Genomic DNA, 49,070 nt, shown 5'->3' with positions numbered 1-49,070 from the left:
TTTTGGTAGATTTGTACGCAATCAAATTATACCAAAACCCTGTGTTCATGCGGAATTTTTATATCTGTTTGACCCAATTAAGCCGGAATTAGAGCTGATTTATTAGGTGCGAAACTTCAGTAATTAAATCACATACACCTGATTCGGATTTTTTAAAGAACCTAAGAGACTTAATTGATATATAACTGCTAATTACATGGACCAATGTCCACTGCTTGTTCCTTCTTCGCCACATTGACCTTTAAATGTAATACTTGGAACCCCGCTTATATTAATTCCTGCTCCAGCTACAGTAATAATTGTATGTCCATACTTAATTAGATATTCGCAAGAATGCTTTAATCCCGGATAATATGAGAATACTGTACCACTCCCGCTCTTAGCCCAACATTTGTTTAAATTCTGATCTGCCTGTATTAATGGGAAAGAAAAGCCACATCCTGCTCCTGGGGCACTTATATTGCTTGTGTATGTTCTACTTATCTGTGAACTTCCATTAACATAGGTAACATCCATGTACGAAGTATTCGTGTCCGTATAGAATCCATCGCTCCAACTTACACCGATATAATCAGTGAGAGTCCAAAAAGGCTCTGAACTCCAGCTCCAATAGATGTTATATTCCGCACCAGAATTACTACTACTGGCCCTAGCATTTGAATAGTTCGCATAAAAAGTGAGGCTTGCCGATAACGCCATGGTTTCAGCTTCAGTTCCTTTATAATTTCTAATCATTTTAATTTGGTCACTTGTATACCCTATAGATTTTAATTGTTCATCATTTTCCTTGTTTAAATCCTTAATATGTTGAACGTAATCGAGATTCCTTAATGACTGAATTTCTTGTGGCTTAAAGCCTTGATTCAATAATTGTGAATCACTTTTAGCTTTAAGCTGATTAATTAGCGTATACTCTTTTATTATCGTTGAATTCGGCGCACTTTGTTCTTTAGAAGGTGACGCAAAGGCAAAATTGGCTACGCATAAAATAATTGTTAATGTCAGCGCTGCTATTCTGTTAATTTTTTTCATAGAGTTCAGCTCCTTTAAATATTTTTTAGGCAAATGAAATGTATAAATAGTCACCTCCCTTTTTTAGAACTAATGAGCAAAAAAATAATTAGATAAAATGGACTAATTAGATATTAACACTATATTTAGAAAAATAATCATTACAGTTTGTTAATATAACTAAATACGGTTTCTCTTACAACATTTATAGTTTTTGAGAACAAAAAAAGCGATCAAAATAGATCGCTAGCTATCTAAAGATAGAAATATAATAACTAATGAGGGTTAGCACATAAAGATACTATCATAAGCGTTACATAACCAGTCATTAATACCCCAAAAATAGTATATAAAACTATACCAGAAAGATCTTCCTTGTGAATTGCTCTCATTATTAAAACTAGATCAAAAAATAAAAACATAGAAACAATTGGAGCTGAAATCAATTTCCTTCACATCCTTCTTAAGGCCTTTCTTGCTAAAGTCTTTAAATAAGTTATTTTTACCCAGGAAATAATATGTACCCAAAACTTCTAAGAGACAATAATCTTTTAGGATATTTGGGATTGTCTTCTAAAATATTTCTGAGGCGATTTATATACACATATAATTCCTGGCGTTCGATATATTTTTCTGATCCCCATACATAATTTACTAAAGCTTCTGTAGAAACAGGCTTTCCAATATTTAACGTTAAAAAGTAAAGAAGCCTACACTGTATTCTAGATAAGGGAACATTAATATTATTTTTGATTAATATATCCATAGAAGGATCCAAGTAACAATTTTCACACAAAGGGATTATATCTTGTTTAATATTCATTATTACACGTTTTTTCTCCTTTTGTTTTCTTTGTCACGGTAGAAGCGCAATTACCAGTACTTTCCCCGCACATCTATGTCTTGTGATTATCATTGTACATAGATTGCTTCCGAGTATGATTTACCACTTTCTCTTTAATGAACCATTTATTGATGTATGATTTGCTAAAACTCTATAATAATACCCTTTAGATACCGACAATGAAGCTGAAGCTATTTATAGTGTACTATTGTCCACCCAGTAAATATTGAATTGAGTTGTACTCCAACTTGAGTAACTGCAGTGTAGGTTGAAGTCCACCCTGATATATTGATAGTTCCCGCACCATTATTTACGATTGTGCATTGGCCGCCTGAAATGTTTTGATACACATTGGGTATCGCGACAGCCATCCTATTATGTTGGATAAAGTGTCTCCAAAAGCTGATTAGACAGACATCAGAATAAAGATAACTTGAAGTACAGGTATTAGTTTTTTCATCATTCTTGACTCCTTTCAGTATTTTACATTATAGAGTGTTTAACGGCGGAAAAGGTTACAACTTTTATGAACAATTTAAAATGAATTTTGCCTTTGAGGAACTTTGCATGTCTTCGGCGAGTTGCCTGGAGTACAATTTGGCGAGCATCCAGAATTTCTTGAAGATTACCTTCCATGGAGTCCAGAAGTCAAGAAGCCTGCCAAAAGAGCAAAAACTTAGTTTACAGGAGTTTTTGCTCTTTTTCTATCCACCAAGTTATTTGACGCTAACATTTGAAGGGTTTGTCTAATGATTAGAGAATAACTTAAAGGGGGTGAAAAATTGAAAGATAATGGTATTAACCTTGATATATTCGAAATACTTGTTAAGCAAAACTATGAGAAGGTTTACCGGGCCATTTATTTTTATACCAACAATAAGTTGGTAACTGAAGATGCAGTTCAACAAGCGTTTACATTAGCTTATTGCAAATTAGGTCAACTAAGCTCAAAGGAAAAATTTGCATCATGGGTTATTTCTATTGGACTTAATGAAGCAAAACGAATAATCAAGGATAGAAATAAAAGTACAATTACCTCAATTTTAGATACAAAAAGATTTCCAGATAAGATAGACAATATAGAATTAAAAGAGGACATAAACAACGTTCTGAATAAACTCAAACAACAGGATGCCGAAATTTTAGTGCTTAAATATTATGCTGATTTACCCCTAAAACAAATTGCAACTTTATTAGGCATTAATATATCAAACGTAAAAGTGCGATTACATAGGGCGAAGGAGAAATTCCGGGAACTAATGGATAACGATATTAAATCTATAGGAGGTTGAAACTCAATGGCTTTATCAGAAAAAGAGATTGATCAATTAATAACAGACCAATTGTCCAAAGAGTTGACTTCCAGCATTGAAGTTCCAGACGTCGATTGTCAGTGGCAGAAGATTAAACAACGCATTATAGACAATGACGAGATTTCTAAACAGTACAAGAATCAACAGACACGAAAAAGAGTTCTTATGACAGCTGCAGCGATTGTTATATCTTTTGTTTCATTGAACTTTCTCTACCCTAGCAATGCAAATGCCCTTGGGGGAAAGATTGCCGAATTTTTCAATTATATCGTTGGCAAGACCACTCAAGATAAAACTGAAACTTACAGCCAACCAACGGATCTCGGCAAGCCAAAGTTACAAGACCTAGGCGAAAATATAGAAAAAGAAGTTACTCTCGAACAAGCTCAAGCGTCAATACCTTTTAAGTTGGCTACTCCAAGCTATCTTCCGCCAGAAACGAAAACTCAACGAATATTGCTTACCTCTTTGGGAGGAGATGTATATCAGGTTTCTACTGAGTATATCGTGAATAATCAGGTCGTTATATTTAACCAGCAAAATAGCGCTAACAGCACTTCTCGTGGTTCGTTATATGATACTGATGATACCAAAGTTAAGGATATTGCGATAAACGGAAGTCCGGCACTTTTATTTATGAGTAAAAATGGCGTAAATCTTTTAGATTGGCAAGAGCGCGGCCTTGTTTTACAGATACGCGGTATTATAACGGAGGAGGAAATCACCAAGATCGCAAATTCCATAAAATAACACCACGGATACCTATATGGGCCCGTGGTGTTTCCTTATTCCCTATAACGTTTGATTATCATTGCACATAGATTGCTTCAGAGTATGATTGACCACTTTCACTTAAGGAGCCTTTTATTGCTGTATGATTTGCTAAAACTCTATAATAATATCCTTTAGATACCGACAATGACTTTCCTCCATAGACGTAGGCCGAATTAGGGCTATAATAGCTGTAGCTATTTAGTGTATACCATTGACCACCCGATAAATATTGAATATTGAGTTGTACTCCAACTTGTGTAACTGCAGTGTAAGTCGAAGTCCAGCCAGATATATTGATGGAACCCCCACCATTATTTACGATTGTACATTGCCCACCTGAAATGTTTTGATAAACATTGGGAACAGCGACTGCCATACTATTTGGTTCGGATAATGTTTCTCCAAAAGCTGATTGGACCGACATTAACATAAAGATAACTAGAAGTACAGGTATTAGTTTTTTCATCATTCATGACCCCTTTCAGTATTTTACATTATAGAGCGTTTGGTGGCAGAAAAGGTTACAATTTTTATGAACTATTTGAAATAATTTTTTAATTTTAAGTCGTTAGCTATTTTAAAAAGTGAGCCTCCCTGATGATGAGGGGGCTATTCTTGTTTGTATACCCTAATAAAATTCAAGAAGAATACCATAATTAACCCTAAAAAATATGCTAAAGTCTTAAAATACTTGTAACCTTTTTGGCATAAGAAACCTCTAATAAAGAGAGAGAATAAAATTATGAAAAGGGAGGTCGCCAAATTCTCTGATAATAGCTAGAAGCATGGGCTTGGCTATTCTTGATAAGTTTAAGAGTGAAATGGATCTAGATACAATTTATTTAACTTCAGGTGACTATTTTGACGATGGGCTATCAGGTTGTGCTTTAGCAGGTGTAAATTGTAACCCGTTGCTTTTGGTTGGTGATAATTCGGTATTACAAAAAAAATTATTTAGATGATCATGAAATTACAAAGTATAACATTGTTGTACTTGGAGGGCTGGTTAAAGAAGAGTCAATTCTTACTTCATCTAGTAGTACTAACTATGAAGAAAAAACTATACAAGATGTAACCAATGTAGATCCCCAAGACATAACAAAAATTATTTTCTATGATGGAAGAGGTGGATTAAATAAACCTCTGACAATTGAAGATAAACAAGATATTAAAACGTTTATGGATTACTTAGATGGATATGTGGTCGAGAAAACGAAGAACCCAGAGCCTTTCACGGGGTGGATTCATGAGGCTGTATTTTATATCAATAATAAAGAAGTAGTGGATATAACTTTTAGTGATCCAATACTCATAAACAAAAATTACTATACTATTCTAAAATCCACTTTGGATAATAAAAAAATTGATACATTTTTAAAATTGATTGCCCCAACTTATGTAACCGAGTGAGTAAATTTTTTCATAGTTAATGTATAATAAAGCTGGTCATCTAAGAGGAGGAGAGCAATTTTACCTCCTCTCTTTGCTTCTTATCGAAGTTGCATAAAACTTTAAAATAATTGATGGGCCTTAAAAAACAAAGCAAAAGACCGAGTCTGCCCCAGTCTTTTGCTTTGTAGTACTTTTTATAAGTTGCCTAGAACCTCAATAATTGTTCTCTTTTAGGATTACATCGTGGGCGCCGCCTTCAATAATACTTGTGGAGGAAACTAACGACATACGGGCTGTTCGCTGTAATTCCTCAATGCTGATTGCTCCGCAGCTGCACATTGTTGATTTGATTTTGCTTAAAGTTCCCTCTAAATTATCTTGTAATCTGCCCGCATAAGGGACATAACTGTCGACTCCCTCTTCGAAATGGAGTTTATCCCCTTCCCCTAAGTCATACCTTTCCCAATTGCGGGCTCGATTAGAGCCTTCACCCCAATATTCTTTGACATAATTGCTGCCGATTTTTACCTTCTTGGTAGGGCTTTCGTCAAAACGAGCAAAATATCTTCCCATCATGACAAAGTCTGCGCCCATGGCCAGTGCCAGGACAATATGATAATCGTGGACAATTCCGCCGTCAGAACATATGGGGACATATATCCCTGTTTCTTTATAATAGTCATCACGTGCTTTAGCGACTTCAATAACCGCAGTGGCCTGGCCTCTCCCGATGCCTTTTTGTTCTCGGGTAATGCAAATAGAGCCTCCGCCGATTCCAACTTTAACAAAGTCAGCTCCGGAGTTTACTAAATACATGAATCCCTCACGGTCAACAACATTGCCGCCGCCAACTTTGACGCTTCCCTGATATTTATTCTTAATATAGGCAATGGTTTTTCCCTGCCACTCGCTAAACCCGTCGGAGGAATCAACACACAGAATATCGGCGCCGGCTTTCACTAATTCGGGAACCCTCTCTTCATAATCTCTGGTATTAATTCCGGCTCCAACGACAAAGCGTTTTTCCGAATCCAATAATTCATAAGGATTTTCCTTATGATCATCGTAATCTTTCCGGAATACAAAATAGAGCAGGTTTTGATTTTTATCAATAATGGGCAGGTTGTTGAGTTTGTGTTCCCATATAATATCATTTGCCTCACTGAGACTAATGCCCTCTTGGCCTACGATAAGTTTCGATAACGGGGTCATAAACTCGGAAACTTTCTTATCCAGAACATCCCGGCTAATCCGATAGTCCCGAGTTGTCACGAGTCCCATTAATCTTGTTGAGGAAGTGCCGTCTTCAGTAATGGCAATGGTCGAATGGCCGGTCTTCTTCTTAAGCTGTATAACATCTTTCAGCGTATGTTCAGGCGTAAGGTTGGCATCACTAACCACAAAACCGGCTTTAAATCGTTTGGCCTTCTTAATCATTTCGACTTGTTCCTCTATCGGCTGTGAACAATAAATAAAAGAAAGCCCTCCGCATCTTGCTAAAGCAATGGCTAAACTATCGTTAGATACCGATTGCATGATTGCAGATACAAAGGGTATATTTAACTCCAGAGGGGATTTTTCACCGCGCTTAAATTTAACCAAAGGTGTTTTGAGATTAACATTACTGGGTATACAATCTGTCCTTGTCAAATTTGGAACGAGCAAATATTCGCTAAACGTTCTCGACGCATCTTCATAGTAATAAGCCAATTTAAACACTCCCTGTTCTAAAGGTTTCAAACGAAGAATTTTTACTAGTCTATATGAAGAGTTAGGTATTGTCAATCCTAAAACCTTTGAAGACATGATCTATTTTACCATATCAAGATGTGAGGATGGTTGAGCAAATGTTAAAAGTGTTTGAAGCAGGTTTTAATAAATATGCTTGTGCAATCCCCCCATGTGTGCTACTGTAAAAGGAAGGCATAAACTGAATATAACGGGAGCTTAAGAAATTAGGCTGAGAGGGTGGTTAGAGTTACTGCCGACCGAACCTGATCTGGATAATGCCAGCGGAGGAAACGTGTTGAGATAAAGTAAACCGCGCATGTCATGTGCGGTTTTCGTAATTTCTCCAGAAAACGGGCAGAATTTTTGGATGGGAAGTATCTAGTTGATATGCCGAAGGAAATCTGTATCGAGAAGGTTTCAGTTTGATTGCTAAATGATACTAATTATAAGGAGTGGTCTGGAGTGGCTAAAATTATGATGGCATTTCAGGTGTTGCCAAAAGTTGAAGACGATCGGCTTTTTGAAGTTGTCGATGAAGCAATCGCTGTTGTGGCAGCCAGTGGTGTAACCTATGAGGTTGGGCCGATGGAAACAACCATGGAAGGGGAACCCGATGAACTGTGGGCTATTGTACGAAAGGCACAGGATGCCTGTATAAAAGCTGGTGCCTCCAGGGTTATGACGTATATTAAGATGGACTATAATCCTGGTAAAACGACCATTGAAGAAAAGATCAAAAAATACCGGGAGAAGTAAGGAAATGCCATTGAAATCAAGGCGGTTCCAGAAAAAATGGCGTGATAGTATTCCGACAATCGTATTTTCAGTAATCTGTTTGGCCCTTTGGCAAATCATTGTCTCCTATTTTAAATTGCCTCTCTGGCTGATTCCTTCTCCTATAGCTGTACTGAAAGCCTTTTGGAACACTAGAGAGTTGCTTTGGACACACACCCTGACAACACTTTTTGAAACAACTACAGGGTTTGTTTTGTCAATAGCTTTGGGTTTAGTGGCAGGGGTGGCAATGGTACTTTCGCCTCTAATTAAGCGTTTGTTTTATCCTTTGTTGATTGTGTCCCAAACGGTGCCTCTTATTGCAGTTGCCCCGCTTTTGATTCTCTGGTTGGGTTATGGCCTTCTGCCCAAAATTGTCACTGTTGTCCTAGTATGTTTTTTCCCAATCGCTGTGAGTTTAATAGAAGGATTAGAGGTCAGTGATGATGACTTGCTTAATCTGCTTAAGAGTATGGGAGCAACACGCTGGCAAATCTTGTACATGATTCGTTGGCCCAATGCTTTACCATCTTTTTTTGCGGGATTGAAGATAGCTGCAACCTATAGTGTTATGGGAGCAGTGATTGGCGAGTGGCTTGGAGCTAGTTCCGGTTTAGGAGTATATTTAACACGTTCGTCGCATTCATTTCGAACAGATCAGGTATTTGCCGCAATTGTCGCTATTACAGTATTAAGCCTATTTTACTTTGTTTTAATCGCGGTAATTCGGCGCCTTGCTTTACCTTGGTTACATACTAAGGAAGATTAAAATCGTCAAGTTGAACCTTATGACATTTCCAGGTTTTAAAGAAGTTGCGGAAAAGGAGTAGGAATTATGATTAAACCATTGTTTAAATCAGAAATTGTGGGCGGACGAAAGAAAATAAAGCATGTTAAAAAAGTATTAAGTGTAACGCTGGCGGCAAGTTTATGTGCTCTCCTTTTGTTAACCGGATGCAGCACAAGCACGCAGAAAGCAACAGAATCTGCGCAGACAAAGCCGGCAGCTCAACCAGACAAAGTGACAATTATGTTGGACTGGACACCAAATACAAATCATACGGGTCTCTATGTGGCTAAAGATAAAGGGTATTTTAGCAAGGAGGGCCTGGATGTCCAAATCGTTCCTCCTTCGAGCCAAGGGACGGTGGAACAGTTAGTGGCGACCGGCAAAGCCGATTTCGGAATAAGCGCTCAGGAACAGGTTACCGATGCCCGCGTCCAAGGGCTGCCCTTAGTTTCTATAGCTACAATCTTGCAGCATAACACATCGGGTTTTGCTTCACTGAAGAGTAAGAATATCCAAACTGCGAAGGATTTTGAAGGTAAGACTTACGGCGGCTGGGGTCTGCCGTCGGAGACAGAAACCATTAAAGCCTTGATGGAGAAGGAACATGCGGATTTTAATAAAGTCAAAATGATAAATATTGGAGATGCTGATCCCATTGCCAGTATGTCAAAAGGTTCTATCGATCTGACCTGGATTTTCTATGGTTGGGAAGGGATTCAGGCTGAATTGGCCGGTACACCTCTCAATATGATATGGCTGAAAGATATTAATCCGGCACTTGACGATTATACGCCTGTTTTAGTTACAAGTGAAAAAATGATTCAGGGAAAACCCGATGTTGTTCGCCGCTTCACTCAAGCTGTCAGTGAAGGCTACCAATATGCTATTAAAAACCCGGATGATGCGGCTAACATTCTGATCAAGAACGCACCGGAAGAAGATAAGCAGCTTATCAAGAAGAGTCAAGCCTGGATTAGTCAGCAGTATCAGGCTGATGCTTCACAATGGGGCGTCCAGAAAGCCTCTGTTTGGCACAATTATGCTCAATGGATGTTTGATCACAAACTACTGGATAAAATGATCGACACAGATAAGGCGTTTACTAATAACTTCCTGCCCAAGGCTTAGATTATGCTAGTACTTAAAGATGTGTCCTTGTCTTATCAGGACGGCGGAAAATCTGTTCTGGATGTTTTGCAAAATATTAACCTTGAGGTAGAAACGGGAAAATTCGTATCTCTGATTGGTCCTTCCGGTTGTGGAAAGAGTTCGATTTGTAATTTGATCGCCGGAGTGGAGGTCCCTGCTCAAGGTGATATTTTTTTAGAGGGCCGATCCATTAAGGGTATCCCGGGTCAAGTGGGATATATGCCTCAAAAAGATTTACTATTGCCCTGGCGTACATTGCTGGACAATGTCGCTTTAGGCAGCGATATTCGTCGTGAGGATAAACGTAAATCCAGGGAGACAGCACGCCACTGGCTCGATCGTTTCGGGTTGGGTAAGTTTGCGGAGCATTACCCGCATCAATTATCCGGTGGAATGAGGCAAAGGGGAGCCCTTCTAAGAACCTTTCTATTTGGACAGAATACTTTGATCCTGGACGAACCTTTTGGAGCACTGGATGCTTTGACCCGGCGGGAAATGCAGGAATGGCTTCTTAATGTGTGGAGCCAAAGCCGTCCGACGGTTGTCTTTATTACCCATGATATTGAAGAAGCAATTCTTTTGTCAGATGAAGCTGTTGTTCTAAGCCATAGCCCTGCTCGAATTTTAGATAAGATCCAAGTTCCCTTCTCCAGGCCTCGTGAGCAGGACCTTCTCCTTTCCAGTGAAGCCATTAACATTAAAAAACACTTGTTAGATTTGTTGAATGGAAAAAGGAATGTATAGAATTTATTAATCAGAGAATCCTATTTGTGAAACGTTAAAGGGGGTAAATTGGCTATGGCTAAAAAAACGAACAACAAGTCACGGAAGCCAGACAACACAGAGAAGATTCCCCTTCCCTTCGATTCTGATAAAATTGGAAAAGATGTCGCCAAAGACCGGGTTTGATCCCGGTCTCTTTTACTATCAGGAAGTATAAACTTTCTGAGCATAAATGCAGCGCAGCTGCTGGCCATGCCGAGTGTCTCGCCGCTGTGTCAATGTTAAGTGATGTAATGCAATGTCATATAGCTGAAACCGCGTTGTATTATGATAAAGAAAAATAAGGGATATTTTTGGCAAGGAAGATTAATCTGGTTTTAGTTACCAGAGTAAGTTATTAGAAGTTATAAAGAAAGAGAGAGGAACATGTTTGAATTAATAAAGCAATATTCTCCCTATAATGAACAAGAAGCGAAGGATAAAGAGGTCTTTTTATCTTGCGCAGAAGCATTTGAAGATATTTTGACGAGGAACAATGAAGCAGCACATATTACCTGTTCGGCCTTTACGGTCAACAGTCGCAAAGATAAGGTGCTTATGGTCCATCATAATATTTATAACTCCTGGTCATGGATAGGAGGCCATGCTGACGGGGATGAAGATTTATTGGCTGTAGCAATAAAAGAACTGAGGGAAGAGACGGGCGTAGAGACTATTCATCCGGTTTCCAACGCTATTTTTTCCTTGGATATATTAACTGTTTTAGGACACATAAAACGCGGAATTTACGTATCCCCTCACTTGCATTTATCCGTTGCTTTCTTAATCGAAGCGGATGAAAAGGATTTGCTCAGGGTTAAGGAAGATGAAAACAGCGGCGTTAAATGGATTCCTTTAGCTGAAATCAACACCTATAGTACCGAACCTCATATGCATAAGGTCTATACGAAACTAATAGCTAAAATCAAGGATTTGCCTGATTCTCCGCTTAATTTGTAAACAAAGTATTGAAGGCTTAAACCACGTCAGCAATTCGTCCCCTTCCTCAAATCGTCGCAAACGATTAGGGAGGGGATGAATTGCGTTTCTCAACAAATTATTGTCTCTTCGTTTTAGCATAATAAACTCACAAGGGAGGTGAACAAGCCAGTGGTGGGAGCATGTTCACATTATCAGTTCCGCTGCTAAGCTTCCCCGTTTCCCCAGTGCGACTTTCTTTTGGGCCTGGGTTAAAGGCCGCTCTGATTTGATTAAAGCTGTCAAAACACCACACTGGGAGGTGTTACCAACGAGGATAAAGCCCTTGAGGACGTCCCCCTGCCAAATTAGTTTTTGGTAGACGGTTCTGCCATCAATGATTCCTTGCGCTAGTTCTTCTTCCCAATCTCCTGTTTCCATGGCTTTATTAAGCTTGGTAATACCGGCAGACATGGCTGAGAGGCCGAAAAAGTCAACCGAATTTAGGCTCAATGATCCCGGATAAACTTTATGGACTCCGCACATATTTGCTCCGGCAATTCTGCCCTGAGTCGCTGCATTCGGCCAGGTGGCGTTTACTGTGAACGTTTGGCGAACTATATCCCAGGTTTCGGCAATATCCCCGGCTGCGTAAATATTGGGCAGGTTGGTGGCCATAAAAGCATCTACCTGAATCCCCTTGCCAATATTAAAGCCGCATTGCCTTAGTTCGCCAATATTAGGGCATACGCCTTTACCTATGATTACTAGATCAGCGGCAAGTTCTGTTTGAGGTGAGAGCAGGACAACCTGCACATGGTCCTTGCCTGAAATAGCTATCACCTCAGTCTTGAAAAGAAATTGAATCCCGTTTGCTCTTAAATGATTTTCGATGATACCGGCAGCTTTGTCATCAAGCATCTGAGAGAGGATCTGTCCGGAGGAGACTACTACAATGACTTCAAGTCCCCGTTTTCTCAAGGCGTAAGCACATTTTAAACTGACTAAACCTCCTCCGACGACGACAGCTTTTTTCGATCCTCGTTCTATGACCTTATTGATGGCTTCCGCATCCTCTAGGGTACGCAGAGTAAAAACTTCCGGAAGACTTTTACCGGGAATGGTGAGTTTTTTTGCCGAAGATCCCATAGCAAACAGAAGTTTATCATAATGCCACTCCCGCCCGTCTGTGCTCTGAACCATCTGACGTACCGGGTTAACCCTATTAATGTTGACTCCATAAATAATGTTCAAGTTCAGTTGTTCAGCAAAATCATCATTCCGTAAGTAAAGTCGGGAAGCGGGAATATCACCTGCTAAAAAATAGGTGGTAAGGCAGCGGGAATAACTTGGCTTTTGTTCTACTGTGAGAACGAGGAGTTCTGACTGGGTGTCATGCCTGCGAATTTCTTCGACAGCAAACAGGCCGGCAGCGCTGTTGCCAACTACGATGTACCTCATATTTTCTACCTTCCTTAACAAGGAAGTCCGAGCTTTTTTCGCTTGGCCCGGATATCCTCAAGAAGTCCTTCAGCCGCTTTAAGGGGATCGGTTTCGACATAGAATTTTCCGCCAATTACATCACTGAGGCCCTTGGTAAGCAACTCGGTTACCATTTTACTCCCGAGAACAGGCGGAACAACACCAAGGTGAGTTGTGAGTCCCAAGGTTACGGCCCAAGTCCCAATACTTAGAGCCTTTTCATGTTGGAGTTCAGGAGCGCTTGCAGCCACAGGCAATGCGGCAGAATCCGTTTTCAGGTAGGCGGCAATAGCTGTGACTAAATCCCCGATTCTTGAGTTATCAACGCAGCTTCCCATATGCAGGACCGGTGGAAGGGGAGCACTGAGACCGGCAGCTTGGCCTAAGGCCGTTAGGACTGTCTTTAGGCCTTCCCCAGCATACTTTTCCGTTCCCTCGGAATTCATAAGCCCCGCTTTCGCCAGGGCGTGGGCAGAACATCCCGTGGCAACGACTAAAACGTTATTTTTCACAAGTTCCTTCACAAGTTCTACATGGATCAGATCTTGAGTAACTTTGATATTGTTGCAGCCTACTGTGCCCACCACTCCTAATATATTGCCCTTAACCATATTATCCACGAGAGGTTTGAGTGGGTCTTCGGGATCTATTCTTTTCAATATTCCAATGATAGCCTCCACGCTAAACCCAGCCATAATCTTACATTTGTGATTCGGAATTTTAACTTTCTCCTTGTCTCTTCGGCTATAAGCTGTAATTGCCCTGCGCACAATTTCTTGAGCAGCCTGATCTGCGTTTTCCAAAGTAAAGGGTATGTGGCTTGCTCCGGGTATTTTGACAATCGGCATAGTTGTGATGATTTCCGTATGATAACAAGAAGCGACTTGGGCCAAAGAAGGCATAATACATTGAACGTCGACGACCATAGCATCAACTGCCCCTGTAACTATGGCTAATTCTTGGGCTAAGAAGTTCGTAGCAAGTGGAATGCCGTTGCGCATTAAGACTTCGTTGCCTGAGCAGCAAATTCCCGCGACTTGAATTCCTTTAGCTCCGGCAGCAATAGCTTCTGCTTGAAGCTTCTTCGACCAATAAACGATTTTTTCCGAAAGCAGGGGGACATGCCCATGGACAACCAGATTGACAAAGTCTTCTTTGAGAACCCCTAAATTAGCTTCAGTGATAACGGGTGTAGGAGTTCCAAATAGAATATCCTGCATGTCTGTTGCTAGTTTTAAACCGGAATAGCCATCTACGAGACCTTGTTTAGCTGTCGCCAAAACGAGATTTACGGGGTCGGCATCCATTCCCATAGTCGTTTGGTGCATGGCTTCACGAATTTCCCGATCCGGGTTGCGCGGAAGAATACCCAGATTTTTCCAAACACCGATTCTTTCTCTGGGGGCGTGAGCCATTAACCACTGAACAGGCTTATTTTCATGGTTCGCCAAATCGCTATAAGCAACTTCAACGATCTTCAGGGCAAGTTCCTGTTTGTCTTTATCTGAGACATCTATGCCTAAGCCTTGGGCAAGTTGCTTAAGTTTCATTTCATCCGCGATGGGGTAATTAATCGTTCCTTTGGCGGCTGACTCTAATGCTTCAACAGCCTCATAGGCATGGTCGACATGAGCTGCCGCCCCGCCTGCCACTTGTCTCAGCAAATTGCGTGTTACAATGGTTTCCGCACTAGCTCCGCAAATTCCTTTGTTCGGGCCATTACCAAAGGGATCAATCCGGCAAGGGCCTTGAACACAGTGCCGGCAACAAACTCCCAAGCTCCCAAAGCCACACTGAGGTTGTTGAGCTTCGTAACGATCCCAAACCGTTTCAACTCCATCCAGAGAGGCTTTGGGCAATAATTCTATAACGGCAGGATCGATTGATTTTGCAGACTTCATCTTAATTAACTCCCTTCATTAATTCTAGAAAGGCCCTTCTCCCGCTGTGAGTGAATTCCTGAACCTCCACAAACTGCAAAGCTTTCGTGGGGCAAGCTGAGACACAGGCGGGATTATAATCTAAGTCAAGGCAGCGGTCGCACTTTGCTACTTGGCGGATTGATGGAATTTCAGCAATAACTCCATAGGGACAGACCATGACGCACATCATACATCCAACACACTTTTGGCTGTCAACTTGTATAAGCTCAGTCTTGATGTCAATTTGCATAGCTCCACTCATACAGGCATGAACACAAGGAGAATCTAAACACTGACGGCATTGCAAGGGGAAATTTTGTTCACCATTGGACTCGACAAAGATTCTTTTTTGGGGTAACTTGGGTTCAGCAAGTGCTTGAAATAAGGTTTTGCTGGTTGAATGAGCAACTGCGCAGGCCAGTTCACAGCTCTTGCATCCGAGGCAAAGTTCGCTTCTGGCTAAAATATGTCTCACATTTATCCCTCCTTAATACTCCTAAGTTATCTTACGATAAAGGTTTACATTTTATGGCATTTTTGCAAGGAGTTTACCATATTCTTTGTTGCCAATAAATTAAGCAAGCCCCTCAGCTTATAAGCCGAGGGGCTGTTCCAGTTGATAATCTGTAAGGTTACTTAAGACTAACTGTTACTTGGAGAAGGGCTTGTTTTACTAAAGCCATGACCGTGTTTCTTTCCGAAGCCGGAATATTGTCCTTTAGCAAAATCATCTTCAACCTGCTTTTGACGCTCTTCAATGAAGGTTTTTATTTTGGCTGCTTTTTCCTGATCAAGGAGTCCAGCTTCCAATTGTTTATCCACCATTTGCTTTTTCAGCGTGAACATTTGCTGGTTTAAGGCTTTAAGCTCATCAAGTTTCGCAGGATCCGGAGCAGCTAAACAGGTTCCGGCACCTAAAGCCAGGAAAGCTACGGTTAATGAAGTCACTGCAAACTTTCTTAACAATTTGCACTCCTCCTTGTAGTTATTTAACTGGAACGTAACTTAGAATGCCCAATTTTGGAGGAGAAAATTTTAAGAAAATGTCAAGAATTTGTGAAACTCAAAGGTATGCGAAACACTCTTTAAAATCTATGAATAGAACCAAACGGCAATTCAAAGACTAGAACGACAATTCGTTTAATATTTGGAGGTGTTTACCGTGCGGGAATGGAAGGATTTAACGAAAGACGAAAAAGAGATTGTTTCAGCTATGCGAATGCAAGGGATTACTCCTGAAGACTTAATTCAAAGAATGCGTAATTCTGGAAGAATGGATGAACATGCCCTTGAGGAATTAAAAAAGGCCCTTGAAGAAGTTAGACCGTTTCTTGTACATTAGGTAAGATCAAAATAGTCTTTAGGCAGCTTTTGTTGACGTAAGATCAGCAACAATAGTTATCAGGTCATTAATATCAAAGGGTTTCATCAGTAGTCCCTGAAATTCGTCAGGATCTGGTAAGATTTTAGAATCGGGGAAGCAGCCCGTAATGATTACCACGGGGAGATCATGTAATAGATGATCCTCCCTTATTCTTCTCACTAAATCTTTGCCGCTCATTTCCTTCATTATTAGGTCCGTTAATATTAAATCGGGAATTGTCCCATTTCTCATTAAAGTCAAAGCATCTAAGGCATTTTTTCGCAAGTCCACCTGATGTCCTTGGTCGGTTAAAGTTATTTGAATAACTAACCCGATCGCAGGATTGTCTTCAATCACTAAAATCTTAGCCATGAAAATCCTCCAATTTAGTCATTATCGAACAAGTAGTATCGAACAAGTCTAGTATACTACTGGAGTCAGGCGAAAGATGTTGAGCTTTGTATTTGCCAAGGCAAAGGTTTTGGTAAATGCTGGTATATAAGTTATAAATCGTTGAAAATGAGTCGAATATTTTGGCTTGCGAAGTAATTACTTAAACCGGTACTAACTCATGCGAAGATTCAGGAATCTTAAAATTATCCCTATGAAAACGAAAAGAGTTGCAGCGAACAATTTTTGTCGTTTGCTGCAACTCTTTCAATCATAGTATAATCTTACTCACACACTTTACCGGGATTGAGGATGTTTTTGGGGTCAAAGGCTAATTTGATATTTTTCATCAGCGCTACATACTCAGGTTCATATTGGTCGAACATGTATTGCTTTTTGGCATAGCCAATACCGTGTTCTCCGGATACCAGTCCCTGAAGTTCCTGAGATTTTCGATACATTGCGTCAAAAACTTCCGCAAGTTTCTTTGGCCAAGCTTCATCAGAAAGGTTATCTTTTAAGACATAGACGTGCAGGTTGCCATCACCGGCATGACCAAAGCTTCTAATTCTAACCTTAAATTGTTCCTGTAGGAGATGGGTGTATTTAATAAACTCAGCAACTTTATTACGCGGAACGACAACATCACATTCGTCCATGTCAGTGGTGGAAGCTTTTACTGCCTCCAGGAATGCGCCCCGGGCAGACCAGACAGCTTCTTTTCGCTCGTCGGTATCAATAATAAAGGCATCCAGAGCACCTTCCTCGAGACAAATATTAGCCACTTTCTCGTAGTCCTTTTCTAATTCTTCGGTGCTATTGCCATCAAAAGTCAGCAAGAGATAGGCATCTGAAGAGTTGTCAGGGAACTTTTTGCCCAGAAATTCCTCGGCTGCAAGAATAACTTCCCTCTGCATAAACTCTATGGCCGTAGGAGTACTTTTGGACTTAATAATCTTCGGAACAGTACTAATGGCTTTATCAAGATCAGGAAAGGGTAATAAGAGGGAAATCGCTTTTTTCGGCAGCGGAATTAACTTTAAGGTTGCTTTGGTAACAATGCCCAGTGTTCCCTCTGATCCACATATTAAATCTTTTATGCTGTAACCGGATGAGTTTTTAACAACTTTTCCACCGACATTAATAACGCTGCCGTTAGGCAGGACAATCTCCAGACCACGAATATAGTCCCTGGTTACGCCGTATTTAACGGCTCTCATGCCGCCGGCATTAGTATTAATATTTCCTCCAATGGTAGCTGACTTTTCACCAGGATCCGGCGGGTAAAACAAATCACGATCTTCGACATATTTGCTGATTTCCATTAAGAGTACTCCGGGTTCTAAGGTGAGGGTTAAGTTTTCTTCATCCAGTTCCAGGATCTTGTTCATGCCGCACATATTCAGCATGATACCTCCGAAGATAGGAACCGAAGCTCCAACAAGACCTGTTCCTGAACCGCGGGCCACCACAGGAATATTGTTTTCATAGGCATAGCGCATAATTTCAGAGACTTCAGCGGTGGTCAAAACGTTTACTAAAACCTCCGGAAGTTTACTGATGCCTCCTAATTCATCATGACTGAAATCGTCACTAATTGCTTCACCCGTGAAGACTCGTTCTTCCCCTAATAAAGAGACTAAAAACTCTCTATCATTAGCATCCAGCGTTTTATAGTTATTCATGAAAATACCTCCGCGTTTTTACTTTCCGAAAGTACAACAGCTCCCTGCCCATAACGATAAGCGGACGAGCTTATCGCCACACTGCAGCGCATTACGATACTCCTGCAGTGCGGATTGGCCGAATGTCTCTGAAGCCAGGGACGGCCTGCATAGTTTTCTTTTGAGTTGACCTGCTCTGATCCTTAACGCGCGCAAGCCAGAGACTTAGAGCTTTTCAGATTTTCAATTAGTTGAGGAACAATCTCATAGATATCTCCAATGATCCCATAATGAGCAATATTGAAAATTGACGCTTGGGGGTCTTTATTGATGGCAAAAATTTGGTCTGAACCGTTCATGCCGGCAGTGAACTGGACAGCACCCGAAATTCCGAGGGTGATGATCAGTTTGGGTTTAACAGTTCGTCCAGATAAGCCAATTTGCCGTTTGGCATTTAACCAACCTGCTTCAACTAAGGGGCGCGTGCCCGCAATTTGGGCGCCTAATAATTGAGCTAATTCTTCAATCATCGTCAGATCTTTTTCGGATTTGAGGGCTCGTCCGACAGCGATAATCACTTCTGCATCAGAGATATTTTCTTCGACCTCTTTGCGAGTTACTTTTAAGACTTTAATTCCAGACACTAATTTTGCCGGATCTAATTCACAATGGGTGATCTTACCGCTGGGCTCACATTGCCTTTCCGGAGCAGTCATAACCTTATAGCGCACCGTTGCCATCTGAGGTCTTGTATTAGGGCAAATGATCTGGGCCATAATGTTGCCTCCAAAAGCGGGTCTGATCTGCACCAGGTCAGTATTTTCCTTCATTTCAAGGGTTGTGCAATCAGCGGTTAATCCGGTTCGAAATCTTGCCGCGATTCTGGGAGCCAGAGAACGACCGATGGTAGTTGCACCGACGAGCAAAGACGATGGTTTTACTTTTTGAATAAAGTCTGCAAAGGCTGCGGTATAAGGTTCAATACGAAAATGTTTTAATTCTTCATAATCATAGACAAAGACTTCATCGACACCATAATGAAGTAATTCTTGAGCTTTATCTTTAATGTTGTAGCCTATAAAAACGCAATAAACCGGAAAATTGACGGCAGAGGCAAGTTCTCTGGCCTTGCCGATTAATTCCAGGGTTACAGGATGAAGCTCTCCTTCGATATGATCAACGTAGACTCCAATACCCTTCCATAAACTCTTATCAACGGAAGGCACGGCTTCTTCGATGAATTCCATAACCCCTTGCGGACCTTTTTTAACGCATAACTTACACATTTTACATCCGGCTGTGATTTCAAGGGTCCCGTTTTTAGCTTCAAGAGCTCCAAAGGGGCAAATATTCACTAATTCTTGAATTTTGGATTCGTCCAGATTTTCTTGATGGCAAATTAATTTACTCATGAATCTTCCCCCTCTAAACAAACTTTAACTGTCTTAGCTTAGTAACAATTTGGGAACTTAATTCTCTTGGGGTGCCCGTCCAGGTCTCTCTGTCAGTATTAGCGGACGGAGGAAAGATGCGTTCTACTTGAGTGGGTGAACCTGCGAGTCCATATCTGTGTTCATTTTGATCTTCGAAATCTTTAAAAGAAATGATTTTAATTTCCCTGTCCTTGGTGCTTAATTTTTTCTTATAGGAAGGAAGTCTGGGCTGAAAAATATCCTTTTCTACAGTTAAAAGACAGGGAAAGTTAATTTCGGCAACTTCTATGGTATTAGCCATATCCATTTCTATAAGGATGGAAGTATCGTTGACTTCAATAATATTTAAAACGTTGGCTATATGGGGAACGCCCAAATACTCAGCCATCTCCGGGCCCACTTGGGCTGTATCTCCATCCGTCGTCTGCTTACCGCAAAGTATGAGATCGAAGCTGCCAAGTTGGCGGACTCCTTGAGAAATTGTATAGGAGGTGGCCAGAACATCGGCTCCCGCGAATTTACGATCTGAAACTAAAGCCCCTTCGTCGACTCCCATCATATAAGCTTCTCTGATAACGTCTTTAGCCTGTGGCGGTCCCATGCTAATGACTTTAATAGTTCCGCCATGTTGTTCTTTAAGTCTTAAAGCGGTTTCAAGGGCGTATAGATCGTAGGGATTCATTTTGGAGTCAACGCCGTCGCGTTTTAAGACCCCTGTAATTGGGTCTACGTCAATTTTCGAGGTTCCTGGAACTTGCTTAATACATACGAGAATTTCCATGAGTAAAACCTCCCTGTTGATTTAAGATGGTAAAAAAGGAATCGAATAATGAAAGGAAGGAAAATAAAAGTTTGTGAAATTTGGTATGTGGTCAGACCATCAGACCGATTGATTTTAATATAGCATAAGATTCATAGTTGTTCAAAATCTATTTATTCACAAGCTTTTGTGAAATATTTCTTATAAATAACAGCTAAATTAATTCGTTCCTTTATCAAGGGAAGATTTAAATCAATTTGAAGGATTTTGCGCCCATAGGACTCGATTGCTGTTCTGATAATTGGAAAGAAAAGAAGTTTTTCTATAAAAAAAGAAACGGTCATTGCTCCTTTATTAGAGGTAAGACAGTTTCTTTATAATGATGTATCCTTAAGTTAATAGTATAATATTAATAGTACAATGAATAGGGCAAAGGGTGGGCGGTCAAGCCTCCGATGGAAAGGAGGTGAGGCCAATGGATGATTATCATGTGATGTCATTGATGATCGCGTTCGCAACGTTGATGGTGTTGATATTACGTGAAAAGCAAAAGTAGCCCACCCCTGACAAAAGGAAGCTACTTTGCATTTACGTCGTTCCTATTTAGCCGCCCATTTAGAGCGGTTCGTTGTACGGGGAGCATGATGTGTTTGCAGCACATGATGCTCTTTCTATTTTTATTATATCTCTAATTATAATAGTCATGCAAGAAAATTGAATTGTCCAGATATCAAACAGACGTTCTCAACCAAATCTTATGATATAATTTTCCAAAAGAATTTCTGGTATATCTACTAATATTGGCATGAACAGTTAATAATTTGTTAATAAATCGTTAAGAGAAATTCAAGGGCAAACTGCTAAAATAAAGTTACGGAAGCTTCTAGAAAACGGATAAGGAGTTGGGTCCATGAAATTAACCAAGAAAACGACCATGGTTTTGAGCTTTACCCTCGGGGCAATGCTGCTTGCCACGACGGCCCTGGCCGATATCGCAGCCAAGAGCGGATATGATCAATTGAAAGATGCCCTTAAAGTTACTGCTGCTCAATGTAGCAATAATCTCAGTAGTTTTACAATGGATATATCTTATAATGTAAAGGATAATGGGAAGACATTATCTTCTATGAATCAAACCGAGAAGTGCGATAGGACAAAGAGTGCCAGAGAAGAGACGACATCCGAACAAACTATCAGCGGAAATAATTACAGTAATCAAACCTATTTTGATAAGACAACGTATATTAGGTTGTCTAATGATGATCCCACCTACTATGTTACGGAATATACTCAAGAGCGAAAAGATATGGCCTTTTCCGATCCCTTCAAAAATAATAATGCTGACGATGTTGAAAAAATAGCGGATGCTATTGTCGGAAATCTTAAGGATAATGTTGTGGTTACGGAGAACCCAGACGGAAGCAAAGTTCTTTCCGGCTCACTCTCAGAAGTACAGATCCCTTCATTGATCAATGCACTTGCCTCTTTTGAAATGAAACAACGCTTTAATGGGCAAGACGGGCAACAAGATAATGTGCCTCATCTCAGCAAGGATGTTTTTGTCAAAACTATTGACGGAACGGCAAAGGTTAATAAAGATGGCGTAATGGAGAGCATTTTGGGGTCTGCAGTGGTCTCCGGGAAGGATGAGCAGGGGACCGTTCACGACATAACGATAGAGGTTTTAGCAAAACTGACCGACGTAAACTCCACGGTAGTAACTAAGCCCGATCTTAGTGGAAAGAAAGTTGTCAAAAATGTCGTTAAAAATGAAAATTCCGTGCCTGAAATTTCGAATCCTCAAGAGTTTATGGGTAAGTTTAAAAACGACATTCTAATCATGAAAGACGGTAAGTTTGTTAAAGTCGGGGAACGAATTATTGAGATCACACAGATTGATCAAACATCGGCAACCGGACGATATTACGAGGTGTATAAACCAGGTTTTGATCAATATGCTACTACGAAACGAGATTTTAGCTTTAATGCCACGAAGTCAAAGGATAAAAATTCTCCAGAATATAAGTTTAGAACAGATGCAGGAATAAATAAGGCTTTCTTCCTCGACGAACATTCCGGGAAAATATATCTAAATGAAAGCACTACATTCTCTGAGGGCGGTATTATCCTCGATTCCACCTTCAGCCCGGATTTTGAATAGCCCATTTGCCTTAAACTACTGTGGAAAATAGCCATGACTGCCGGTTACCCCGGCAGTCCTCTTACCATTGAAGGAGGCAGGTATGGAACCGATTATAGAGATCAAGAATTTAACAAAACAATATGAAAATGGGCGGGGAATTAAGAATATTAACTTAGAAATCTCTGAAGGAGATATTTTTGGCTTCCTGGGGCCGAACGGTGCCGGAAAAACCACCGCCATGAAACTTATGACAGGACTTATTCGGCCTGATTATGGGGATGTAAAAATCTTCGGACACAGCATAACGGAAGACTATGAACGAGCGATGGCTAAGGTTGGCTGTCTTATCGAAATCGCTGAAGCTTATTCTTATCTTAGTGCTTTTGATAACTTGAAACAGCTGGCAAGATTTTACCCGGATGTGGATTATCAACGTATTGATGAAGTTCTGGAACTAACGGGTATGTCTAAATATAAACATGAAAAACCGAAGAAATTCTCCTTAGGAATGAAGCAGCGACTTGGTTTAGCGGCAGCTATTTTATCCCGGCCTAAAGTCGTTATTTTGGATGAACCATTAAATGGTCTTGACGTCGAGGGAATGATTGATATCCGTAAGCTGATTCAGAAATTAGCCGATGAAGAAAAGACCACATTTTTTATCTCCAGTCATCTGATTCATGATGTCGAGTTGACGTGTAATCGTATTGGGGTGATTTATAATGGCGAAATACTTAATGTCGAGAGCACTAAGACAATTTTGAGAAACTATGCGACACTTGAGAACTATTTTGTAAGTGAGGTAGAACGAAATGGCCGTCTTTCAAGCAGCGTTGGTTAATGAACTAGAGAAGCTTTATAAAAAGAAAAAGGCTTTGGCCGCCTTTTTGCTTTCTCTGGCTGTTATTGTTATAGGTCAAATTATCATTGTAGGGGTAAGGAGCGGCTTTGGACTCAGAACGGCAGGCAGTATGGAATTTCCCATGCTTGTATTGTCAGTTGTTGTCAACACTATCTTGCCCTTGTTTACTGCGTTAGTAACCATTGATAGTTTCTCAGGAGAGTTTGCTCATAATAATATGCGTATAACTTTAACCCGGCCCGTGAGCCGTTTGAAGATCTTTGCAGCTAAAATTGCGGCTATCAGTCTATTCATTTTAGCAACTCTTCTCTTGCTGCTAATTTTTTCGATCATAGCCGGTTTTGTTTTTAATACCAATTCAGCAACTCTGGATTCCCTAGTTAGAACTGTATTCTCTTATATCGTTAGCTTGTTTCCCATGGTCGTTTTAGCCTTAGGAATTGTTCTTTTGACAAATTTACTTAAGAGTGGAATTTCTGTTTTTTTTGTATCAATCTTGATCTTTTTAGGCTTAAAAGTATTGGGAGTGTTCTTTTCACAGTACTCAAGTATATTGATGACAACGCAACTGGACTGGTATAATTTATTTCTTATGAAATCCTTTCCTTTGGCAAAAATTATTCGCCAGTTCTTGATTATGCTGGGGTCAAGCGTTATGTTATTTACAGCGGGATTCTATTTATTTGATAAAAAGGAATTATAGGGTGACAATTAATGGACCTCAAAAAACGGATGATTTTAGCCAACGCTTCAACAGTCATCATTCCAACGGTGATTACTGTTTTTATTGCCGTGGCTTTTCTTTTTATCTGCGGAAAGTTTTTCGGTAATGATCTATCCTTTAAAAATTATCAACGTTTGTCAGAAATTAAGTTTGAGCTTTTGAATACCGAAACAAATGTTCTTCAACAAACCCCGGAAGTCATCGAAGACGAGGGGTTTCAAAAACATCTTCAAGAACAGCTGGCAGAAATTCATGGGCAGCTTGTGGTTGTAAAAGACGAAAAGGTAATCTTTTCTTCCCTTAATCTAAGTAAAATCGATTTAGAAAAGACTTTGGATGCAGGGAATATGAAGAGAACAGCACCCGTTGTTATTGGAGACGATACCTATACCGTTCAATCCATAAGCCTGCAGTTCAAGGATGGTACGAAGGGAAACGTGTTGTTGTTAGCACCTTTAGATCAAGCGGCAACAAACTTTACGAGATTCATAATCATCATTGGAGTAACCTTTGTGCTTGTCTTTATGTTAACGAATAGTCTTGTATCATATCATTTTTCGCGCACAATTCTTAAACCACTCCGTAATTTGCAAAGTGCCGCTGCGGAAATTAGCCGAGGGAATCTCAATCAGGCCATCGTAGAAGAAGGGGATCAAGAAATTCAGGCTTTATGCCGCGACCTTGAAGTTATGCGCCTCAGACTAAAGGATTCTGTTCATACTCAACTGAAGTATGAGGATAATCGTAAAATGTTAATTTCAAGTATATCTCACGATTTAAAAACCCCTGTAACCTCTATCAAAGGATATATTGAAGGGATTTTAGACGGGATTGCCAATACACCCGAGAAAAGGGAACGATATCTCAAAACAATCTCTTTGAAGGCTCATCAAGTTGACCAAATGATTGATGATTTACTTCTTTATGCTAAACTTGACTTAAACCAAATTCCTTTTGATTTTGAAAAAACAGATATTGAAGATTATCTTAAACTCTGCCTGCTTGAAAGCGAGCCGGAATTGGAAAGGAGTCAGATCAAGGCTTCTTTTCGAAATGATCTGCGCCAAAAGCAATTTGTTTTCCTGGATCGTGCGAGAATGAAACGAGTCATCGTGAACATTCTTGATAATTCTCGTAAATATATGAACAAAGATCAGGGCGAAATCGAAATTCTTCTTCGAGATACGTCGACCAGCATCATTATTGAACTGCGGGATAATGGTTCGGGTATCAGCGAAGGGGATTTGCCCTATATTTTTGACCGATTCTATAGGTCTGATAGGGCTCGAAGTAAAGGAAGCGGTCTGGGATTGGCAATAGCTAAGCAAATTATCGAAGGCCATGAAGGAAGAATTTGGGCTACCAGTCATGGGGAGGAGGGAACGAGTATTATGATTTCTCTGAGTAAATCATAATACTGAGAAGGTTAAATGAAGAAAAAGATTTTGATAATTGAAGATGATTTGAGTATCGCAGAATTACAAAGAGACTATCTTGAAGTTGCCGACTTTGAGGTTCTTGTGTGTGCAGACGGCTCAGAGGGTTTGAGAATTTTTCAGGAAAACGACATAGATTTGTTGATTTTGGATATCATGCTTCCGGGAATGGATGGTTTGGAAATTTTAAAGAGTATGAAAGTGGATAAAGATATTCCCGTTCTTTTAGTCTCTGCCAAAAAGGAAGAAATCGATAAGATTAAAGGCCTCAGCCTGGGTGCCGATGATTATATTACCAAACCCTTTAGTCCCGGCGAATTAGTCGCTAGAGTAAAAGCTCATCTAGAGAATTATGAACGATTAAAACAGAGATTCCGAGACAGTGTTAAAAAGGGGAATACGTTGACGATTCGTGGGTTGAAGATCGATCAAGAATCCCATAGAGTTTTTGTGCTCGGCCGGGAAGTATGCTTAGCTCAGAAAGAATTTAGTTTACTTTTATATCTGGCCCAAAATCCAAATCGTGTGTTTGGACGCGAAGAGTTATTTGAACGTGTTTGGGGTTTAGAAGCCTTAGGGGACTCATCAACAGTGACGGTACATATTGCAAGGGTGCGGGAGAAAATTGAAAGCGATCCCTCCAATCCCCAATACATAGAAACTGTATGGGGCGCAGGCTATCGCTTTAGAGTCTAAATACAAGGAGTTTAAAATATACCTTTCGCTTAAACTATACATAGTTCCATCTGACAAAGTGAATAATATAAATCAGGTAGGTGCGCCTATACGTTTACATAGGAAGGTGGTTCCCCATGATCAGTCAAAAAGAACGGATGCTGCTTCAAGATCAAAAAAGCCATGAAGAGATGTGTGTTCAGAAATATACAAAATATGCTAATGAAGCCCAGGATCAACAACTCAAACAATTATTTAATGATCATGCCTCTCATGAAAAACAACATTTTAACACTCTTAACGAAATATTGAACGGTCAAACGCCAACCTTAAGCGGTCAGGGCCAAGGTCAGCAAACCGGAGGGCAGAATCAAGCAACGCAAACAAACCCTGCCGGACAAACTATAAATCAAAATGATGTTGCCTTGACTAAAGATATGCTCGTAACAGAGAAGTATATTTCGGGTGCCTATGATACGGTTATCTTCGAGTGCCAAGATCATAATATTCGCCAGGCCCTGAATCATATTCAAAAGGAAGAGCAGCAGCATGGTGAGGACTTATTCAATTACCTTAGCAGCAGAGGAGCCTATCCTATTCAGTAACCAAGTCCGTGGCAGCAAAATAGCTTTACTTCTAGCCTTCAGACAGATTGTTTGACGACAACTTGTCTGAGGGCATTTTATGTTCCAGAGAACACTATCTAGCAAGAGTTATCATTATTGACATATGCCTATAATAATGTATAATAAGTTTGAAAAAGGCATATGTCAATAATCTGAAAGGAGACAATCAGCGATAGAGGTTAATGGGTCGTTATCGTTAATGCATAATCAAAGGCACATACCTTTTCGGCGAAATTGCTTCTATATTTGGCAAGGGGATGACATAATCGTAAAATAATGATATAAGAAAAGTAACAGGAGGACGCTTCTGTTCCTTACGTCACAAGCAGAGGAGAACGAATTATGCCAAGACCAAGAAAATGGAGAAAAGTATGTTGCTTGCCGGAAAGTAACCAATTTGGGCCACTTAACGCTCCGATTAATCAAGATCATGTTCTGACTATGACCGTTGATGAGTATGAGACGATACGGCTGATTGATTTAGAAGGATTTACTCAGGAAGAGTCTGCAGACCAAATGAAGATTGCACGTACGACAGTACAGCGTATTTACAATGATGCTCGAAAAAAGCTCGCGGAATCTTTAGTCAAGGGGAAAATGTTAAGGATTGAAGGCGGAGATTATAAACTTTGTGACGGCCTTGAACCATACTGTGGTTGTGGCGGTTGTCAGAAACATCGATGTGGCCGAGCTTTCCAAGAATGACAAAATTGCTCTGGAAAATATAATTTAGAGTTCCGAAATACTGGCCTAGGCTAATAATCCTAGACTAGGGAATAAAGTTTATATGTCATTTTACTAATAATAATTAGCAACTAGTAAATAATTTAGCTATGTTTTATTGGGAGGATTCTTTATGAAAGTCGCAATTCCGGTCAATGACAAATCAATGGAAGCAAGTGTAAGTGAATCTTTTGGGCGGACACCCTATTATCTGATTTATGATACAGAGTCAAAGGAAAGTGTGTTTCTCGATAATAGCGCAATTGCCAGTCAAGGCGGCGCTGGGATAAAGGCTGCACAAATCGTTGTTGATCATAGGGTAAACGCCTTGATTACTCCTCGCTGCGGTGAAAATGCAGCAGAAATAATTCAAGCGGCCAATATTAAACTATTTAAAACGATCAACGACTCAATCAAGGATAATCTCGCAGCTTTAATTGAAGGAAAGTTAGCTTTATTAGAAGAAATTCATGCCGGATTTCATGGCCATGGAGGAAACTAAGATGAAGATAGCTGTGCTCAGCGGTAAGGGCGGCACAGGTAAAACATTGGTATCCGTTAATTTGGCAGCCTCTGCTGTAGATTCCCGTTATATTGACTGTGATGTCGAAGAGCCTAATGGGCATCTTTTTTTTAACCCCAAAGATATAAAAACAGAAAACGTTTACGTTAAGATTCCTATAGTTGATCATAAGCTCTGCAGCGGATGCCGCAAATGTATTGATTTTTGCAGATTTAACGCCTTAGCCTATATCAAAAATCATTTGCTTATCTTTGACGAAGTTTGTCATTCCTGCGGCGGATGTGTGCTCTTCTGCCCAGAAAAAGCTCTGTCGGAAAAAAATAGCGTCATTGGCGAGGTTCGAAGAGGTGTTTCCGGAAATGTTGAAGTTATTACAGGAATATTACATACCGGGAAAGAATCGGGCGTTCCGGTTATTAAGGCCATTTTAAAGAATCTCCATGGGAGTAAGAAATTCACAGTTATTGATTGTCCTCCCGGCAGTGCCTGCACGGTTATGGAAAGTATTAAGGATGCGGACTATTGCTTGTTGGTGGCCGAGCCTACGTTGTTTGGAGTTCACAATCTAAAGATGGTCTATGAACTGGTAACTTTGTTTAGTAAGCCACATGGTGTGGTTCTCAATAAGTGCCAGGACGGAGTCAATCCGGCGGAAGAATTTTGCTTGGAAAAGGGCATCAATATCATAGCCAAGATCCCTTTTGAAAATGAGCTGGGAACCCTAAATGCGCAAGGGCTCATTGCTATTGGAAAAAATGAGAAGTATCAAGAGATGTTCTCTTCTATGCTTCAAATAGTGTCTAAGGGGGTACAAAATGAAGCAATTACTCATCCTTAGCGGTAAAGGCGGTACTGGTAAAACAACGGTTGCCAGTGCTTTTATTAAGCTATCTGAAGCCGGGGCCTTCGCAGATTGTGACGTCGATGCTCCCAATTTGCATTTAATTTTACATCAGTCCTCGGAAGCCAGACGAGCCAACTTCTACGGAATGGCTAAGGCAGCAATTAATCTGGAATTATGTGTGCAATGCGGTTTGTGTCAGCAGCATTGTCGTTTCGAGGCAATTCAGGCGGGTAATCCTTATAATGTTGATAGTTTAGCCTGTGAAGGATGTGGCGTTTGTGAAGCGATCTGCCCCGCAAAGGCCATATCCTTTCAACCTTCCGTAGCAGGCGACCTTATGCTCTATTCTGGTGATAAAGTGTTTTCCACTGCGCGGCTTAAAATGGGAAGCGGTAATTCCGGGATGCTGGTAACGGAAGTAAAAAGGAATATGAAGTATACAGCAATAAACGCTGACCTGGCAATTATTGATGGATCGCCGGGGATCGGCTGTCCGGTGATCGCCTCGTTGAACGGTGTTGATATGGTTTTGGTTGTGGCAGAACCCTCCATCTCAGGCATTAGTGATATGGAACGAATCATTAAAACCGCCGAGAAATTTCAAACGCGAATTGTGATTTGTATTAATAAATATGATACAAGTCAGGATAATACGGAAAAAATCGAATTTTTCTGTCAAAGACTCAAACTTCCTATCGTGGGAAAAATACCCTTTGATCCTGCCGCTGTCAAAGCAATCAATGAGGGGAAGAGCATCGTCGAGATGGATTGTGCTTCTGGGCGTGCGGTCAAGGATGTTTTTGCTCAGACAATTAGTTTACTGTAAAGGCTTAATATAAAAGGGCATAGACTTGATCATTTGCCTCGCATATGGTACAACGCTAGGTATGTGACTAACATACAATTTAATAGGAATAAAGTATTAAAACGCCTTCAGGAGCCGATTGCAGTGATTGCTCCAGAAGGCGTTTGCTTAAATGGTCCGCCGGAAAAACGTTGGTACTATTCTTCTAAAAACTCCATAAACGGTTTTTTCATACTCACAAGAGCATTGACCATTAATTCTACTAAACCACCATACTGAACATTAAATTTTGTCGTTGCTTCGTAGAACTCCAGAATATCTCTAATTGCTCCTTTACAGTTAGAACAAGGAGCACATACATATTTAGGCTGATTGGAATCCGCCATTGTATCCTGGAAGGCTCCAAGGATCTGATTAAACTTCATACGGGAGCTTACTTTATTTCTCCATTCGCTGAAGTTGACGGAATTTGTAATAGCAAAACCGCTGCCCCCGCCACAGCAATAATTATTAACCCCGTGAGGTGTCATTTCCCTAAACTGAGGGCAAATCTCTTTCAAGACATTGCGCTGTGGTTCAACAATTCCCATGCCTCGAACATAATTACATGGGTCATGAAGGGTTACCGGAAAATTATTTTTGCTGGAGTCCAATTTTAGGCGTTTATTCTCAACTAAATCCCAAAGCAGAGGCAGGCAGCTTTCCACCGGAATCTTGTCATCACCGTAAGTCATGCGGTCGCCTACAATCATTGCAGCTTTATGAGCGTGGCCGCATTCAGCAATAACAATTCGCTTAACCCCCAGCTCTTTCGCGGCTTTCATTTGCAGTAAGGCAAGCTTCTTGGCCTGGAAATCATCATACCAAATACCGTAGTTTACATTATCATAACCTGCAATTTCACTGCTAAGCGTCCAGTCTAAACCTGCTTCTTCGAAAAGGATGGCAAAGGCAATAGGGTTTTCAGGCCAAGCCATAAATTCACCGGCATTGTGGATGAGAAGAATATCGGCACCTTTTTTGTCAATGGGGAATTTGATTTTATAACCATACTTTTCCTCGATATCCTCTTCCAGAAATTCAATGGTATCTAAAAAAGCGGGTTTGGTAATTCCTGTTGATGAGCCTGTTTTGAGCTGCAGGACAGTACCTTTAGTGTGGAGAGGCAGGGGTGCAATGCCCATTTCCTGACTGAAGATCTTACGAATTTCTTTGGTAAGAATTGAATTATCTAAACCCAGGGGACAAGTCTGGGCACAACGGCGGCAAAGATTACAGCGATAAGCTAGTTCCCCGAGCCGGGCTATAGTTTCCCAGTTTACGTCAATATCTGCGCCGACAAAACCTCCTAACAGCTTCCCGCTTTTGGTGAAGTATTTTTTTACGATTTTTCTTAGAACTTCGGAACGGAAAATTGGACGATATACTTCATTCTTTCCTGATGCTTCGTAGACATGACAGGCTGAAGAACAGGTATCACACTTGGCACAATATTCAAAGGACAATAAGAAGGGTTGCAGCGCTCCATTGTTACCATCCGAAAAACTTTTTTCTAAGCCGTTGAGGAACATCTGAACGAATTTGTTCTCTTCTTCTTTAGTTTTTGGCCGTGTTAAGGTGTCAATGCCCACATAGCCATCCAAAGAAGTGCAGAATTTTTCTCTCCAAGCAGGTTTAGGATCTGTAAGCGGAGGTTCCATTCCCGGTTGATCATAAGGCGGCAGTAAAGGCATGAGCTCCCGGGGATTCACTCTGACCAGTTGTTCATCCGATCGTCCCATATCCTTGGGGCGTAAATTTTTGTGATCTATCATACTCGACTCTCCTCTTCCCCAACGTTAACGTTCAAAAACTCATGGTGAGGTTCCCGCTGTCTCTTGATATAGTTTGGCTGGACTATGTAAATCATTAAAAACTAATGTAAATGTGAATTAAGTAATAAAGTAATAGAGTAAAATAAAAAATAATAAGGCAATAAGGCTGATAAAGTATCAAATTAATAAAGTTAAGTTTCAACCTCCTTTTTGTTATTGGCATATGTCCTTTTCAGGTTAATTATACTAAATATCGGGCATATGTCAATTAGCCTATTTTATATACCCCCATTTAAATAAGTCGATAATTCCAGAAGCCAGAAGAAAAAGTGCAAAAGAAAAAGACATGCATTAATGTCTGCAAGTCTTTTTTAAGAAAATTACTTTTTTGGTTTAACTATTTTTCCCAGAGTGCTGATCCGATCGGCAGACTCCCACTTCTACAAGTAGGGGTTGTTCTCATACCTTGCTTCGGCGGGGGTAGAGTCCATCCTTCAGCGCGATAGAATTTGTTATGGGCTGTTCAGCTTTAGCTGAACGAGTTCACTAGGGCATTTCTAAGGTTTTAGCGGCTAAACGACTATTTCGTAGGTAAATAAGAAGGTCTGTCAAGACCATCAGAAAGTTAAGCAAGTATAAATACACAACTCCATCATATTGATGAAAAATTTTATGCATAATTCCGGCAGCATAACCGATTAAGATGACGACTAGAAACGAAGCGCTTTTACCTTTGGTGGATCGGGAAGTGTAGGATTTATAGATTGACAGGGGCCAGGCAGCACCAAAACAAACTAACATAATAATTTCAAAAATACTCATCAAAAATCACCTTGCTTAAGCTGGATTGAGTTTTACAAATGACGCTATTATTATACAACGTTTAACTCAGTAGTTGGCCCTTCTTAATAAAGTTTAAAAATTAGAAAGAGAGTGAATAAATAAAAAATTAAATCAAAATTTACTAAAATATAAAGGGTGTCCCAAATAGACACCCTTTAAGTGTACAGCCCGTATTTAGAAATTTGCAGCGAGGTTTCGTGCCGCTTGATGGCTTTGGTCGACGGCCTTTTGTAAATCATCGCCTTGTAATACATTAGCATTTTCGAGGAACAGGGATTCTACTTGAGTTATGCCAAAGAAGCCAAGAATAGTTCTGACATATTTGTCACTGAGATCGAATTCTTTAGCAGCTCCTTCGCTATATGCACCGCCTCTGGAGCTTATATGAACCGCTTTACGAGGCTTATCGGCAAGCAGCCCGATTGGTCCTGTTGGTGTGTATTTGAAGGAAACACCAACATAGGAAACATAATCAAAATAAGCCTTTAAGATAGCTGGGATCCCAAGGTTCCACATGGGCGCAGCTATAACGTATTTATCAGCGGAGGCAAACTGATTGGCATAGTCAAGCGCCTTATTTCTCTCACTGCTGAACATTTTTGCCAGAGTATCGGCATCCAAAGGTTTAATGTCTTCTTTGTAAAGATCCAGAACGATGATTTCGGATTCTGGATTTTTCTTTTGATACTCCTGCACAAAGACATTTGCCAGAGTAAGAGTATTGGATTGCGAATCAGCTTTGGGATTGGCTTTAACATAAAGTAACGTTTGAGTCATCAATTGAACCGCCTTCTTTCCTGGAATTGCTGAATTTTAGCTTCGATAAACCGTCGTAGATAAAATGCTCAAAAAAACATCCCCATATACAGGAAGATGGTAGACTATGTTGCCTGCGGTTCCAGACCTTCAAACTGCATATTATAGTAATGAGCATAGATTCCGTTCTTTTCAATTAACTCCCTATGACTGCCCCTTTCTTGAATACCTTCATCGGTAACGACGATAATCTCGTCTGAATTTTTTATGGTACTTAATCTGTGAGCAATTACAATAGTAGTTCTATTCATTGAAAGCCTTTCCAGCGATTTTTGAATATAGAGTTCACTTTCATTGTCGAGTGCTGAGGTAGCTTCATCTAAGATTAAGATTGGAGGGTTTTTCAAAAACACCCGAGCAATAGAAAGTCGTTGTTTTTGGCCGCCCGAGAGCCTGACGCCGCGTTCTCCAACATAAGTATCATAGCCTTCTTCAAGTGACATGATAAACTCATGAATATTGGCGCTTTTCGCTGCCTCTATTATTTCGTCATCCGTTGCATCCATTTTTCCGTAAGCAATATTCTTCTTAATGGAGCCGTCAAACAAATAGATATCCTGCTGCACAATGCCAATAGCGTTTCTTAAAGATTTTAGAGTAATATCTCTAATGTCCTTTCCGTCAATCGTTATAGAACCTGAGGTTACATCATAAAATCTTGGCAAAAGTGAACATAAGGTTGTTTTGCCGCCGCCTGACGGCCCAACTAAAGCAACCGTTTTACCCGCTTTTATCGACAGGCTGACATTATTTAAAACATTATAGTCATCATTATAGCGGAAGGACACGTCATTATATTCAATATCCCCTAAAACCTTGGTTAGAGGCTTAGCTTTTGGTTTATCGATAATGTCCGGCTGTGTTTCCAATACTTCAACAAAACGTTTAAAACCCGCGTATCCTTTTTGAAACTGTTCTGTAAAGTTGATTAAGACATCAATAGGATTAATAAAGATGTTAATGTAAAGGACATAAATCGCCAGATCCGTGATTTTGAGCGATCCTTGGGCGATAAATAACCCGCCTGAGACAATGACAACGACATAGAGTAATCCTTCAAAGAAAGAATCCCAAGCAAAAAATTTGCCCATGGTCTTGTAGGTTCTGATTTTGGAAACCAGGTACCCCTGATTACTTTGATGAAATTTCTCGCGTTCTACATCTTCATTTGCGAAGGATTTAACGACTCTGATTCCTGCAAGGCTGTCCTGGACACTGGAATTAACGGTGGCGATTTTCACACGGTTATCGGTAAAGATAGGTGCCATTTTTACATTGTTGTGTACAGTGTAGAGAACCATAAATACCGTGACAATTAATAAAATCAACGTCATTTTGGTATTGATCAGCATCAAAAGGATAAAGGAACCAAGAATTTTCAGAGCGGAGATAAAAAGGTTCTCCGGACCGTGGTGTGCCAATTCAGAAATATCGAATAGGTCCGAGACCAGTTTAGACATCATTTCACCAGTGTTGTTTTGATCATAATAGGAGAAGGATAGATGCTGATAATGATCGAAGAGATCGTTTCTCATTGCGTTCTCCATCCTTGCTCCCATGATGTGTCCCCAGGAAATGATGAAATACTGACAAAAATATTTGATAACATACATTGCTACTAAGGCTATACCGATAAAAGGTAAGGCATGTAGAATAGCAGGTGCGTCATGAGTAAAGAGAGTTTTAGTCAGGTAATTAAGTATCTGCGGAAATGCCAGGTCAATGACCGATACAATAAGTGCGCAGAATAAGTCTGTAAACAGAAGGAATTTATGAGGTTTATAATAGCCGATAAATTGTTTGAAGATATTCATAAATGCGGCAGGGTCTCCTCTCAAGGTAAGTTTTTTATCCGGTTTTTAAGACCCCCACTTCTATAAGTGGGGGTGGGTCCTTCGTTAACTTCAGGTGGGGTAGAGTCCTCCTTCACTGCAATCTACAGAAGAGACTCAGCCGTTGCTGCGCGGCTGAGTCCATTGAATACGTTTTTATGAACAACGATAGGTCCAGAAGGATTCTCGCTGGAGCATGTTATCACGGGGCAACATCACTTGGGATTGTGAGCGGTGTGCCAGGATGGCAGCGTATTTAACGTCAGCCGCTTTTGAAATATCGTTGACAATATCCGGGGGACCGATCACGTCCTGACAGTTTCGGGCAAAAGCATGGGCATAGACGGTAGGGCGATCTTGCATGGAAAGACGAGATACAGCCCTGATGGTCAATCCCCCCAGGGCATTATGATCCGGATGTACTGCATATCCGGGATAATGAGTAAGCACCAGAGATGGCCGAACCTCCCGGAGAATCTGTTCAATTCGGGTGACAATAGGTTCAGGGTCCTCAAATTCGATGGTTTTATCGCGTAAGCCAAGCTTGATCAAATGTCGAATCCCAATAGCTTTGCAAGCTTTCTCCAACTCCGCTTCCCGAATTTTAGGCAATGTCTCTCGATTAGCAAAAAAAGGTTTTCCCATGTTTCGTCCCATTTGTCCTAAAGTTCCGCATATATATGTGATCGGAATTCCTGACTTGGCAAAGAGTGCCAAAGTCCCGCCGCATCCAAAGGTTTCATCGTCTGGATGAGGAAAAACTACTAGAACGTGTTGGTCCAAAGAATACTCCTCCCACGTTAATTGACTAATTAAAAGAGTTTTCGCTGCAGCTGAACGAGTTCACTAAGGCTGCTACAATTCAAAGGGTTCTAAACTAAGTTCCAGAGCTACAGCCAGCCGACCCTCTTCATCATGACCGGCGAGCAAAAGTTTACCTTCTTGTTCTAGATCAAAATCGGTCAGCCCTTCGGCGTAAACCCAGCCGTCTTTCATCTTCAGTCCTACCCGGTAGGGTCCCTCACCTGTAATGGTTCCCCGGATATAAGAAATACGGCCATTGCGGATGTAGGCCCCTATTGTCATCTTGCTCTCTTGTCTATGAGCGGCATAGGCCCCATTCGTTGTCTCAAGATGGAGGTAAACCTCTTGATTGAGAAAACTGTCCAGTGCCGGTTGCACAATTGACCTTTCGATTGGATTCATGACTATCAACCACCTTAACCAAGGATCATTCCAGACTATTTTATACTATATAAAGTGTAAATAAAGTGTAAATAAAGTGTAACTTTCGGTTGCTTGCTTTCCTCTATCATAACTGCCGCTGACTTTCAGCTGGCAATGAACGACCGAGTGTCATGTTTTTTCCATTATATACTTTTGGCCGAAGAATGAATAGTATGGCCTGCCTGTTTACAAGGCGGTTCTCCATAGCCTTAAGGTCAGGCAGCGAAGGCTGCCGCCGCCGGCTAACAGTGCAGCGGGATGAAATTCATAGATTTGAACCCCGTGTTTCTTCAGCAACTTTTTTGTCTTAATACTTAAAGCCAAATCATAGTGAATAAGTTTTTTAGGTTCTAAAGGGACAAAGCTGCAGCCCCAATTTCTTTGTTCTTCATCACTGATTGGTATCAGCTCTATAGACTTTCCTTCTAAGTACGATTTAAAGTCAATTTCTTTTCTCGTCTGCCGATTAATTAAGTAAGCATGGAGAAATGCCGGAGGGAAATACAGGGCCAAGTCTTCACTAATCCTGTTAAAAATCATATCTGCATGCATATACCGGCGGGCTTGTGGTGCCTCAATATAAATGACCTCCGCAAAAATCTCCAGGGCTTTGCTAAAAAAGCCCTCAATAGTATTTGGGCTTGATCGTTCGGTATTTACGATGATTAAGGTTGAGGGAGATAACATTAAACAACCTTCAAACTGTTCCTGGGTTTTAAATTCATGAAAGATAGGTATGCCGATATTCGTGAGAGCCTCTTTTACGACCTGTTCCTCTCCGGCCCTGGTGCCGGGACACATTTCGGATAAAATGGCACCTTTGCTCGTGATGACAGCGGTATCGTGAAGATAGGGCAAATTAGGAAGTTTGTCCAACAAGTCTTTAGTTTGTTGGACAAAATCTCTCACAAGCAGGACTTCGACATCGTGTTCTCGCAGCATCTGAGCATATTGTTCATGTTCTTTCAGGTATTGATCAACCTTGGGAACAAAATTGAACAAATGATACTTGTAATTCTCTTCAGAAACTGCAGAGAGGGATTCGATGGGGTTATGGAGTAAGACTTTTCTCAACCGGCCAAGTTTTTCGGTTCCAAACATCATTTTCGATTCGCTCATTCTTCACACCCTAGTTTGCAGTATTTGTTAATCTCTATTATTTACCTCTGCCCTATTTAGATGCTTGGGAGCTTTGCGAATCTAGTTTTAGAAGCAATTTACCAGGGTGATACCAGGAAAATCTTGCAGGAAATATTAGAAGAATGAAGAATTGACAGAGGTACCACCTATGCCTTTGTGGTAATAGGAGCGAAAGGATAAGTCTATGTTAAAAAGACCAATCAGACTAAACATTACTCAAAAGCTCGCTATTTTTTTAGTATTGTCCTGTGTTCTTCCTTTGGCTCTTTTAGGCAGGATGTCTTATGTTAAAACGAAAGCGGCAATGACAAACGAAATGACCATGTCTGCACAAAACTTGATGACTGAGAAACAACGCGGCTTGGATGATCTGACGGATGATGTTGAAGGGCTGTTCGCCAACATATCAAGTATTAACTTTATCAAAATGGTGTTGGCAAAGGATGAAAAGATAGTCTCTCAGCAGGAGAGGCAAAGGACACAAATTATGATAAATTCTATTCTCGGCAGCTTTACCAATCTTAAAGGTCTCGTTTCGATTGATCTTTTCTCGTTAAACGGCCAGCATTATCATGCCGGGGATGTTTTGGGCGGACAAAAAATTAATCAAAAAGCGTTGGCTGGTTTATACCAAAAGGTCTTGAACTCTGAAACCCCGATTCTTTGGCAGGGCCTTGAAGACAATATCAACCTTCAATCAAGCTCTAAAAGGGTTATAGTTATTGGGACAATTCTTAAAACAATAGATCCGAATTCCCGCATAGAAAAGCCCGTCGGTTTGCTTGTATTGAATTATAATATTGACGTTTTCTACAATCATTTTACGAGCACTTATAATGACATAGAGTATTTGATTCTGGATAAGGAAAACAGAATTGTTTACAGCCCAGATAAGTCAAAAATCGGCAGTAAAGTGAACGAGGATTTATTGCGGAGTGTTAATGCTGATTCCGGAAGCTTTAAAACACATTTTGATGGCGATGATAAGGTGGTTCTTTATGAAAAATCAAAGAGGAACTCCTGGATCCTTCTCTCACTTATTTCTGAACAAAGCATTATCAACAAAATTAAGGATACAAGTCTGGGATTGCTGTTTGGCATTTCTATCATCCTCGTATTCCTTTCTGCTTTCCTAATCGGCAGGAGATTTGTAAGCCGCATTAAGAAAGTAACTAATTATTTTAAGGAAATCCAAAAGGACAGTATCGATTTTAAAACTCGCTTACCTGTTACATTAAGTGACGAAATGGGAGATTTATATAAATGGTTTAATGTATTTCTGCAAAGTCTTGAACAAAAGCAAAAGACGGAAGAAGAACTGGTAAAGGCTAAGGAAGCTGCCGAAGCGGCGAATATAGCCAAAAGTCAGTTCCTTGCCAACATGTCTCATGAAATAAGGACCCCTATGAATGGGATTATTGGTTATATAGAGCTCCTCTCCGCCATGCCTTTGGAAAGAGAACAGGCAAGCTATATGGCTGAGGTTAAGGCTTCAACGGACGCTCTTCTTGTACTGATAAATGATATTTTGGATTACTCGAAGATCGAAGCCGGTAAAATGATGATTGACAACATTTCCTTTAACTTGCCCAGACTGATCGAAGACGTCGTTTCTTTATTTTCGCCGAAAGCCCATGGTAAGGGAATCGAAATTCTATCCTTTATTGCGGCAGGAGTTCCGAGTCATGTTCAAGGAGATCCTGCCAGATTGCGGCAAGTCTTGAATAATATTATTGGCAATGCTGTTAAATTTACAGATCAAGGTGAAGTAACCCTCAGAGCAAGAGCACTAGGGGAAGGTGACGATAATGTCCTTTTGCAAATTGACGTTCAGGATACGGGCATAGGTATTTCTGAGGAGGACATGCAGCATTTGTTTCAAGTGTTCTCTCAGGCAGATGCTTCTACAACACGGAAGTATGAGGGAACCGGGCTTGGACTTGTCATATCCCGCAGAATTTTGGGGCTTATGGGCGGAAGTATTACAGTAGATAGCAAGCTCAATAAAGGCAGCACGTTTACTATAACTCTTGAGATGATAAAAAGTAACATTGCCGTTGGGAATGAAGAACAAAAACTTCTTCCCGCCAGCTTAAAAGGATTAAAGATCATGATCGTTGATGACAATGAAAGCAGTAGAATGATCTTTCAGGAATATTTGAAAGAGACCGGCTGTGAGGTCATGAGTGTTACAGATGGTATTGAGGGCCTTGAGTTTCTTAAGGGGCTGGACGATGAGAATTTATTACCTCAGTTTATTCTTGTTGACTATTTAATGCCCGGAATGAACGGCTTTGAATTTGGTAAACAGGTGATGGGAGATGAAAGGTACAGGAAGATCAAACTAATTTTACTTATTTCTGCTGTTATGCAAGGAGAGGTAAGATTAACCAAAACAATGGGGTTTTATGGTTATATTTCTAAGCCTGTCCGAAAGTTGGAGCTGCTTGATGCGATTTCTAATTTTGCCTTTCCAGAAGCTGCCGCAACGAGGAAGGAGCAAGTTATGCCCCATACTATAAAGGAAGACCGGCAACAAGCTTCAGATAGCTGCATCCTGCTTGTTGAGGATAAGGTGATCAATCAACGGCTGGAAATGATTATGCTGAATAAGCTTGGTTTTTCTGCGGACTTAGCAAGTAATGGGAAGCAGGCCGTTGAACTATGTGATACTAAAAAATACAATATTATTTTTATGGATTGTCAAATGCCTGTGATGGATGGCTACGAAGCAACGGATAAAATAAGAAAATTGAGTCTATTAAACAAGAACTCTCCTGTTATTGCAATGACCGCCCACGCTATGGAAGGCGATCGCGAAAAGTGTCTTGCGGCGGGAATGAATGATTATATTAGTAAACCAATTACCCTAGCCATCCTTAAAGAAAAAATTCACAAATATTTGGAGATTAAGGGTAATTGAATTGAACTTAAACAGATAAAGCTTTTTACATAGCTTTGTCCAATCGTAAGACTCCCATTTCCACAAGTAGGAGTGGTTCCAATACCTTGCTTCGTCACCGAAGCACCGATGTTCAGCTTTAGCTGAAGAGTTCACGCTTAGATTACACTAATAAATTTTTGAGGGCGAACACTGCGAGTTGTGTCCTGTCCTTAAGGTGAAGTTTAGAGATTATCGTGGTAATTATATTTTTAACGGTCCCTTCGGCAATGAACAGGGTGGCGCTTATTTCTTTGTTATCTTTTCCCTCAACAATCATTTGGACAATGTCTAATTCTCGATCTGTTAGTCTTACGTCAATTCCCTCAATGGTTACTTGGTTGTGTCTTATCGTATTCGGTTCTTCAGAAGAGCCGGCGAATGCTGCAGGTTTAAAAACATCCTTGTGAATAATTTGCAGGCCAAGGTATGTGCTTTTTATGGAAAGAATTAATTCTTCTGTTCCAACAGTCTTGAGAATATAACCGTCCGCCCCATTGATTATCGCTTGTGAAACATCGCTTTCGTCGTCGGAGGCAGTAACTATTAGAACTTTAATGTCGGGATATTTTGATTTAATCAATTTGGTTGCTTCAGTTCCATTGCATAAAGGCATCGAGATGTCCATGAGTACAACATCCGGTTTAAGTTTAGTACATAATTCGTAGGCCTCTTTGCCATTGGCAGCACATGCTACAACCTGCATCTCGCTATTTTTTTCAATAATCGTTTTGAAACTTTCTCTTAAGAGCTTTTGATCATCTGCTATTAGAACCTTCAACATAATTACCTCTTTAATATGTATAAAGATAATCAATTCTTCTAAATTAAAATAGGTCAGCCAGTGAACTAAAATTATTGCTTGATATCGATACCTTGATACGCAAAGAAAGCTGTTATTTCCTGAACAGCATTTTCATAAATGATAAAAAGATTATTTAATAGTGATTGCAGAGACAGATTATCGCAGCTGCTCTTTAAGACCTTACTTATTTTGCAAGTTTGTTCATATAGGTCTAAAATCTTAAAGTTTGCGGATATTCCCTTGATGTTATGGTTAATCCGTTGAAGTTCCTCAAGGTTATTGTTTGTCAAGACGTTTTCTGCTTGAGACAATTCATTTTTGATTTCTGTAATAAACTCAGAGAACAGGTCAGCTGTATCTTTTAAAGGAAGTCCAAGTTCATCTGAAAAACCTTTAAGATCGTACCTACAGGAGGGGTTCATAAAGGCACTCCTTTTTATCAAATTAATTTTAGTATACCTCAATATACGACAATGTGTAATATGATTCTCTAATTTTTTCTTTATCTTTAGAATTAAAAAGTTCCGATAACTCTTTTTCTCTTGTTGTGGATCACAAACCGTCTAGTTCCTCCCAATCAGCTTAAATCTTTAGTCCTATAAAATTGTGCTTTTGGCATACTGTTTTTGTGCCATTAGGCACTTCCCAAGATCCATGAATTTAAGTATGCTTAAGGGGCCAATACTCTGAGATGAAATCAGAATTTATGGCCTTCTTACTTCTTAAGTGGCTTAAAACAAGTCCGGGTTCAATAAATTATTTTAAGTTAGCTCTATTTGACTGTTTACTTATCATTTAGTTTAAGTAAGCTAAGGAGGATAAGAATGGAGATTCAGGCAGAGGATCTAAAAAATTTAATTGAAGAAGGCTCAAAGCTCTTAGAAATGGGCTGCAAAGTTCAAGACTGCAGATGCATCTATTGGTTCCTGCGAGGGAAATCAACGTTGGATCAATTGGGCTTAGAATCGGAAATATTAGATAGATTCAGATACAGTAAAGAGCTCGAAGAAAGGGTTAATATCTTACAGTCAGTTTCGGGTTTATAAATCCCCCATTGACATTGAGTAAAAATTATGACCCAGTTCCCTTCTGTTGATAGCTTGTGTGTGCCCCAGAGGAGACTGGTATTGCCCGCCAAATTAAATGGGTAATATCAGCAGCAAGTTTCATAACCGTATGTAGACGGGTTCCTTGCAGAACCTGAAATTCAAAAAAACCTCCGACATTCACAACCCCTAAAATAGAAACATCACCTACTGAGGGCAAATTTTTGTGTACCGCAGAACCAGGGGTTAAGGGAGAATCAGCGAGGGTGATCATGCCAATATCTTCAGTCTTACCGAGGCAGGCATCAACAGCAATAACTATATCGGGCCGCTGGATCGCCAGGACGTTATTGATTTCTGAAATTAAATTTTGTGCGTGCAGTGGTTCGGCTAATGTCCCTGATACTGTATACCCTAAACGCTTTAAATTTGTGCCGACCAGTGGTCCCAGACAATCACCCGTTGCTCGGTCCGTACCTATACAGGCGAAGAGAACCTTTTTCCCGAAGGTAAGATCATTTAACGTGGAGATGAATGATTGTCTTTCTCCAAAATTATAGACAAGGGAATTAACTGAGACGAAGTTTTTCCTTGAAAGCTCTGGAATTATTTCCACCTCCTCGCATTTAACGCCTAATCTATCCCGTTTGTTATTAGCGATATGACATAACAGGAGTAAAAAGGAGCACCGGAAGCCCTTATTAATCATTGTATAGTTAAGGATAAAATATATTCCTGGAGAAAAGAAAATTGGCCAACAAAGAATGTGGGGATGGTTTATTGTTCACAGCAGTAATGCCTGTCCCCACGTTTTCTTATTCCAAATACTTCTATGTAACTATAAAAAGGTGTAAAGTAAGTAGTATAAAAGATGATGCAAGGAGACAATATGGATAGAATTGCAATAATATCGGATATTCATGGTAATATGCCTGCTTTAGAAGCGGTGTTGGCTGATATTAGAAACAAGAATATTCAGAGCATTTACTGCCTGGGTGATTTAGCGGGGAAGGGACCTAACCCGGCAGAAGCAGTCGATACTATTAGGGAAAACTGTGAAGTCGTCATTAAAGGCAACTGGGATCATTTTTTAACCGAACACAAGGGGCGGGAAGTATTAACCTGGCATCAGAGCAGGCTGGGAGCAGAACGATTAAAGTATCTGAGAGACTTGCCGATGTACAAAGAATTTTATATTAGCGGTAAGCTCCTAAGGCTCTGTCATGCTTCCCCTAATGATCTTTTTCATAGAGTTTATCTTTCTACGAAGCGTCAAGAACGACTAAAACTATTTGAAGCCACTCCTACCCTTGATATCGAAGCAGATGTGGTTGGATATGGGGATATTCATGGAGCTCACATCGATCATTTCGCTGGAAAGACAATTTTTAATGTTGGTAGTGTGGGCAATCCTCTTGATATAACCCAAGCTTCCTATGGCATAATTGAAGGAATATTAAATGGCAAACATCCATCCTCCTTTTCTATAGCTCTTGTAAGAGTACCTTATGATATCGATCTGGCTGTTAACCAGGCCGGCTTAACCGACATGCCTGAGAAACAGGAATACATTCAGGAATTGAGAACAGGGATTTATCGCAGTCTAACCAAACCTAAGAAAGAAGGATAACTATGCTGAACATTGGCTGCCATCTTTCAATTTCCAAAGGATTCAAGGCGATTGGAAATGAGGCACTGAAAATCAACGCTAATACCTTTCAATTTTTCACCCGTAATCCAAGAGGCAGCAAAGCCAAAGAAATTGATCCTAAGGATGTTGAGGGATTACTTAAGATAATCCAGGAAAATCAATTTGCGTCAATTTTGGCTCACGCCCCTTACACTCTTAATGCCTGCTCGCCGGAGGGAAGAACAAGAGAATTTGCGGCAGAAGTAATGGCTGACGATTTGATTCGAATGGAATATATACCGGGCAACCTGTATAATTTTCATCCGGGCAGCCATGGAGGACAAGGTAGTGATGTTGGTATTCAACAAATAATTGACCAACTTAATAATCTCTTGAAACCCGAACAGACAACTAAAGTACTGCTGGAAACCATGGCGGGCAAAGGCACAGAGGTGGGCCGTACTTTTGAAGAGATTAAGCAGATTTTAGAGGGTGTAATTCTCACTGAAAAAGTGGGCGTTTGCTTAGATACTTGTCATGTTTATGACGCCGGGTACGATATTGTCAATGACCTTGACGGCGTGCTTACTTCCTTTGACAAAGTTATCGGTTTAGAGAGACTGTATGCCATTCATCTTAATGATAGTATGAATTCTAAGAGCAGCCACAAAGACCGCCATGCCAAAATTGGTGAAGGGTCGATTGGCCTGGAAGCTATAACCCGAGTGATCAACCATCCCAAACTTCGTCATCTGCCCTTTTTCCTTGAAACACCAAACGATACGAACGGTTACGCTCAAGAGATAGCCCTATTGAGAGATCTTTATACGGAATAATATCAGAGAGTCAAACATGCCCTCGGCAAAGATGCTTTGTCGAGGGCATGCTTGATCCAATTTTTAAGACTCCCACTTCTATAAGTGGAGGTGGTCCTTCGTTAACTTCAGGCGGGGTAGAGTCCTCCTTCGCCGCTAAGTATTTCTATTGGGAAAGGCGGCTCGGCAATAATGTCCACTGGACATTATTGTATCTGAAGCCCCGATGTTCAGCTTTAGCTGAACGAGTTCACTTTACTTCGGACCCGAGATCATCAATAAAACGTCTTTATTGCTTTGCCGCGGCAGCAAGGCGATGGTATGATTGTCTTTCTGGGCAACGAGGCTTGCGGGCTTTTTATCTTTCGTATAACTCCAGCTTAGAGTCCAGCCGTCATTTTTGAGGATATCCCCATAGTCCTTTAAAACTTTATCGACGATTGTATTTTTAATTAGGTACCTAGCAGTTTGACTTTGGTCGGTTTGGGTTAAACTCTGGTATTGCATATTATTGTAAGCCGGAAGATACGAAAATTCTTTTGTATAAGTAACCGTATTTTGAGAAGTGTCCGATGGCGTTTTTGAATTACAGGCGGTTAATCCAACTACAAGAAGAAAAAGAAGAATAAACGTTGCTATTTTTTTCATTCTCAGTCACCCCAAAAACAATTTTATCACTACTATTTTAATACATTTTTTAATGATTACAAAATTAAATACATTCATTTTTACAAGCGTCAAAAATTCGTATATAATGGTAAGTATTAGTAGTTTGACAAAGATTATGTGGAATTTAATAGAATCTTGGCGAGGAGGAACGAGTGTGCTTGACAGTGATATTCTCATAGCCGGAGCTGATCCGGGATTTGGAGCAATTAAACTGGACACCCGCGATACGAAGATCTTATTTCCTGCGGTAATCTGTAAAGGCAATGAACGGATTTTCTCAACCTTAGGGAACATTTTAATGGATAAGGGTTCAGATATTGAAACCCAAGTCTCTTCGCTTGATGTGATTGTTAAGAATAATTCAACAGGTGTAGAAAACCATTATTTTATGGGGAGTTTAGCGGAAAGCTTAAACCCTAACGAAGCTCACTATTGTTGGGATGAAGATAAATCTTCTGATGAGGAGGCTACCTCATTATTAGTAGTTGCTTTAGCCCTAGCTCAACAAAATCCAAAGGTTAATGTCTATCTGGGGACAGGTGTACCGGTAAAATACTATTCGAGCTTGAAGGAAAAATATGAAGCTGAGCTAAAGGGGTCCTTTTCTGTAAAGTTCCTTTCCGGTCCTTTAGAAGGAACGACACGTCATCTGAATATTCTTCGCTCACGGGTGCTTCCGCAGAGTTATGGCGTGTTTATAAAAGAAACTCTCGACGAATACGGACTTCCGACGAATGAGAAGCTTTTTAACGGCTATGTTGTTGTCATTGATGCCGGTTTTCGAACAACGGATATCGCAACGTTTTATGATGGTGTTATGCTTGATCCGCCAAACTCCTTCAGTATTGAGAAAGGCTTGAAATGGGCATACACCGGTGTGGCGGAAAAGCTTAAAGAAATGACAAGTTCTCACGCAAATTCTATTGAGACGGATGATAAAGAACTGGATAAAATTTTCCGCGTTAATCAAGGACAATATCCGTGGAATAATGGGTCCTTAAATCTCAATCCAATTATGCAAACCATGTTAGCTCAGTTGGGAGCAGATATTACCCGAGAAGTAAAGAAAACCCTGAAACCAATGCTTGGCAAGATACACACGGTTCTAGTTGCCGGAAATGTTGGCGAAAAGGTATTTAACCATATTCAAATAGAAAACAAAGTCTTAATTGACAATCCACAGTTTGGGAATGCTGCGGGATTTAGAATAATGGCTTCGACCTTAATCAACTCATTAACTAAGAAGGAAAATTCCACCGTATGATAACGCCTTTACCGTCCTCTATTCCTCTGGATTTTAATGAGGCTGACATTGAACTTTGGCAGGATTTGCAACAAATAGAGCCGGATTTGCGAAATGATTTTATTAAAGAAGCCTTGCGCATAATGTTTAAAAGTTGTCACGCCGCGAAGAGGTTCCTGACACAGTCAAACATGATAGGAAGCAGCGATGTTCATGAACATAACGGTTCAAAAGAGATTGAGGAAGATACTCCAATCGATTCCCAAGCAGACTCCTTTTCTCTGGAGGCATTGTTTACTGAAGGGACGGCCCTTAGCAAAAGTGAATACCAATCTAAATCATCTCTGGGATATCAGCATCTTATGAATAATATTATTGGACTTGAAGATGATGAAGAGGTACTAAAGGTATTTCATGACCTTTCGAAGCGGAAAACTAAATAATTCTCAGGGTTTATAAGCAAAGGATAGTCAATATGATTGCTGGTAATGGCAAAGAGTAGGTATGCTGTTTAAATTTAAGCAGTGTTCCTGCTTTTTTGCTTATACACTTTCTTTCAAATATAACAGGTAAATTAGTGCTATGATCATTTGTTCATATTGAGATTCAGTTAAAGCAGATATCAAAAAGTTAGCGGAATGATGCAGATAATAAAGTGATCTTTGAATCAAGATAGGGCGTTTATTATACAAGATTAAATCTTAAATAATAGTTGTCCCTCTAAAAAATTAGTTATTATTTTCTCAAAAAAAGAGGTTTTTCTGATTAATTCGTGAATATATTGTATAAAGTATAAAGTTTTTTAGGTTCAACGAAAGAGGTGCACCCGTGCGTTCGCTCAGACATAAAATGTCAATCTTGATGCTGGTTTCGCTTATTATTTTGGCAGCGAGCTTAGTAATGATTTTTGGCTGGTACATGAAGGATCGTCTAATAGTTGAAACTTCTTCAAAAGCCCAATCAGATTTGACAATATGTAAGGAATTTATTGATTTGAAGTATCCAGGCTCATGGGTTGTAAGAGACGGTGAGCTGTATAAAGGGACTACTAAAATCAGTCTCAACAGTGATATAGTGGATCATATCGCCCAGATAACGGGAGATAATGTCACAGTATTCATAGGAGATACGCGAGCAGCGACTACAGTTCGCAGTTCAAATGGTGATCGAGCCATTGGAACTAAGGCTTCAGAGAATGTGGCCACAACAGTTCTTAAAAATGGCCAGGTGTATGTTGGAAATGCTGATGTCATTGGCCAGCCGTACCAATCAGCTTATGCTCCCTTACGAGCGGAAAACGGTGTGATTATTGGGATGCTCTATGTTGGGATTTCCCAAGCCTCAGAGCAGGAATCTCTGAAAAGATCCTTGATAACAATGGGGGGTATAGGTCTAGCCTTAACGGCCTTAATAGCGCTCCTCGCTGGGCTTTTCCTGCGAAAACTGGTTAGCTCTCCTTCCCCGGAGGATGTAGGAAGGCAGCCGGAAACTGCCACTGAGCAAAATCCTCAAAGTCCTCCTGGTGCTGCGGAGATCGAGAAACTTGAAGATGCTTTTATCCAAATGGCAGAGCAAATTCAAACCTTAACAGGTGAAATTAACAGGTCAACAACTACCATTCATGAAAGCAGCCCGCCAAAAGGGAGCCTTAATGCTATGCTTGAGCAACTCAAGGATTTTGAACCAAGCAATGAATTTTCCTCAGTTGAAACTGTTTCTCAAGAATTTGAGCCATTATTTGGACTGGATACTCCTTGGAACAATGGGGCAGATGCCTTACCCAAGGGTCTAAACAAGGCAACTCTCAACCAGATCGTACATTATCTGGAAAAAAATCGTCGGCCAATTTCCACAGAAGAGGTAGCAGAAGGGGTTAAGCTGACTCGAGTTACTGTACGCCGTTACCTCGAATTTTTAGAACAGTGTGGAGTTTTAAGGTCCGAACAGAAATGCGGCACGGTGGGACGGCCTGTGAAAATTTTCATCCCGCTTTAAAATGAGCACAAAATCTTTGTGAAGAGTTCAGGAAGGTGTTCACTCAATAAAACTGGTTATTTTATTTTAGAAATAAAGGGCGAGTTTATTTTTACTCGCCTTTTTATTTATGGGTTACTTTGGTTCTTCTAGTGATTAAATAATATTGATTTGTATTAGAAAGGGAACCATTAAATTGTTGCCTATTGAAGTTGAAAGTCTTTCAGCTTGAATAATCTTAATGAATCGTGGAGCCTGTTGACTTTAATAATTAAGGTTGCTTTAATAAAGCATTTTAATTATTTTAATTATGTTAAAAAACAAGACAATTCAAACTAATCACGCTAAACTATATTTACATTAAAAACTTTTCTGTAATTTCAGTTTATAGGTTGGCTGTTTTGAAAGGTGTGAAAGAAGTATCTAAAAAGTATAGGGAGGC

General features: G+C 40.3%; 49 protein-coding genes and 1 riboswitch. Of the genes, 26 read left to right on the top strand and 23 right to left on the bottom strand.

What is annotated here, in order from left to right:
- Window positions 1-192: 192 nt before the first annotated feature.
- Entirely contained in the window at window positions 193-1,032 is an 840-nt protein-coding gene (locus B5Y67_RS21440) for a hypothetical protein (RefSeq protein ID WP_088228404.1), read from the bottom strand.
- Between the two features lie 481 nt (window positions 1,033-1,513).
- A complete protein-coding gene (locus B5Y67_RS21435; protein ID WP_088228403.1) occupies window positions 1,514-1,834 on the bottom strand; it encodes a helix-turn-helix domain-containing protein in 321 nt (106 codons plus the stop codon).
- Between the two features lie 803 nt (window positions 1,835-2,637).
- Here B5Y67_RS21435 and B5Y67_RS21425 point away from each other — a divergent pair.
- The gene (locus tag B5Y67_RS21425; RefSeq protein ID WP_242976073.1) at window positions 2,638-3,147 is read left to right on the top strand and encodes a sigma-70 family RNA polymerase sigma factor; all 510 of its coding nucleotides are present in this window, start codon (window positions 2,638-2,640) and stop codon (window positions 3,145-3,147) included.
- Window positions 3,148-3,153: 6 nt separating this feature from the next.
- Complete coding sequence (locus B5Y67_RS21420) at window positions 3,154-3,918, top strand: DUF4367 domain-containing protein (RefSeq protein ID WP_088228402.1); 765 nt, start codon at window positions 3,154-3,156, stop codon at window positions 3,916-3,918.
- 58 nt (window positions 3,919-3,976) lie between these two features.
- Here the strand turns inward: B5Y67_RS21420 and B5Y67_RS21415 are convergent, their stop codons facing one another.
- Window positions 3,977-4,411: a hypothetical protein gene (locus B5Y67_RS21415; RefSeq protein WP_242976072.1), complete on the bottom strand. Its 435-nt coding sequence runs from the start codon at window positions 4,409-4,411 to the stop codon at window positions 3,977-3,979.
- 455 nt (window positions 4,412-4,866) lie between these two features.
- On the opposite strand from B5Y67_RS21415, the gene B5Y67_RS21410 reads away from it, so the two are divergent.
- The gene (locus B5Y67_RS21410; RefSeq protein ID WP_088228401.1) at window positions 4,867-5,352 is read left to right on the top strand and encodes a hypothetical protein; all 486 of its coding nucleotides are present in this window, start codon (window positions 4,867-4,869) and stop codon (window positions 5,350-5,352) included.
- Window positions 5,353-5,547: 195 nt separating this feature from the next.
- Here the strand turns inward: B5Y67_RS21410 and B5Y67_RS21405 are convergent, their stop codons facing one another.
- A complete protein-coding gene (locus B5Y67_RS21405) occupies window positions 5,548-7,044 on the bottom strand; it encodes an IMP dehydrogenase (protein ID WP_088228400.1) in 1,497 nt (498 codons plus the stop codon).
- 219 nt (window positions 7,045-7,263) lie between these two features.
- Window positions 7,264-7,373, top strand: a riboswitch (TPP riboswitch).
- A gap of 154 nt (window positions 7,374-7,527) precedes the next feature.
- Here B5Y67_RS21405 and B5Y67_RS21400 point away from each other — a divergent pair.
- The 5 genes from B5Y67_RS21400 to B5Y67_RS21380 all read left to right on the top strand — a co-directional run bounded on the left by B5Y67_RS21400 (window position 7,528) and on the right by B5Y67_RS21380 (window position 11,500).
- Window positions 7,528-7,821, top strand: coding sequence for a thiamine-binding protein (locus B5Y67_RS21400; RefSeq protein WP_088228399.1), 294 nt, complete (start codon window positions 7,528-7,530; stop codon window positions 7,819-7,821).
- 4 nt (window positions 7,822-7,825) lie between these two features.
- On the top strand, window positions 7,826-8,608 hold the full coding sequence (locus B5Y67_RS21395) for an ABC transporter permease (protein ID WP_088228398.1): 783 nt from the start codon (window positions 7,826-7,828) through the stop codon (window positions 8,606-8,608).
- A gap of 66 nt (window positions 8,609-8,674) precedes the next feature.
- Window positions 8,675-9,757 (top strand): ABC transporter substrate-binding protein, encoded by a 1,083-nt coding sequence (locus B5Y67_RS21390; RefSeq protein ID WP_088228397.1) that lies wholly within the window; start codon window positions 8,675-8,677, stop codon window positions 9,755-9,757.
- Window positions 9,758-9,760: 3 nt separating this feature from the next.
- Window positions 9,761-10,522 (top strand): ABC transporter ATP-binding protein, encoded by a 762-nt coding sequence (locus B5Y67_RS21385; RefSeq protein WP_242976071.1) that lies wholly within the window; start codon window positions 9,761-9,763, stop codon window positions 10,520-10,522.
- Window positions 10,523-10,927: 405 nt separating this feature from the next.
- Entirely contained in the window at window positions 10,928-11,500 is a 573-nt protein-coding gene (locus tag B5Y67_RS21380) for an NUDIX hydrolase (RefSeq protein WP_088228395.1), read from the top strand.
- Between the two features lie 165 nt (window positions 11,501-11,665).
- Here the strand turns inward: B5Y67_RS21380 and B5Y67_RS21375 are convergent, their stop codons facing one another.
- The 4 genes from B5Y67_RS21375 to B5Y67_RS21360 form a co-directional block, all read right to left on the bottom strand.
- Window positions 11,666-12,919, bottom strand: coding sequence for an FAD-dependent oxidoreductase (locus B5Y67_RS21375; protein ID WP_088228394.1), 1,254 nt, complete (start codon window positions 12,917-12,919; stop codon window positions 11,666-11,668).
- Between the two features lie 14 nt (window positions 12,920-12,933).
- The gene (cooS, locus tag B5Y67_RS21370) at window positions 12,934-14,841 is read right to left on the bottom strand and encodes an anaerobic carbon-monoxide dehydrogenase catalytic subunit (RefSeq protein ID WP_088228393.1); all 1,908 of its coding nucleotides are present in this window, start codon (window positions 14,839-14,841) and stop codon (window positions 12,934-12,936) included.
- 1 nt (window position 14,842) lies between these two features.
- On the bottom strand, window positions 14,843-15,337 hold the full coding sequence (locus B5Y67_RS21365) for a 4Fe-4S dicluster domain-containing protein (RefSeq protein WP_088228392.1): 495 nt from the start codon (window positions 15,335-15,337) through the stop codon (window positions 14,843-14,845).
- A 167-nt stretch (window positions 15,338-15,504) separates the two neighbouring features.
- Window positions 15,505-15,828, bottom strand: coding sequence for a DUF2680 domain-containing protein (locus tag B5Y67_RS21360; RefSeq protein ID WP_088228391.1), 324 nt, complete (start codon window positions 15,826-15,828; stop codon window positions 15,505-15,507).
- 196 nt (window positions 15,829-16,024) lie between these two features.
- Here B5Y67_RS21360 and B5Y67_RS21355 point away from each other — a divergent pair, with 196 nt between their 5' ends.
- Window positions 16,025-16,204 (top strand): hypothetical protein, encoded by a 180-nt coding sequence (locus B5Y67_RS21355; protein ID WP_088228390.1) that lies wholly within the window; start codon window positions 16,025-16,027, stop codon window positions 16,202-16,204.
- Window positions 16,205-16,222: 18 nt separating this feature from the next.
- Here B5Y67_RS21355 and B5Y67_RS21350 read toward each other — a convergent pair whose 3' ends face one another.
- The 4 genes from B5Y67_RS21350 to B5Y67_RS21335 form a co-directional block, all read right to left on the bottom strand.
- Window positions 16,223-16,597, bottom strand: coding sequence for a response regulator (locus B5Y67_RS21350; protein ID WP_088228389.1), 375 nt, complete (start codon window positions 16,595-16,597; stop codon window positions 16,223-16,225).
- Between the two features lie 302 nt (window positions 16,598-16,899).
- Entirely contained in the window at window positions 16,900-18,300 is a 1,401-nt protein-coding gene (locus B5Y67_RS21345) for an FAD-binding oxidoreductase (RefSeq protein ID WP_088228388.1), read from the bottom strand.
- A gap of 182 nt (window positions 18,301-18,482) precedes the next feature.
- A complete protein-coding gene (locus B5Y67_RS21340) occupies window positions 18,483-19,691 on the bottom strand; it encodes an electron transfer flavoprotein subunit alpha/FixB family protein (protein ID WP_088228387.1) in 1,209 nt (402 codons plus the stop codon).
- A 13-nt stretch (window positions 19,692-19,704) separates the two neighbouring features.
- Complete coding sequence (locus tag B5Y67_RS21335) at window positions 19,705-20,493, bottom strand: electron transfer flavoprotein subunit beta/FixA family protein (protein ID WP_088228386.1); 789 nt, start codon at window positions 20,491-20,493, stop codon at window positions 19,705-19,707.
- A gap of 889 nt (window positions 20,494-21,382) precedes the next feature.
- Here B5Y67_RS21335 and B5Y67_RS21330 point away from each other — a divergent pair.
- The 10 genes from B5Y67_RS21330 (at window position 21,383) to B5Y67_RS21285 (ending at window position 29,854) form a co-directional block, all read left to right on the top strand.
- Window positions 21,383-22,633 carry a hypothetical protein gene (locus tag B5Y67_RS21330; protein ID WP_088228385.1) on the top strand — a complete coding sequence of 417 codons (1,251 nt, stop codon included), beginning with the start codon at window positions 21,383-21,385 and terminating at the stop codon, window positions 22,631-22,633.
- An 82-nt stretch (window positions 22,634-22,715) separates the two neighbouring features.
- Complete coding sequence (locus tag B5Y67_RS21325; protein WP_088228384.1) at window positions 22,716-23,456, top strand: ABC transporter ATP-binding protein; 741 nt, start codon at window positions 22,716-22,718, stop codon at window positions 23,454-23,456.
- Window positions 23,428-24,180 carry an ABC transporter permease gene (locus tag B5Y67_RS21320; RefSeq protein ID WP_088228383.1) on the top strand — a complete coding sequence of 251 codons (753 nt, stop codon included), beginning with the start codon at window positions 23,428-23,430 and terminating at the stop codon, window positions 24,178-24,180. Before B5Y67_RS21325 ends, B5Y67_RS21320 begins: the two co-directional genes overlap by 29 nt.
- Before the next feature lie 11 nt (window positions 24,181-24,191).
- Entirely contained in the window at window positions 24,192-25,616 is a 1,425-nt protein-coding gene (locus B5Y67_RS21315) for a HAMP domain-containing sensor histidine kinase (RefSeq protein WP_088228382.1), read from the top strand.
- 15 nt (window positions 25,617-25,631) lie between these two features.
- Window positions 25,632-26,333, top strand: coding sequence for a response regulator transcription factor (locus B5Y67_RS21310; RefSeq protein ID WP_088228381.1), 702 nt, complete (start codon window positions 25,632-25,634; stop codon window positions 26,331-26,333).
- Window positions 26,334-26,449: 116 nt separating this feature from the next.
- The gene (locus tag B5Y67_RS21305; protein WP_088228380.1) at window positions 26,450-26,917 is read left to right on the top strand and encodes a DUF892 family protein; all 468 of its coding nucleotides are present in this window, start codon (window positions 26,450-26,452) and stop codon (window positions 26,915-26,917) included.
- 363 nt (window positions 26,918-27,280) lie between these two features.
- A complete protein-coding gene (locus B5Y67_RS21300; RefSeq protein WP_088228379.1) occupies window positions 27,281-27,643 on the top strand; it encodes a DUF134 domain-containing protein in 363 nt (120 codons plus the stop codon).
- A 151-nt stretch (window positions 27,644-27,794) separates the two neighbouring features.
- On the top strand, window positions 27,795-28,163 hold the full coding sequence (locus B5Y67_RS21295) for a NifB/NifX family molybdenum-iron cluster-binding protein (protein ID WP_088228378.1): 369 nt from the start codon (window positions 27,795-27,797) through the stop codon (window positions 28,161-28,163).
- Between the two features lies 1 nt (window position 28,164).
- Window positions 28,165-29,022: an ATP-binding protein gene (locus B5Y67_RS21290; protein WP_088228377.1), complete on the top strand. Its 858-nt coding sequence runs from the start codon at window positions 28,165-28,167 to the stop codon at window positions 29,020-29,022.
- Window positions 29,000-29,854, top strand: coding sequence for an ATP-binding protein (locus B5Y67_RS21285; RefSeq protein WP_088228376.1), 855 nt, complete (start codon window positions 29,000-29,002; stop codon window positions 29,852-29,854). The genes B5Y67_RS21290 and B5Y67_RS21285 overlap by 23 nt, the downstream gene beginning before the upstream one ends.
- A gap of 176 nt (window positions 29,855-30,030) precedes the next feature.
- Here B5Y67_RS21285 and B5Y67_RS21280 read toward each other — a convergent pair whose 3' ends face one another.
- From B5Y67_RS21280 to B5Y67_RS21250, 7 genes are all read right to left on the bottom strand, one after another.
- Window positions 30,031-31,647 carry a (Fe-S)-binding protein gene (locus B5Y67_RS21280; protein WP_088228375.1) on the bottom strand — a complete coding sequence of 539 codons (1,617 nt, stop codon included), beginning with the start codon at window positions 31,645-31,647 and terminating at the stop codon, window positions 30,031-30,033.
- A gap of 546 nt (window positions 31,648-32,193) precedes the next feature.
- Window positions 32,194-32,469, bottom strand: coding sequence for a hypothetical protein (locus B5Y67_RS21275; protein WP_088228374.1), 276 nt, complete (start codon window positions 32,467-32,469; stop codon window positions 32,194-32,196).
- A gap of 195 nt (window positions 32,470-32,664) precedes the next feature.
- Window positions 32,665-33,267: an NAD(P)H-dependent oxidoreductase gene (locus tag B5Y67_RS21270; protein ID WP_088228373.1), complete on the bottom strand. Its 603-nt coding sequence runs from the start codon at window positions 33,265-33,267 to the stop codon at window positions 32,665-32,667.
- A gap of 104 nt (window positions 33,268-33,371) precedes the next feature.
- A complete protein-coding gene (locus B5Y67_RS21265) occupies window positions 33,372-35,120 on the bottom strand; it encodes an ABC transporter ATP-binding protein (RefSeq protein ID WP_088228372.1) in 1,749 nt (582 codons plus the stop codon).
- Between the two features lie 174 nt (window positions 35,121-35,294).
- Entirely contained in the window at window positions 35,295-35,921 is a 627-nt protein-coding gene (bshB2, locus tag B5Y67_RS21260) for a bacillithiol biosynthesis deacetylase BshB2 (RefSeq protein ID WP_088228371.1), read from the bottom strand.
- A 72-nt stretch (window positions 35,922-35,993) separates the two neighbouring features.
- Window positions 35,994-36,344 carry a YojF family protein gene (locus B5Y67_RS21255; RefSeq protein WP_088228370.1) on the bottom strand — a complete coding sequence of 117 codons (351 nt, stop codon included), beginning with the start codon at window positions 36,342-36,344 and terminating at the stop codon, window positions 35,994-35,996.
- Between the two features lie 207 nt (window positions 36,345-36,551).
- Window positions 36,552-37,484 carry an arginine deiminase family protein gene (locus B5Y67_RS21250; RefSeq protein ID WP_088228369.1) on the bottom strand — a complete coding sequence of 311 codons (933 nt, stop codon included), beginning with the start codon at window positions 37,482-37,484 and terminating at the stop codon, window positions 36,552-36,554.
- A gap of 205 nt (window positions 37,485-37,689) precedes the next feature.
- Between B5Y67_RS21250 and B5Y67_RS21245 the strand changes: the two genes are divergently transcribed.
- On the top strand, window positions 37,690-40,428 hold the full coding sequence (locus tag B5Y67_RS21245) for a response regulator (protein WP_088228368.1): 2,739 nt from the start codon (window positions 37,690-37,692) through the stop codon (window positions 40,426-40,428).
- A 142-nt stretch (window positions 40,429-40,570) separates the two neighbouring features.
- On the opposite strand, the gene B5Y67_RS21240 is transcribed toward B5Y67_RS21245, so the two are convergent.
- Together B5Y67_RS21240 and B5Y67_RS21235 are read right to left on the bottom strand one after the other, a co-directional pair.
- Window positions 40,571-41,230 (bottom strand): response regulator transcription factor, encoded by a 660-nt coding sequence (locus tag B5Y67_RS21240; RefSeq protein WP_088228367.1) that lies wholly within the window; start codon window positions 41,228-41,230, stop codon window positions 40,571-40,573.
- 71 nt (window positions 41,231-41,301) lie between these two features.
- Window positions 41,302-41,673, bottom strand: coding sequence for an Hpt domain-containing protein (locus tag B5Y67_RS21235; RefSeq protein WP_088228366.1), 372 nt, complete (start codon window positions 41,671-41,673; stop codon window positions 41,302-41,304).
- A 402-nt stretch (window positions 41,674-42,075) separates the two neighbouring features.
- Between B5Y67_RS21235 and B5Y67_RS21230 the strand changes: the two genes are divergently transcribed.
- Window positions 42,076-42,297: a hypothetical protein gene (locus B5Y67_RS21230; protein ID WP_088228365.1), complete on the top strand. Its 222-nt coding sequence runs from the start codon at window positions 42,076-42,078 to the stop codon at window positions 42,295-42,297.
- 25 nt (window positions 42,298-42,322) lie between these two features.
- Here the strand turns inward: B5Y67_RS21230 and yyaC are convergent, their stop codons facing one another.
- On the bottom strand, window positions 42,323-42,913 hold the full coding sequence (yyaC, locus tag B5Y67_RS21225) for a spore protease YyaC (RefSeq protein WP_242976070.1): 591 nt from the start codon (window positions 42,911-42,913) through the stop codon (window positions 42,323-42,325).
- Window positions 42,914-43,186: 273 nt separating this feature from the next.
- On the opposite strand from yyaC, the gene B5Y67_RS21220 reads away from it, so the two are divergent.
- Entirely contained in the window at window positions 43,187-43,927 is a 741-nt protein-coding gene (locus B5Y67_RS21220) for a metallophosphoesterase family protein (protein WP_088228363.1), read from the top strand.
- A 2-nt stretch (window positions 43,928-43,929) separates the two neighbouring features.
- Entirely contained in the window at window positions 43,930-44,763 is an 834-nt protein-coding gene (locus B5Y67_RS21215; protein WP_088228362.1) for a deoxyribonuclease IV, read from the top strand.
- Window positions 44,764-44,997: 234 nt separating this feature from the next.
- On the opposite strand, the gene B5Y67_RS21210 is transcribed toward B5Y67_RS21215, so the two are convergent.
- Window positions 44,998-45,390, bottom strand: coding sequence for a hypothetical protein (locus B5Y67_RS21210; protein ID WP_088228361.1), 393 nt, complete (start codon window positions 45,388-45,390; stop codon window positions 44,998-45,000).
- A 175-nt stretch (window positions 45,391-45,565) separates the two neighbouring features.
- Between B5Y67_RS21210 and B5Y67_RS21205 the strand changes: the two genes are divergently transcribed.
- The 3 genes from B5Y67_RS21205 (at window position 45,566) to B5Y67_RS21195 (ending at window position 48,649) form a co-directional block, all read left to right on the top strand.
- Complete coding sequence (locus tag B5Y67_RS21205; RefSeq protein ID WP_088228360.1) at window positions 45,566-46,675, top strand: ParM/StbA family protein; 1,110 nt, start codon at window positions 45,566-45,568, stop codon at window positions 46,673-46,675.
- Window positions 46,672-47,097 (top strand): hypothetical protein, encoded by a 426-nt coding sequence (locus tag B5Y67_RS21200; protein ID WP_088228359.1) that lies wholly within the window; start codon window positions 46,672-46,674, stop codon window positions 47,095-47,097. The genes B5Y67_RS21205 and B5Y67_RS21200 overlap by 4 nt, the downstream gene beginning before the upstream one ends.
- Before the next feature lie 385 nt (window positions 47,098-47,482).
- Window positions 47,483-48,649 carry a cache domain-containing protein gene (locus B5Y67_RS21195; RefSeq protein WP_088228358.1) on the top strand — a complete coding sequence of 389 codons (1,167 nt, stop codon included), beginning with the start codon at window positions 47,483-47,485 and terminating at the stop codon, window positions 48,647-48,649.
- The last annotated feature ends 421 nt before the right edge of the window (window positions 48,650-49,070 follow it).

The sequence above is a fragment of the Desulfosporosinus sp. FKB genome (assembly GCF_002196705.1).
Classification (GTDB): Bacteria; Bacillota; Desulfitobacteriia; order Desulfitobacteriales; family Desulfitobacteriaceae; genus Desulfosporosinus.
This window is presented reverse-complemented; position numbering and strand designations above follow the sequence as displayed.

Coding starts and splice junctions, on each gene's coding strand:
- B5Y67_RS21440 (WP_088228404.1), bottom strand. CDS start 1,032: ATGAAAAAAATTAACAGAATAGCAGCGCTGACATTAACAATTATTTTA.
- B5Y67_RS21435 (WP_088228403.1), bottom strand. CDS start 1,834: ATGAATATTAAACAAGATATAATCCCTTTGTGTGAAAATTGTTACTTG.
- B5Y67_RS21420 (WP_088228402.1), top strand. CDS start 3,154: ATGGCTTTATCAGAAAAAGAGATTGATCAATTAATAACAGACCAATTG.
- B5Y67_RS21415 (WP_242976072.1), bottom strand. CDS start 4,411: ATGATGAAAAAACTAATACCTGTACTTCTAGTTATCTTTATGTTAATG.
- B5Y67_RS21395 (WP_088228398.1), top strand. CDS start 7,826: ATGCCATTGAAATCAAGGCGGTTCCAGAAAAAATGGCGTGATAGTATT.
- B5Y67_RS21390 (WP_088228397.1), top strand. CDS start 8,675: ATGATTAAACCATTGTTTAAATCAGAAATTGTGGGCGGACGAAAGAAA.
- B5Y67_RS21385 (WP_242976071.1), top strand. CDS start 9,761: ATGCTAGTACTTAAAGATGTGTCCTTGTCTTATCAGGACGGCGGAAAA.
- B5Y67_RS21380 (WP_088228395.1), top strand. CDS start 10,928: ATGTTTGAATTAATAAAGCAATATTCTCCCTATAATGAACAAGAAGCG.
- B5Y67_RS21375 (WP_088228394.1), bottom strand. CDS start 12,919: ATGAGGTACATCGTAGTTGGCAACAGCGCTGCCGGCCTGTTTGCTGTC.
- cooS (WP_088228393.1), bottom strand. CDS start 14,841: ATGAAGTCTGCAAAATCAATCGATCCTGCCGTTATAGAATTATTGCCC.
- B5Y67_RS21350 (WP_088228389.1), bottom strand. CDS start 16,597: ATGGCTAAGATTTTAGTGATTGAAGACAATCCTGCGATCGGGTTAGTT.
- B5Y67_RS21345 (WP_088228388.1), bottom strand. CDS start 18,300: ATGAATAACTATAAAACGCTGGATGCTAATGATAGAGAGTTTTTAGTC.
- B5Y67_RS21340 (WP_088228387.1), bottom strand. CDS start 19,691: ATGAGTAAATTAATTTGCCATCAAGAAAATCTGGACGAATCCAAAATT.
- B5Y67_RS21335 (WP_088228386.1), bottom strand. CDS start 20,493: ATGGAAATTCTCGTATGTATTAAGCAAGTTCCAGGAACCTCGAAAATT.
- B5Y67_RS21330 (WP_088228385.1), top strand. CDS start 21,383: ATGAAATTAACCAAGAAAACGACCATGGTTTTGAGCTTTACCCTCGGG.
- B5Y67_RS21325 (WP_088228384.1), top strand. CDS start 22,716: ATGGAACCGATTATAGAGATCAAGAATTTAACAAAACAATATGAAAAT.
- B5Y67_RS21320 (WP_088228383.1), top strand. CDS start 23,428: ATGGCCGTCTTTCAAGCAGCGTTGGTTAATGAACTAGAGAAGCTTTAT.
- B5Y67_RS21315 (WP_088228382.1), top strand. CDS start 24,192: ATGGACCTCAAAAAACGGATGATTTTAGCCAACGCTTCAACAGTCATC.
- B5Y67_RS21310 (WP_088228381.1), top strand. CDS start 25,632: ATGAAGAAAAAGATTTTGATAATTGAAGATGATTTGAGTATCGCAGAA.
- B5Y67_RS21305 (WP_088228380.1), top strand. CDS start 26,450: ATGATCAGTCAAAAAGAACGGATGCTGCTTCAAGATCAAAAAAGCCAT.
- B5Y67_RS21300 (WP_088228379.1), top strand. CDS start 27,281: ATGCCAAGACCAAGAAAATGGAGAAAAGTATGTTGCTTGCCGGAAAGT.
- B5Y67_RS21295 (WP_088228378.1), top strand. CDS start 27,795: ATGAAAGTCGCAATTCCGGTCAATGACAAATCAATGGAAGCAAGTGTA.
- B5Y67_RS21290 (WP_088228377.1), top strand. CDS start 28,165: ATGAAGATAGCTGTGCTCAGCGGTAAGGGCGGCACAGGTAAAACATTG.
- B5Y67_RS21285 (WP_088228376.1), top strand. CDS start 29,000: ATGAAGCAATTACTCATCCTTAGCGGTAAAGGCGGTACTGGTAAAACA.
- B5Y67_RS21280 (WP_088228375.1), bottom strand. CDS start 31,647: ATGATAGATCACAAAAATTTACGCCCCAAGGATATGGGACGATCGGAT.
- B5Y67_RS21275 (WP_088228374.1), bottom strand. CDS start 32,469: ATGAGTATTTTTGAAATTATTATGTTAGTTTGTTTTGGTGCTGCCTGG.
- B5Y67_RS21270 (WP_088228373.1), bottom strand. CDS start 33,267: ATGACTCAAACGTTACTTTATGTTAAAGCCAATCCCAAAGCTGATTCG.
- B5Y67_RS21265 (WP_088228372.1), bottom strand. CDS start 35,120: ATGAATATCTTCAAACAATTTATCGGCTATTATAAACCTCATAAATTC.
- B5Y67_RS21255 (WP_088228370.1), bottom strand. CDS start 36,344: ATGAATCCAATCGAAAGGTCAATTGTGCAACCGGCACTGGACAGTTTT.
- B5Y67_RS21250 (WP_088228369.1), bottom strand. CDS start 37,484: ATGAGCGAATCGAAAATGATGTTTGGAACCGAAAAACTTGGCCGGTTG.
- B5Y67_RS21245 (WP_088228368.1), top strand. CDS start 37,690: ATGTTAAAAAGACCAATCAGACTAAACATTACTCAAAAGCTCGCTATT.
- B5Y67_RS21240 (WP_088228367.1), bottom strand. CDS start 41,230: ATGTTGAAGGTTCTAATAGCAGATGATCAAAAGCTCTTAAGAGAAAGT.
- B5Y67_RS21235 (WP_088228366.1), bottom strand. CDS start 41,673: ATGAACCCCTCCTGTAGGTACGATCTTAAAGGTTTTTCAGATGAACTT.
- B5Y67_RS21230 (WP_088228365.1), top strand. CDS start 42,076: ATGGAGATTCAGGCAGAGGATCTAAAAAATTTAATTGAAGAAGGCTCA.
- B5Y67_RS21220 (WP_088228363.1), top strand. CDS start 43,187: ATGGATAGAATTGCAATAATATCGGATATTCATGGTAATATGCCTGCT.
- B5Y67_RS21215 (WP_088228362.1), top strand. CDS start 43,930: ATGCTGAACATTGGCTGCCATCTTTCAATTTCCAAAGGATTCAAGGCG.
- B5Y67_RS21210 (WP_088228361.1), bottom strand. CDS start 45,390: ATGAAAAAAATAGCAACGTTTATTCTTCTTTTTCTTCTTGTAGTTGGA.
- B5Y67_RS21200 (WP_088228359.1), top strand. CDS start 46,672: ATGATAACGCCTTTACCGTCCTCTATTCCTCTGGATTTTAATGAGGCT.